The 56,988-nt window shown below is 66.9% G+C and carries 52 protein-coding genes (2 of these 52 running past the window's edge); 21 read left to right on the top strand and 31 right to left on the bottom strand.

Annotated features, from left to right (window positions below; all coding sequences use genetic code 11):
- Positions 1–193 carry the 5' portion of an alpha/beta hydrolase gene (locus tag ACQZF9_RS01355; RefSeq protein ID WP_428311486.1) on the bottom strand. 716 nt of this gene lie to the left of the window's left edge, so the window shows 193 of its 909 coding nt (coding positions 1–193); it begins with the start codon at positions 191–193; the stop codon falls past the left edge of the window.
- Positions 194–301: 108 nt separating this feature from the next.
- Between ACQZF9_RS01355 and ACQZF9_RS01350 the strand changes: the two genes are divergently transcribed.
- Complete coding sequence (locus ACQZF9_RS01350; RefSeq protein ID WP_428311485.1) at positions 302–841, top strand: TetR/AcrR family transcriptional regulator; 540 nt, start codon at positions 302–304, stop codon at positions 839–841.
- Positions 842–943: 102 nt separating this feature from the next.
- On the opposite strand, the gene ACQZF9_RS01345 is transcribed toward ACQZF9_RS01350, so the two are convergent.
- From ACQZF9_RS01345 to ACQZF9_RS01335, 3 genes are all read right to left on the bottom strand, one after another.
- Entirely contained in the window at positions 944–1,708 is a 765-nt protein-coding gene (locus ACQZF9_RS01345; protein ID WP_428311484.1) for an SDR family NAD(P)-dependent oxidoreductase, read from the bottom strand.
- 206 nt (positions 1,709–1,914) lie between these two features.
- Positions 1,915–2,718: an outer membrane lipoprotein-sorting protein gene (locus ACQZF9_RS01340; protein WP_428311483.1), complete on the bottom strand. Its 804-nt coding sequence runs from the start codon at positions 2,716–2,718 to the stop codon at positions 1,915–1,917.
- A 38-nt stretch (positions 2,719–2,756) separates the two neighbouring features.
- Positions 2,757–3,521 carry an SDR family oxidoreductase gene (locus ACQZF9_RS01335; RefSeq protein ID WP_428311482.1) on the bottom strand — a complete coding sequence of 255 codons (765 nt, stop codon included), beginning with the start codon at positions 3,519–3,521 and terminating at the stop codon, positions 2,757–2,759.
- Positions 3,522–3,705: 184 nt separating this feature from the next.
- Between ACQZF9_RS01335 and ACQZF9_RS01330 the strand changes: the two genes are divergently transcribed.
- The 4 genes from ACQZF9_RS01330 to dmpG all read left to right on the top strand — a co-directional run bounded on the left by ACQZF9_RS01330 (position 3,706) and on the right by dmpG (position 7,404).
- Entirely contained in the window at positions 3,706–4,536 is an 831-nt protein-coding gene (locus tag ACQZF9_RS01330; protein ID WP_428311481.1) for an alpha/beta fold hydrolase, read from the top strand.
- 3 nt (positions 4,537–4,539) lie between these two features.
- Positions 4,540–5,337, top strand: a complete 798-nt coding sequence (locus ACQZF9_RS01325; protein ID WP_428311480.1) for a fumarylacetoacetate hydrolase family protein — start codon at positions 4,540–4,542, stop codon at positions 5,335–5,337.
- Positions 5,338–5,448: 111 nt separating this feature from the next.
- Complete coding sequence (locus ACQZF9_RS01320; protein WP_428311479.1) at positions 5,449–6,354, top strand: acetaldehyde dehydrogenase (acetylating); 906 nt, start codon at positions 5,449–5,451, stop codon at positions 6,352–6,354.
- 12 nt (positions 6,355–6,366) lie between these two features.
- Positions 6,367–7,404, top strand: coding sequence for a 4-hydroxy-2-oxovalerate aldolase (gene dmpG, locus ACQZF9_RS01315; protein WP_428311478.1), 1,038 nt, complete (start codon positions 6,367–6,369; stop codon positions 7,402–7,404).
- Between the two features lie 85 nt (positions 7,405–7,489).
- Here dmpG and ACQZF9_RS01310 read toward each other — a convergent pair whose 3' ends face one another.
- The 6 genes from ACQZF9_RS01310 to ACQZF9_RS01285 form a co-directional block, all read right to left on the bottom strand.
- Complete coding sequence (locus ACQZF9_RS01310) at positions 7,490–8,575, bottom strand: hypothetical protein (protein ID WP_428311477.1); 1,086 nt, start codon at positions 8,573–8,575, stop codon at positions 7,490–7,492.
- Positions 8,576–8,757: 182 nt separating this feature from the next.
- Positions 8,758–10,020 (bottom strand): RNA polymerase sigma factor, encoded by a 1,263-nt coding sequence (locus ACQZF9_RS01305; RefSeq protein WP_428311476.1) that lies wholly within the window; start codon positions 10,018–10,020, stop codon positions 8,758–8,760.
- A 136-nt stretch (positions 10,021–10,156) separates the two neighbouring features.
- Entirely contained in the window at positions 10,157–10,564 is a 408-nt protein-coding gene (locus tag ACQZF9_RS01300) for a YciI family protein (protein ID WP_428311475.1), read from the bottom strand.
- A gap of 3 nt (positions 10,565–10,567) precedes the next feature.
- On the bottom strand, positions 10,568–11,098 hold the full coding sequence (locus tag ACQZF9_RS01295; RefSeq protein ID WP_428311474.1) for an SRPBCC family protein: 531 nt from the start codon (positions 11,096–11,098) through the stop codon (positions 10,568–10,570).
- Positions 11,099–11,110: 12 nt separating this feature from the next.
- A complete protein-coding gene (locus tag ACQZF9_RS01290; RefSeq protein WP_428311473.1) occupies positions 11,111–11,554 on the bottom strand; it encodes a YciI family protein in 444 nt (147 codons plus the stop codon).
- 196 nt (positions 11,555–11,750) lie between these two features.
- Positions 11,751–12,107, bottom strand: coding sequence for a YciI family protein (locus ACQZF9_RS01285; RefSeq protein WP_428311472.1), 357 nt, complete (start codon positions 12,105–12,107; stop codon positions 11,751–11,753).
- A 95-nt stretch (positions 12,108–12,202) separates the two neighbouring features.
- Here ACQZF9_RS01285 and ACQZF9_RS01280 point away from each other — a divergent pair, with 95 nt between their 5' ends.
- Positions 12,203–14,110 (top strand): B12-binding domain-containing radical SAM protein, encoded by a 1,908-nt coding sequence (locus ACQZF9_RS01280; protein WP_428311471.1) that lies wholly within the window; start codon positions 12,203–12,205, stop codon positions 14,108–14,110.
- 304 nt (positions 14,111–14,414) lie between these two features.
- On the opposite strand, the gene ACQZF9_RS01275 is transcribed toward ACQZF9_RS01280, so the two are convergent.
- Complete coding sequence (locus tag ACQZF9_RS01275; protein WP_428311470.1) at positions 14,415–15,227, bottom strand: putative RNA methyltransferase; 813 nt, start codon at positions 15,225–15,227, stop codon at positions 14,415–14,417.
- A 129-nt stretch (positions 15,228–15,356) separates the two neighbouring features.
- Between ACQZF9_RS01275 and ACQZF9_RS01270 the strand changes: the two genes are divergently transcribed.
- From ACQZF9_RS01270 to ACQZF9_RS01245, 6 genes are all read left to right on the top strand, one after another.
- Positions 15,357–16,088, top strand: a complete 732-nt coding sequence (locus ACQZF9_RS01270) for a 2OG-Fe dioxygenase family protein (RefSeq protein ID WP_428311469.1) — start codon at positions 15,357–15,359, stop codon at positions 16,086–16,088.
- 225 nt (positions 16,089–16,313) lie between these two features.
- On the top strand, positions 16,314–17,534 hold the full coding sequence (locus ACQZF9_RS01265) for an NADH:flavin oxidoreductase (RefSeq protein WP_428311468.1): 1,221 nt from the start codon (positions 16,314–16,316) through the stop codon (positions 17,532–17,534).
- A 141-nt stretch (positions 17,535–17,675) separates the two neighbouring features.
- The gene (locus ACQZF9_RS01260) at positions 17,676–18,782 is read left to right on the top strand and encodes a DUF1214 domain-containing protein (protein WP_428311467.1); all 1,107 of its coding nucleotides are present in this window, start codon (positions 17,676–17,678) and stop codon (positions 18,780–18,782) included.
- Positions 18,773–19,936, top strand: a complete 1,164-nt coding sequence (locus ACQZF9_RS01255) for a sulfotransferase family protein (protein WP_428311466.1) — start codon at positions 18,773–18,775, stop codon at positions 19,934–19,936. Before ACQZF9_RS01260 ends, ACQZF9_RS01255 begins: the two co-directional genes overlap by 10 nt.
- A gap of 104 nt (positions 19,937–20,040) precedes the next feature.
- Positions 20,041–20,832, top strand: coding sequence for an SDR family oxidoreductase (locus ACQZF9_RS01250; RefSeq protein ID WP_428311465.1), 792 nt, complete (start codon positions 20,041–20,043; stop codon positions 20,830–20,832).
- 17 nt (positions 20,833–20,849) lie between these two features.
- Positions 20,850–21,554, top strand: a complete 705-nt coding sequence (locus ACQZF9_RS01245; protein WP_428311464.1) for an EthD domain-containing protein — start codon at positions 20,850–20,852, stop codon at positions 21,552–21,554.
- Between the two features lie 141 nt (positions 21,555–21,695).
- On the opposite strand, the gene ACQZF9_RS01240 is transcribed toward ACQZF9_RS01245, so the two are convergent.
- The 5 genes from ACQZF9_RS01240 to ACQZF9_RS01220 all read right to left on the bottom strand — a co-directional run bounded on the left by ACQZF9_RS01240 (position 21,696) and on the right by ACQZF9_RS01220 (position 28,751).
- Positions 21,696–22,670 carry a flavin reductase gene (locus ACQZF9_RS01240; protein WP_428311463.1) on the bottom strand — a complete coding sequence of 325 codons (975 nt, stop codon included), beginning with the start codon at positions 22,668–22,670 and terminating at the stop codon, positions 21,696–21,698.
- A 74-nt stretch (positions 22,671–22,744) separates the two neighbouring features.
- Positions 22,745–24,613, bottom strand: coding sequence for a DUF1302 domain-containing protein (locus ACQZF9_RS01235; protein WP_428311462.1), 1,869 nt, complete (start codon positions 24,611–24,613; stop codon positions 22,745–22,747).
- A gap of 303 nt (positions 24,614–24,916) precedes the next feature.
- Complete coding sequence (locus ACQZF9_RS01230) at positions 24,917–26,794, bottom strand: propionyl-CoA synthetase (protein WP_428311461.1); 1,878 nt, start codon at positions 26,792–26,794, stop codon at positions 24,917–24,919.
- A 22-nt stretch (positions 26,795–26,816) separates the two neighbouring features.
- Complete coding sequence (locus ACQZF9_RS01225; RefSeq protein ID WP_428311460.1) at positions 26,817–27,689, bottom strand: alpha/beta hydrolase; 873 nt, start codon at positions 27,687–27,689, stop codon at positions 26,817–26,819.
- A gap of 156 nt (positions 27,690–27,845) precedes the next feature.
- Positions 27,846–28,751 (bottom strand): iron-containing redox enzyme family protein, encoded by a 906-nt coding sequence (locus tag ACQZF9_RS01220; protein ID WP_428311459.1) that lies wholly within the window; start codon positions 28,749–28,751, stop codon positions 27,846–27,848.
- 111 nt (positions 28,752–28,862) lie between these two features.
- Between ACQZF9_RS01220 and ACQZF9_RS01215 the strand changes: the two genes are divergently transcribed.
- Complete coding sequence (locus tag ACQZF9_RS01215; RefSeq protein WP_428311458.1) at positions 28,863–29,807, top strand: methyltransferase; 945 nt, start codon at positions 28,863–28,865, stop codon at positions 29,805–29,807.
- Positions 29,808–29,898: 91 nt separating this feature from the next.
- Here the strand turns inward: ACQZF9_RS01215 and ACQZF9_RS01210 are convergent, their stop codons facing one another.
- On the bottom strand, positions 29,899–30,897 hold the full coding sequence (locus ACQZF9_RS01210) for a hypothetical protein (RefSeq protein WP_428311457.1): 999 nt from the start codon (positions 30,895–30,897) through the stop codon (positions 29,899–29,901).
- Positions 30,898–30,978: 81 nt separating this feature from the next.
- Here ACQZF9_RS01210 and ACQZF9_RS01205 point away from each other — a divergent pair, with 81 nt between their 5' ends.
- On the top strand, positions 30,979–31,968 hold the full coding sequence (locus ACQZF9_RS01205) for a lysylphosphatidylglycerol synthase domain-containing protein (protein ID WP_428311456.1): 990 nt from the start codon (positions 30,979–30,981) through the stop codon (positions 31,966–31,968).
- A gap of 192 nt (positions 31,969–32,160) precedes the next feature.
- Positions 32,161–32,331: a hypothetical protein gene (locus ACQZF9_RS01200; RefSeq protein ID WP_428311455.1), complete on the top strand. Its 171-nt coding sequence runs from the start codon at positions 32,161–32,163 to the stop codon at positions 32,329–32,331.
- 183 nt (positions 32,332–32,514) lie between these two features.
- Here the strand turns inward: ACQZF9_RS01200 and ACQZF9_RS01195 are convergent, their stop codons facing one another.
- From ACQZF9_RS01195 to ACQZF9_RS01155, 9 genes are all read right to left on the bottom strand, one after another.
- A complete protein-coding gene (locus tag ACQZF9_RS01195; protein ID WP_428311454.1) occupies positions 32,515–34,038 on the bottom strand; it encodes a tannase/feruloyl esterase family alpha/beta hydrolase in 1,524 nt (507 codons plus the stop codon).
- Between the two features lie 182 nt (positions 34,039–34,220).
- Positions 34,221–35,828, bottom strand: a complete 1,608-nt coding sequence (locus ACQZF9_RS01190) for an acyl-CoA carboxylase subunit beta (protein ID WP_428311453.1) — start codon at positions 35,826–35,828, stop codon at positions 34,221–34,223.
- Between the two features lie 4 nt (positions 35,829–35,832).
- Positions 35,833–36,333 carry an acetyl-CoA carboxylase biotin carboxyl carrier protein subunit gene (locus ACQZF9_RS01185; RefSeq protein ID WP_428311452.1) on the bottom strand — a complete coding sequence of 167 codons (501 nt, stop codon included), beginning with the start codon at positions 36,331–36,333 and terminating at the stop codon, positions 35,833–35,835.
- Between the two features lie 94 nt (positions 36,334–36,427).
- Entirely contained in the window at positions 36,428–37,930 is a 1,503-nt protein-coding gene (locus ACQZF9_RS01180; protein ID WP_428311451.1) for an acetyl-CoA carboxylase biotin carboxylase subunit, read from the bottom strand.
- Positions 37,927–38,622: a TetR/AcrR family transcriptional regulator gene (locus ACQZF9_RS01175; RefSeq protein ID WP_428311450.1), complete on the bottom strand. Its 696-nt coding sequence runs from the start codon at positions 38,620–38,622 to the stop codon at positions 37,927–37,929. The genes ACQZF9_RS01180 and ACQZF9_RS01175 overlap by 4 nt, the downstream gene beginning before the upstream one ends.
- Positions 38,607–39,395 carry an enoyl-CoA hydratase-related protein gene (locus ACQZF9_RS01170; RefSeq protein WP_428311449.1) on the bottom strand — a complete coding sequence of 263 codons (789 nt, stop codon included), beginning with the start codon at positions 39,393–39,395 and terminating at the stop codon, positions 38,607–38,609. Before ACQZF9_RS01170 ends, ACQZF9_RS01175 begins: the two co-directional genes overlap by 16 nt.
- A gap of 112 nt (positions 39,396–39,507) precedes the next feature.
- Positions 39,508–39,708, bottom strand: coding sequence for a hypothetical protein (locus ACQZF9_RS01165; protein ID WP_428311448.1), 201 nt, complete (start codon positions 39,706–39,708; stop codon positions 39,508–39,510).
- A 16-nt stretch (positions 39,709–39,724) separates the two neighbouring features.
- Complete coding sequence (gene hutC / locus ACQZF9_RS01160; RefSeq protein ID WP_428311447.1) at positions 39,725–40,522, bottom strand: histidine utilization repressor; 798 nt, start codon at positions 40,520–40,522, stop codon at positions 39,725–39,727.
- On the bottom strand, positions 40,519–41,874 hold the full coding sequence (locus tag ACQZF9_RS01155; protein ID WP_428311446.1) for a formimidoylglutamate deiminase: 1,356 nt from the start codon (positions 41,872–41,874) through the stop codon (positions 40,519–40,521). Before ACQZF9_RS01155 ends, hutC begins: the two co-directional genes overlap by 4 nt.
- Positions 41,875–41,980: 106 nt before the next feature.
- On the opposite strand from ACQZF9_RS01155, the gene hutI reads away from it, so the two are divergent.
- From hutI to ACQZF9_RS01130, 5 genes are read left to right on the top strand one after another with little or no spacing between them, the layout of a single operon-like run.
- Complete coding sequence (gene hutI / locus ACQZF9_RS01150) at positions 41,981–43,216, top strand: imidazolonepropionase (protein WP_428311445.1); 1,236 nt, start codon at positions 41,981–41,983, stop codon at positions 43,214–43,216.
- Positions 43,213–43,473 carry a hypothetical protein gene (locus tag ACQZF9_RS01145; RefSeq protein WP_428311444.1) on the top strand — a complete coding sequence of 87 codons (261 nt, stop codon included), beginning with the start codon at positions 43,213–43,215 and terminating at the stop codon, positions 43,471–43,473. The genes hutI and ACQZF9_RS01145 overlap by 4 nt, the downstream gene beginning before the upstream one ends.
- Positions 43,470–44,297, top strand: a complete 828-nt coding sequence (hutG, locus tag ACQZF9_RS01140) for an N-formylglutamate deformylase (RefSeq protein WP_428313492.1) — start codon at positions 43,470–43,472, stop codon at positions 44,295–44,297. Before ACQZF9_RS01145 ends, hutG begins: the two co-directional genes overlap by 4 nt.
- A 15-nt stretch (positions 44,298–44,312) precedes the next feature.
- Positions 44,313–45,980 carry a urocanate hydratase gene (hutU, locus tag ACQZF9_RS01135; protein ID WP_428311443.1) on the top strand — a complete coding sequence of 556 codons (1,668 nt, stop codon included), beginning with the start codon at positions 44,313–44,315 and terminating at the stop codon, positions 45,978–45,980.
- The gene (locus ACQZF9_RS01130; protein WP_428311442.1) at positions 45,980–46,588 is read left to right on the top strand and encodes a HutD/Ves family protein; all 609 of its coding nucleotides are present in this window, start codon (positions 45,980–45,982) and stop codon (positions 46,586–46,588) included. The genes hutU and ACQZF9_RS01130 overlap by 1 nt, the downstream gene beginning before the upstream one ends.
- Positions 46,589–46,660: 72 nt before the next feature.
- Here the strand turns inward: ACQZF9_RS01130 and ACQZF9_RS01125 are convergent, their stop codons facing one another.
- The 5 genes from ACQZF9_RS01125 to ACQZF9_RS01105 are packed head-to-tail and all read right to left on the bottom strand — an operon-like array spanning position 46,661 to position 54,362.
- Positions 46,661–47,644, bottom strand: coding sequence for an alpha/beta hydrolase (locus tag ACQZF9_RS01125; RefSeq protein WP_428311441.1), 984 nt, complete (start codon positions 47,642–47,644; stop codon positions 46,661–46,663).
- Between the two features lie 21 nt (positions 47,645–47,665).
- Positions 47,666–49,225 (bottom strand): acyl-CoA synthetase, encoded by a 1,560-nt coding sequence (locus ACQZF9_RS01120; RefSeq protein WP_428311440.1) that lies wholly within the window; start codon positions 49,223–49,225, stop codon positions 47,666–47,668.
- Positions 49,226–49,245: 20 nt separating this feature from the next.
- The gene (locus tag ACQZF9_RS01115) at positions 49,246–51,588 is read right to left on the bottom strand and encodes a TonB-dependent receptor (RefSeq protein WP_428311439.1); all 2,343 of its coding nucleotides are present in this window, start codon (positions 51,586–51,588) and stop codon (positions 49,246–49,248) included.
- 60 nt (positions 51,589–51,648) lie between these two features.
- Entirely contained in the window at positions 51,649–53,433 is a 1,785-nt protein-coding gene (locus ACQZF9_RS01110) for a trehalase family glycosidase (protein ID WP_428311438.1), read from the bottom strand.
- Complete coding sequence (locus tag ACQZF9_RS01105) at positions 53,430–54,362, bottom strand: alpha/beta hydrolase (RefSeq protein ID WP_428311437.1); 933 nt, start codon at positions 54,360–54,362, stop codon at positions 53,430–53,432. The genes ACQZF9_RS01110 and ACQZF9_RS01105 overlap by 4 nt, the downstream gene beginning before the upstream one ends.
- 154 nt (positions 54,363–54,516) lie before the next feature.
- Between ACQZF9_RS01105 and ACQZF9_RS01100 the strand changes: the two genes are divergently transcribed.
- A protein-coding gene (locus tag ACQZF9_RS01100; RefSeq protein WP_428311436.1) for a LuxR C-terminal-related transcriptional regulator crosses the window boundary here: on the top strand, positions 54,517–56,988 show its 5' portion. It continues 273 nt past the right edge of the window; 2,472 of the gene's 2,745 nt are visible here — the first part of the coding sequence; the start codon lies at positions 54,517–54,519; its stop codon lies beyond the right edge, outside the window.

Raw genomic sequence — 56,988 nt, 5'->3', positions numbered from 1 at the left:
AGCGATCGTAGAACGGCGGCGTCAGCGCGTTCTGCACACCGCCCCAACCATGCACCATGAGGATCGCCGGCAGCGGCTTTCCGTCGCGCGATTCCGGCAAGCGCAAGGTCGCGGCACATGTCACGCCGCCGCAAACGAATGTCGTCTTGACCGCCTCGAACCGCGATGGCGTCTGAACCTGGGGGCTTTGCATGGCGATGCTCGAAAAAAGAGACCGGGGGCAAACGCCATCTTGAATGGCATTCAAGAAACTACAATAACAGTTCTTGATTGCCGATCAAGATTCCCCGGAGCGTGCTGCGTGGCCAAGAACAAGCGGACGATCGATCGCGAGATCAAGCGGGACGAAATCGACGCCGCCGCGTCCCGGCTGTTCATCCAGCACGGCTACGAGGCGACCTCGATGTCGATGATCGCGGCCGCCATCGACGTCGCTCCCAACACCTTGTACTGGTACTACAAGAGCAAGGACGAAATGCTGGTGGGTGCCCTCAACCGGCTGGTCGCGCAAGGAATGGCCGAACTACACGGCAGGGCCCATGCGCCGTTCGCCGACCAGTTGTCCTGGGCTATCCAGCAGTTTGCGCAGGCCAGCGATCTGGTATCGACGGTGCACGCGCGGGCCGCGCGATCCGAAGTTGTCCGCGAGTGGCATGAGGCCTTCCACCGGGCGCTGGAAAACATGCTGGTCGGAAAGCTGCAAGCGCGCGGTCTCACGTCCGCGCAGGCCCGGCTGATGGCGACCGTCGGCACCTTCGTAGTCGAGGGCCTGCTGTCGCACCCTCATACGCCGGCGCAGCGCAGCGACGTGATCGCCTGGATGACCGGCATGAAAGTCTGAGCACCTGGTCGCTTGCGACATCGCTCGTGACAGCGCCTGTACACAACGAGCTGAAATTCGTAAGCGCAGCCGCCCGCGGTAGCAACCGCGATCACCGCAAGTTCAAATCCCAAAGCCCCCCGACACATTGATCTGCTGCCCGGTCACATAGCCGTTGGTCGCCAGAAACACCGCGGCGCTGCCGATTTCCTGCGGCTTGCCCCAGCGCTTCAGGCACAGCAGCTTCTGCGTTTCGTCGGTCCATTTCTGGTCGAAAACGCCGCGCTTCAGCAGCTCCAGGAACATGCCGGCCTCGATCACGCCGACCAGCACCGAGTTGGCGCGGATGTTGTGGCGGCCCTCTTCCTTGGCGATACCCTTGCATAGCGCCTCGTTGACCGCTTTCGGCGCAACGGAAAGACCGTCTTTCGCCGGCCACCAGACATGCCCGGCGCTGCCCAGATGCACGTAGCTGCCGCCGCCGGCTTCGCGCAGATGCGGCAGCGTCGCCTGTACCGCGGTGAAGAAGCCATGCACTTCGATGTCGATCGACTTGCGCCACAGCTCCTGCGTGGTGTCGCCGATGTGAACCTGCTCGACCACCGGCCCGGCGCCCCAGACCACGGTGTGGATGCGGCCGTGCGCCGCAATCGCCGCCTCGACCGCGGCCTGCACCTGCGCCGGTTCGCGCACATCGGCCGCGTGCGCCGTGGCCTTGCGGCCGCCAGCGGCAATCTCCGCGACCACGCGCTCGGCGACGTCCTTCTTGCTGCGATAGACGATGGCGACGTCGCTGCCGGCGGCGCCGAAGGACTTCGCCACTTCCTGGCCGATGCCGCCGCTGCCGCCGAACACCAGCGTCGCGCCTTTGGGAAAGCTCTGCGACATCGCGTTTCTCCGCCTGATCGTAATCGTGCGGGATTATGGAAACGCGAGGGCCGGCGCGGCCTCATCCGCGCAGACGATGGCGCCGATATGGATGCGTCCCTCGATACGCCGCTGCGCGGCTACTCGGGAGGAACGACGGCATGGAACAAACCCCGTTCCTCCCGAGTAGCTTCGCTTGCGAAGCGTATCGAGGGACGCAAACCCGCTCAGTTGGCGGTGTAGAAGGTCTCGGGATCGAACAGCTTGGCCGCGGTGCTGCGCGTGCTGCCTTTTTCCGAGCGCAGCTCGGTCAGCGCGTCGTTCTCCAGATCGCGCATCTGCAGTTGCTGCACGTAGTAGACGGCGCCGTCGCGGCGGATCGAACTGGCCGGCGCGATCATCCGCTTCAGCACCTTGGTGCCGGCCATGAAATCGGCTTTCAGCGGCACACAGCTCTGCTGGTCGATCCAGGCGCGCGCGCCGCTGTAGCGCGACTGGCTGCTGTCGAAACCGCGGAACGACAGCACCTCGACCCGGCGCCCCTCGATATCCTCGGGCGTCTCCAGCGTCGCATGCAGATCGCCGAAGGCGCTCTGCAGCTGCTTGAATTCGACATAGCTGAACTGCGTGCCCATCAGCGCGCCGTCGGCGACGCTGCCGCTGAGCTTGCGCACGCGCCCCACCGACGGCAGGTAGACGTACATGCCGCCGCGCGGCGCGTCCGCGGTCTGGTTGATCAGGTAGGCGCCGCCGGCCAGCGCCTCGGGCTCGGTGATACGCAGGTTCACGCGCAGCAGGCCGGCGTGGTCGCGCATCGTGTAAAGCCAGCCGGCGAGGCTGCGCACCGGGATGCCGCGCTCGCGCACGTCCATGGTGATTTTCTGCGTGCGCAGCGCGCTGGACGAGTTGGCGCGCATGCAGCTCAGTACCTGCTCGGCGTCCTTGGCGTCGGCGGCTCGCGCCACGGGGGCACCGCACAGCAGCGCGCAGCACAGCAGGGCGGCGCAGCGGCCTAGATGGTTACGGCTCATTGCAATCTCCCGGTCGCAAGCGGCGAGCCGGTGAAGGCTCAGCCTTGGTTGACGCTGGCTGCAGCGAGGAACGCGGGACGTTCGCCGCCGCCGTGCAAGGTCAGGTTTGTACCGGAAAGATAACCTGCCTGCTTCGATGCCACCCACAGGCAGGCGTCGCCCACGTCGCCAGGCTCGGCCAGGCGCTGCATCGGAATCGTGCTGGCCACGGCCTTGATCCCGGCTTCGTCGCCGTAATGCAGCTCGCTCTGCTCGGTCCGCACCATTCCCGGGCTGACCGCGACCACGCGCACTTTCGGCGCCCATTCCACCGCCAGCGACGACACCAGATTGAGCACGCCGGCCTTGGCCGCACCGTAGGCGGCGCTGCCCGGCGAAGGCCGCAGCGCGCTGACGCTGCCGACGAACACGATCACGCCGCCGCTGTCCTGCTGCTGCATCTGCGCGTTGGCTTTCTGCGCCAGGTGCAGCGGCGCCAGCAGGTTGAGCTGGATCATCGACTCGTGGAACCGCGGCGAGGCCTTGTCGGCCATCACGAACGGCGAGCCGCCGGCGTTGTTGACCAGCACGTCGAGGCGGCCGTGGCGCCGCAGGATCTCGTCGAACAGCCCGTCGCGCGCGGCGCTGTCGCGGACATCGGCCGCGATGAACTCGGCGCCGCGGCCCTCGACCGACGGCAAGCTCTCCGGCGCTTCGCGGCCACAGCAGACGACGACGTCGCCGGCCGCCAGAAAGCTGGCGCTGATGCCGCGGCCGACACCCTTGGCACCGCCGGTCACCAGCACGATTCTGCGCTGCGTCAAGAGACTCTCCTTGCGGATCTTTGCGATCGCTTGTGCCGACGATGCTAGGCGATCCGCCGGGCAGCACCGTCACCCGTAAGGACGAATTTGCCCATCGTCATTCCCGCGAGGGCGGACATGACGGCAGGCGGCCGTCGTCCAAAGGGACGAAGCCGGCCCGGGCTCTGCGAACGACGATGCCGCCATGACCGCAAAACCCGTCCCCGAAGGCCGCTACGTCACACTCCAAAGCGGCTACAAGATGCACCTGATCGACCAGGGCCGCGGCCCGGTCGTGGTGTTCCTGCACGGCTCCGGCTCGGGCGCCTGCGGCCACAGCAACTTCAAGCACAACTATCCTGAACTGGTCGCGGCCGGCTTTCGCGTGATCCTGATCGATCTGCTCGGCTACGGTTACTCCGACAAGCCGGCCGACATCGACTATCCGCTGGAGCTGTTCGTCGCCACCGTGAAGGAAACGCTCGATATCGTCGGCGTCGAACGCTACACCCTGATCGGCAACTCGCTCGGCGGCGCGATCGCGCTGGGCCTGGCGCTGGCGCATCCCCAGGCCGTCGAAAAGCTGGTGCTGATGGCACCGGGCGGCGTCGAGGACCAGCCCGAGTATTTCAAGATGCCGGGCATGGCGCTGATGAAGGAAGTGTTCATGTCGGCCGAGCCGGTGACCGCGGCGCGGCTCAAGGACTTCTTCATCCGCGGCATGGTCGTCGATCCGTCCGTGGTCGACGAGCAGACCGTCAACGAGCGCTTCCAGCTGATGCAGCTGCAGAACCCGCAGGTGGTGCGCACGATGAAAGTGCCGAACCTGACGCAGCGCCTGCACGAAATCCAGTGCCCGGCACTGGGCTTCTGGGGCGCGGACGAGAAGATGATGCCGGAAAGCGGCATCCTCAAGCTGGTCCACGGCGTTAAGAATCTGCGCATGATCGTGGTGCCGCGCTGCGGCCACTGGGTCATGGTCGAGCATCGCGAGCTGTTCAATCGCATGACGCTCGATTTTCTGCAGCACGGCTGAGCGATGAGCCTGAGCCCCGACAAAATCAGCGCGCTCGGCGACGAGCTGTTTGCCGCGCTGCGTGAGCGCCGCACGCTGGCGCCACTGACCACGCGCGAGCCCGGCATCAGCATCGACGACGCCTATCGCGTTTCGCTGCGTTTTCTGGAGCTGCGGCAGCAGCAGGGCGAGCGCGTCGTCGGCAAGAAAATCGGCGTCACCAGCAAGCCGGTGCAGGACATGCTCGGCGTGCATCAGCCGGACTTCGGCTTTCTGACCGACCGCATGCACGTCGCCAACGGCGACTGCGTCAGCCTTGCGCGTCACCGCCTGATCCAGCCGCGTGCCGAGGGCGAAATCGCCTTCGTGCTGAAGCGCGACCTGCGCGGTGACCACATCACCGCCGAGCAGGTGCTGGACGCCACCGACTACGTGGCGGCCTGCTTCGAGATCGTCGATTCGCGCATCCACGACTGGAAAATAAAAATTCAGGACACGGTCGCGGACAACGCCAGCTGCGGGGTGTTCGTGATCGGCGATGCGCGCGTCGATCCGCGCTCGCTGGATCTGGCCGCGGCGAAGATGGATATCCGCAAGAACGGCGAGCACGTCGCCTCCGGCCTGGGCTCGGCGGTGCAAGGCCACCCGGCGGCCGCGGTCGCCTGGCTGGCGAACACGCTCGGCCAGTTCGGCATTCCGTTCAAGGCCGGCGAAATCATCCTGTCCGGCTCGCTGGCACCGCTGCTGCCGGCGGTGGCCGGCGATCGCTTCGAGATGACGATTGCCGGGATTGGGACGGCGGCGGTTTCATTCGAGCAATGACAAAACTTTCACTCCGCAATCTGTAGGAGCGGGCTTGCCCGCGAATGAAACCTGCAACCGCACAATCGCGGGCAAGCCCGCTCCCACAGTGCATGAATAAACGGTAACCGCATGACCAAGATCAAATGCGCCATCATCGGGCCGGGCAATATCGGCACCGACCTGCTGTACAAGCTGCGCCGCAGCGAGCTGCTGGAGCCGGTGTGGATGGTCGGCGTCGACCCGACGTCCGAAGGCCTGGCGCGCGCACGCGAGTTCGGCCTGAAGACGACGGATAAAGGCGTCGACGGCATGCTCGAACAGGTCAAGGCCGACGGCGTGCAGATCGCGTTCGACGCGACCAGCGCCTACGTGCACAAGGCCAACTCCGACAAGCTCAACGCGCTCGGCGTGATGATGATCGACCTGACGCCGGCCGCGATCGGCCCCTACTGCGTGCCGCCGATCAACCTCAAGCAGCACGCCGGCCAGCGCGAAATGAACGTCAACATGGTCACCTGCGGCGGCCAGGCGACGATCCCGATGGTCTACGCGGTGTCGCGCGTGCAGCGCGTGAAATACGCGGAAATCGTCGCGACAGTGGCGAGCAAATCGGTCGGCCCGGGCACGCGCAAGAACATCGACGAGTTCACCCGCACCACCTCCGGCGCGGTGGCCAGCATCGGCGGCGCCGACGAGGGCAAGGCGATCATCGTCATCAACCCGGCCGAGCCGCCGATGATCATGCGCGACACCATCCATTGCCTGACGATCGATCCGCCGAAGCAAAAGGAGATCGAAGCCTCGGTGCAGGAAATGATCAGGGAAGTACAGAAATACGTGCCCGGCTACCGGCTGAAAAACGGCCCGGTGTTCGACGGCAATCGCGTGACCACGTTCATGGAGGTCGAGGGTCTAGGCGACTTCCTGCCGAAGTACGCCGGCAATCTCGACATCATGACCGCGTCCGCGACGCGCACCGCGGAGATGTTCGCCGAAGAAATCATCGCCGGCCGACTCACGCTGGCGGCCGCATAGGAGCAGCAGGCAATGAACCTGAAAGGCATCCAGATCAAGGTGCACGACATGTCGCTGCGCGACGGCATGCACCCCAAGCGCCACCAGATCACGATTGAGCAGATGCAGGCGATCTCGCAGGGCCTGGACGCGGCCGGCGTTCCGCTGATCGAGGTCACGCATGGCGACGGCCTCGGCGGCGCCTCGGTCAACTACGGCTTCCCCGCCGCGACCGACGAGGAATACCTGCGCGCGGTGATTCCGCACATGAAGCAGGCCAAGGTCTCGGCGCTGCTGTTGCCCGGCATCGGCACCGTGGATCACCTGCGCATGGCCGCGGACTGCGGCGTGACCACGATCCGCGTCGCCACGCATTGCACCGAGGCCGACGTGTCCGAACAGCACATCAACCTCGGCCGCAAGATGGGCCTGGACACGGTGGGCTTTCTGATGATGGCGCACATGATCGAGCCTTCAATGCTGCTCGAGCAGGCGCTGCTGATGGAAAGCTACGGCGCCAACTGCCTGTACGTGACCGACAGCGCCGGCTACATGCTGCCCGACGACGTCAGCGCGCGTATCGCGCTGCTGCGCGACAGGCTCAGGCCGGAAACCGAAATCGGTTTTCACGGCCACCACAACCTGGCGATGGGCATCGCCAACTCGCTGGCGGCGGTCGAAGCCGGCGCACGGCGCATCGACTGCGCCTGCGGCGGCATGGGCGCCGGCGCCGGCAATACGCCGATGGAAGTGTTCGTCGCGGTGTGCTCGCGCATGGGCGTCGAAACCGGCGTCGATGTGCTGAAGATCAGCGACGTCGCCGAGGATCTGGTCACGCCGATTCTCGACTTCCCGGTGCGCATCGACCGCAATTCGCTGACGCTGGGTTATGCCGGCGTGTACTCGTCGTTCCTGCTGTTCGCCAAGCGCGCCGAAGCCAAGTACGGCATTTCGGCGCGCGAAATCCTGATCGAGCTGGGCCGGCAGAAAATGGTCGGAGGCCAGGAAGACATGATCGAGGACACGGCGCTGACGATGGCGAGGGAGCGCGGCATCAAGGTCGCTGCGTGATCCGCACCTGTAGGAGCGGACCCTGTCCGCGACTGAGACCTTGAAGAGCACAGTCGCGGACAGGGTCCGCTCCTACAGGTGATGCCTACCTCTTCTCACTCGCCGCGACCAGCTGCTCCAGCTTGCTCACGTAATCCTTGTAGTAGGCCGACAGCTCGACGTCCGGCGTGAACGGATATTCGTTGAAGCTGTACAGGTCGCGCAGGCCGCGCGCACAGACCAGATTGCCGGGCTCGAAGTCCAGGCATTTGCGGTACTGGCGCCTGGCCAGCTGGTACTCCTCGCCCTGCATTTCGTACCAGTACTGGTAACGCGTGAAATCGGTGACGTCGAAATACTTCTTACCCTTGTAGCGCGGCAGCGGATGGAAGTTCATTTCAGCGGCGCGCTCGTAGGCCGGCAGCACGCCGTTGATGATCGCGATCTCGTAAGCATCGCGGATACGCGTGCGCGGGTGCTTGTCGAGAACCTTGTCGACACCGGGCGTCACCGTGTCGCCGAGTTCGAAGATGCGGCCCAGCCAGTATGCGGTGCCGCCGCAGTAGTTCTTCGCGCCGCGCTGCGCGATCGCAAAACCCTTGGCCGGATTTTTCTGCTCGGGCGTGACGAAATCGCCGAAGGTGTAGGCGCGCGTCAGCACGGTGGCGACTTCGCAGGCCTTCCATTTCTGCGCCGCCGGTGACCCCGTCCAGTTGGCGTCGTCGCTGTAGTCGACCGTCCCGTACGTCTCCAGCAGCTTGCCGGCGTCGATCGCCGCGCCGATTTCGCTGCGGATCGCGGCGCGCTCTTCGGCTGGAATGTCGGCGCCCTTGTACTGGTAGATCGCGACCGTTTCCTGGCCGTTGACCAGTTCCAGCGAGGTGCCGTACTGCATCTTCGAGTACAGCTGCGCGCGCTCGGCCAGGAACGCGGCGTTGCTGCGCTGGATCGCGGCACGCTGCGCGTCGTCATTGGCCTGGCGCTGTTCCATCAGGCCCTGCATCTGCTGGCCGATGACGCCGATCGAGCCAAAGGTTTCGGTCGGCTTGTCGCTACGGCATTTGCCGTAGTCGTAGCGGCGCGGATCACCGTCGGCGCCCTTCTTGTCGGTCTGCAGGCAGGGATCGGCGAAAGCCGGCGCGGACAGCAGCGCGGCGGCAAGGCACAGCAACAGGCGATGATGGTTTTTCACGGCGATCCCCGAACGCGGCGCGATGCGCACCGGCTGCGGCGATTGTCGAGCGCCGCGGCCCGCAGGTCTGCCCCCGGAACAGGGGGGCGGCGGTGATTGCCCGACCTGTAGGAGCGGATCCTATCCGCGACTCGCGGCTTCGAGAGCACAGTCGCGGATAGGATCCGCTCCTACGGGTCCGGTCAGCGGATTTTTGCCGCGCGCTCCAGCAGCAACTCACGCTCACGTGCGTTGCGGGTCAGCGCCGCGGCGCGCTCGAATTCGGCGATCGCCTGGTCGCGCCGATCGAGCTTGGCCAGCAGATCGCCACGCACCGCCGGCAGCAGGTGGTAGTTCGCGAATAGCGGCTCGTCGCGCAGAGCGTCCGCAATCTCAAGGCCCGCCGCGGGACCGAAGGCCATGCCGACCGCGACCGCGCGGTTCAGCTCGATCACCGGCGACGGCGTGCGCTGCGCCAGCGCGCCGTAGAGCGCGGCGATGCGCGGCCAGTCGGTGTCCTGCGCGACTTTGGCGCGCGCGTGGCAGGCGGCGATCGCGGCCTGCAGCGCATACGGCCCGAGCGCGCCGCCGAGGGATTCGGCGCGCTGCAAGGCGGCGAGGCCGCGGCGGATCAGCAGCTGATCCCAGCGCGCGCGGTCCTGCTCCAGCAGCAGGACAGGCTCGCCGCCGGGACGCGTGCGCGCGCGCATTCGCGAGGCCTGGATCTCCATCAGCGCGACCAGGCCATGCACCTCCGGCTCCCGCGGCGCGAGGCCAGCGAGAACGCGGCCGAGCCGCAGCGCGTCTTCACACAGCGCCGGGCGCATCCATTCGTCGCCGGCGGTGGCGGAATAGCCCTCATTGAAGATCAGGTAGATCACTTCCAGAACCGAAGCCAGGCGTGCGGCGAGCTCGCTGCCGGCCGGCACTTCGAACGGAACGTCCGCCTGGGCCAGCGTGCGCTTGGCGCGGACGATGCGCTGCGCGATCGTCGACTCCGACACCAGGAATGCGCGCGCGATTTCGTCGGTGCTCAGTCCACCGAGCATGCGCAGCGTCAGCGCGACGCGCGCCTCGGTCGACAGCACCGGATGGCAGGCGGTGAACAGCAGCCGCAGCAGGTCGTCGCCGATCACGTCGTCGAGGCCGGCATCGGGCGCGGGAATGGCCATGCTCATTTGCTCCTCGATTTCCAGCACGATTTCGTGCTGCTTGCGCTCGGTGAGCTGGTGATGGCGCAGCCGGTCGATCGCGCGATGCTTCGCGGTGGACATCAGCCAGGCACCCGGCTTGTCCGGCACGCCATCCTCGGGCCAGGTCTCCAGCGCGGCGACCAGCGCGTCCTGCGCCAGGTCTTCGGCCAGGCCGACGTCGCCGCGCAGCATGCGCGCGAGCGTCGCAATCAGGCGCGGGGACTCGATGCGGAAGATGGCATCGACGGCGGCGTGGCTAGCTTCAAGGCTCAAACCAAGCCCCGTTCGTCCCGAGTAGCCCGCGCTTTTTGCGGGCGTATCGAGGGACCCGACGGCGATCCGGTCCCTCGATACGCGGGCAAGCCCGCTACTCGGGACGAACGGAGGCTGGTTGAGCCCTGCAGCGTCATCAACGCCCCTGCATCTCGCGCAACCCCGCCGCAGCCGCCTGCACATCCGGCGGAAAATCCTCCATCTCCTGGACCTGCCGCACCTCGATCACCTCGTTGTCGCCGGCCGGGCAGCGCGAGGCCCAGGCGATGGCTTCGGCACGCGATTTGACGTCGATCAGCCAGTAGCCGCCGAGCACTTCCTTGGCCTCGGCGAACGGCCCGTCGGTGACCGTCGGCTTGCCGGCCTTGAAGCTGACGCGCGCGCCGGCGGCCGGCGGATGCAGGCCGTCCAGCGCGAGCAGCACACCGGCGCGCTGCAGGCTTTCGTTGTACTTCATCATCGCCGCGACCGCGTCGGCCGGCGGCATCGTGCCGGCGGGAGCGGATTCGTAGCCTTTCGGAATCATCAGCATCATGAAGCGCATGGTTCAGGCTCCTTCGTTCTGGGTTTTCAGATTGGCGAGACCGTCGGCGAAGTCCTTGCCGATCATTTCGTCCATATCGAAGAAGATGCCCATCAGCTTGCTGATGTAAGGCGCCGGGCCGTCCATCGCCCAGGTCAGCGTGGTGCTGTCACCAACCGGCACCAGGGTGAAGGTCGCGGTGTTGTGGCCTTCGAAAGGCCTGAGGAAATCCAGCTTGAACACGACTTTCGACGACGGCACCGACTCGATGATTTCCATGCGGCCGGCGCCGACCTTGCTGTTGCCGTCCCAGGCGTAGGCCGCGCCCTTGCCGCTGGCCGGGCCTTCGTAACTGCGCTTCATTGCCGCGTCGTACTTCTCGTACGGCGACCACTTCTGCCAGGCGCCGAGCGTGTCGATCTGCGCGAACAATTTTTCCGGCGGCGCCTTGATCGTGGCGCTGCGCTGCACCTGGAAGCGGTCGGGCCGCGTGCTCGCGTAAATCAGCAGCGCGGCGATCGCGACGACCAGGATGATGCCGATGGTCTTGAACATGCTCGTCTCTCCTCAGGCCTTGTTGGCCGCGGCCTGGTCGAGGCGCGCACGCTGGTTTTCTTCCTGCTCGCGCAGCTCCGGCGTGAATTCGGCACCGAAGTCCTCGGCAGTGAACACCTGACGGATTTCGACTTCGGTCTGCTGCCCTGCCGGCCAGGGGCAGCGCTTGATCCAGGCGATCGCTTCCTGCCGGGACTGGCACTGCCACATCCAGAAGCCGGAAATCAGCTGCCGATGCGCGTTGTCGAACGGGCCTTCGGCGACGCTGATGTGGCCGGCGCTGTCCCAGTTGACCCGGGCGCCCTTGCGGCTCGGATGCAGGCCGTCGCCGGCCAGCATGATGCCGGCCTGGATCAGCTCCTCGTTGTAGCGGCCCATGTCGGCGATCAGTTGCGCGCTCGGCATCTCGCCGGCTTCGGTGGCCGGGCTGGCCTTGAGCAGGATCATGAATTTCATCGGTGTCGCTCCTTGCGTTTTGTGCTGGTTATAGAGACGACGGATGAAGCAGGCGCGGATCGACACGGCTGCGGAGTTATTTTTAGGGCTTTTTTAAATCCTTGCTGTAGATCGATTTTTGATTGGACAGTCGCGGATAGGGTCCGCTCCTACAAAAGCCGATCGAACTGTAGGAGCGGACCCTGTCCGCGACCCCTCAATCCTCGTAACAGGCGCCGCTCTGCCGCACCTCGATCGTCGCCCAGGCCGCGGCCGGACATTCACAGGCGATCGCGATCGCCTGTTCGCGGCTGTCGCAGTCGATCAGGAAGAAGCCGCCGACGATCTCCTTGGACTCGGCGAACGGCCCGTCCAGCAGCGAGCGCTTGCCGCCGCGGATCTCGACGCGCACGCCGCTGGCGTCAGACGTCAGCGAGTCGCTGGCGATCAGCAGGCCACGCGCCTTCAGGTCGGCGGTGAACGCCAGCATCCGCTCCATCGCGGCCTGTCCATCGGCTGTCGACCGCGCGCGCCGCGCCTCGCTCTTCTCCTGCACCAGCAATAGATACGACATGCGGTACTCCTGGTCCGGACTCCATGGTAGCCCCGCCACTGGCCGGGGGACGACTGCCCGGCCCCGGGTTTCACCCGGGCTACAATCACGCTCCCATGCTCACCACCCCGCCCCGCGTGCTGTCCGTCATCCCGCCGATGACGCAGCTCAACACGCCGTATCCGTCGACCGCCTACCTGACCGGTTTCCTGCGCTCGCGCGGGGTCGACGCGGTGCAGGAGGACCTGGCGCTGGCGCTGGTGCTGAAGCTGTTCTGCCCGGCCGGGCTGTGCGCGATCCGCGACCGCATCGACGCGCTGCCACCATCAAGGCTCACCGCGCGCGTTGCCTCGTTCCGCGGCCAGTTCGAGCGTTATCTCACCACCATCGCGCCGACGATCGCGTTTTTGCAGGGCACCGATCCGACCATCGGCCACCGCATCGTCGGCCGGCGCTTTCTGCCGGAAGGCCCGCGCTTCGCCTCGCTGGACGTGTATGTGGACGAGGACGGCGGCGATCCGCTGGCCTGGGCTTTCGGTGCGCTCGGCATGCAGGATCGCGCACGCCATCTGGCGACGCTGTATCTGAACGACATCGCCGACGTGCTGCGCGACGCGGTCGACCCGCGCTTCGAGTTCGTGCGCTATGCCGAGTCGCTGGCGCAGAGCCAGCCGACGTTCGAGCCGCTGGCCGCCGCATTGGCCGCACCGCTCAACCTGGTCGACGACACGCTGTTCGCTTTGACGGCTGACGCCATCGCCAGACACCAGCCGGACATCGTGCTGGTCTCGGTGCCCTTCCCCGGCGCGGTCTACGCCGCGTTCCGTATCGCGCAGACGATCAAGCAGGCGCATCCGCAAATCATCACCGTGCTCGGTGGCGGCTACGCCAACACCGAGCTGCGCGAGCTCAACGAGCCGCGCGTGTTCGACTACTTCGACTACGTGACGCTCGACGCCGGCGAGCGGCCGCTGATGAACCTGCTGGCGCATCTGCGCGGCGAACTGCCGCAGGCGGCGCTGGTGCGCAGCTTCGTTCGCGACGCATCGGGCAAGGTCCGCTACGTCAATGCGCAGGAGCCCGATGTCGCCTTCGGCGAGGTCGGCACGCCGACCTGGGACGGGCTGCCGCTGAACCGCTACCTGTCGCTGCTGGACATGCTCAATCCGATGCACCGGCTGTGGTCGGACGGGCGCTGGAACAAGCTGACCATCGCGCACGGCTGCTACTGGAAGCAATGCAGTTTCTGCGACGTCAGCCTCGACTACATCTCGCGCTACGACGCCGCTTCGGCGACCACGCTGGTCGATCGCATCGAGACCATCGTCAAGGAAACCGGGCAGACCGGCTTCCATTTTGTCGACGAGGCGGCGCCACCGAAGGTGCTGAAGGCACTCGCGCTGGAGCTGATCCGGCGCGGCGTGTCGATTTCGTGGTGGGGCAATATCCGCTTCGAGAAATCCTTCAACCCGCAGCTGTGCCAGCTGCTCGCCGACAGCGGCTGCATCGCGATTTCCGGCGGGCTGGAAGTGGCAAGCGACCGCTTGCTGAAGCTGATGAAGAAAGGCGTGTCGGTGGATCAGGTCGCGCGGGTTACGCGCGGCTTCACCGACGCCGGCGTGCTGGTGCATGCGTACCTGATGTACGGCTTCCCCAGCCAGACCGTGCAGGACACCGTCGATGCGCTCGAATACGTGCGCCAGCTATTCGAGGAAGGCTGCCTGCAAAGCGGCTTCTTCCACCGCTTCACCTGCACCGTGCATTCGCCGGTCGGCCAGAATCCCGCGGAATACGGTGTCAGCCTGCAGCCGCTGCCGCCGACCACGTTCGCGAAAAACGACATCAGCTTCTTTGATCCCACCGGCGTCGATCACGATGCGATGGGCAGCGCACTGAACAAGGCGCTGTACAACTACATGCACGGCATCGGCCTGGAACAGGACGTGCGCAGCTGGTTTTCGACCAAGGTGCCGAAGACGCGGGTGCAGCGGGATACGATTGCGCGGGCGATTTCGCAGGGCTGATCGCGGAACCTGTAGGAGCGGGCTTGCCCGCGACTGTGCTCTGGCAGGCCAGAGTCGCGGGCAAGCCCGCTCCTACAGTCGTTTGCGAAACAGCAGCAGCGAGAACGCGGCTTCAGTCGAAAAGCTCTCGCTCTGTTCCAGAGCCAAACGCCGCTCCGGCCGCGCCTTCCACACATAAGGCGTCATCGCCAGCAGCTGTTTCAGCGTCTAGGGCTGATCGCTCGCCCTGTAGGAGCGGACCCTGTCCGCGACTCACACTGAAACGGCACAGTCGCGGACAGGGTCCGCTCCTACAGGTTCCGGATCAACGCTTCTTGAACAGCAGCAGCGAGAACGCGGCTTCTGTCTCGAAGTGGTCGGACTGTTCGAGAGCCAGGCGCTTCTCCGGTCGCGCCTTCCACACGTAGGGCGTCATCGCCAGCAGCTGCTTCAGCGTCGTCTGCGTCAGCTGCAAAGGCGCCCGTACTTCCTCGCGCCCTAGCACCTCGAACTGCGCCTCGAAGCCGGCCAGGAACTTGTCCGGCTCGTGTGCGCGTACCTCGTCGAACAGGCCGGCACGCAGCGACCACAGATGGGTCGGCGCCGGCGTCACCACCAGCACGTGGCCGCCGTGGCGCAGCGCGCGGTGCATTTCGGCCACATGCAGCTGCGTGAACAGACAGCTGATCGCGTCGAGCGCGCCGTCGGCGACCGGCAGCGAGGCGCCGCTGCCGACCAGCCAGGTGATCGCCTTGAATCGCTTCGCGGCCAGCTGGATCGCCGGCTTGGCGATGTCCAGGCCGACCACCTCGGCCGCCACCTGCGGGAACGCGCTGGTGTACCAGCCTTCGCCGCAGCCGAGATCGAGCAGTCGATCCGGTTGCAGCGGCGCCAGCAGCCGCAGCACCGCCTGGCGCAGCGGCGCGTAGTGGCCAGCGCCGAGGAAATCGCGGCGCGCGGCCAGCGACTCGGCGCTGTCGCCGGGGTCGAGGCTGTTCTTGTGCTGCACCGGCAACAGGTTGACGTAGCCCTCGCGGGCGACGTCGAAGCTGTGGCCGCTGGCGCAGCGCCAGGTCTTCGGCGGCCGCTCCAGCGGCAGGCGGCACAGCGGGCAGACCAGGGCGAGAGGGGCTGTCATCGGCGCGCAGCCTAGCGCTTCGCCCGCGGCGGCTCCACCCGGTTGACCGCCACGGTGCCGGGGCGGATGATCCGCCGCCTTAGAAATGCGAGCAATTCGCAGCTCCTTGAACCGCTGGGCCCGACCGCCATGTCCGCTGTACCCGATGACGATTCCACCGCCGCGTTGACGGCCCGCCTGCGGCGCGACGGCCACGTGTTCCTGACCGCGGCCGCGATGCAGCCGCTGCTGGCCGCGCAGCGCGAGCTGGCCGACTGGCCGGCCTTCGTCGCCAGCTGGAACGGCATGCCGATCGACACCTACATGGCCGATGGCGGCCGCTATCGCCGGCGCCTGTACGCGGTGTACACGGCCGACGACAAGGGTCAGCGGCGCGGCGACCACCAGCCGCATTACCAGGGCCTGGAATACAACCATCTGAACGGCGACGTCGCGCGCTGGTTCGAGCCGATCGGCGCCGACATCGGCAGCGGCCCGACGATGCAGGCCGTGCTCGGCTTCTGCCATGCGCTGTTCGGCGCGCTGGCGCCGGCGACGAAGCGCTGGCATGTCGAGGTGCACCAGTTCCGTATCGAGGCGGTCAGCGGCGAGAGCGGCAAGCCGACGCCGGAAGGCGTGCACCGCGACGGTGTCGACTACGTGCTGGTGCTGCTGGTACGCCGCCACAACATCGCCAGCGGGACGACGACGATCCACTCGCCCGAGGGCCGCGACCTCGGCAGCTTCACCTTGCAGCAACCGTTCGACGCGACCCTGATCGACGATCACCGCGTCTATCACGGCGTCACGCCGGTGCAGCCCATCGACGACGGCGAGCCGGCGTTCCGCGATGTGCTGGTGGTGACGTTTCGGGGGCTTTAAAACCGGGTATTCGCGGAAAAACTCCGTTCGTACCGAGTAGCCTCGCTGGCGAGGCGTATCGAGGGACCCGATCGCGGTCCGGTCCCTCGATACGCGGGTAAACCCGCTACTCGGGACGAACGGAGTTTTGTTGCCGCCTTACCCTCGTGCAGGCCCCGCAATCGGACGAAGCCGGATGCTCGCTAGCCGCGCAATCTGCGCCGGTCTCTCCACCGGCGACTCCCCATGCCGACTTCCGCCTTCGACCCCATCCGCCTCGGTCCGCTGACGCTGCGCAACCGCTTCATCAAGTCGGCGACCAACGAAGGCATGGCGCGCGGCGGCGTGCCGTCGCGGGCGCTGGTCGAGCATCACCGCGGCATGGCCGCGGGCGGCGTCGGCATGACCACGGTGGCCTATTGCGCGATCAGTGCCGACGGCCGCACCTTCGTCGACCAGGTGCAGCTCAAGCCCGAGTTCCTGCCGCATCTGCGCGCGCTGACCGACGCGGTGCATCGCGAAGGCGCGGCCGCCTGCGCGCAGATCACGCACGGCGGTGCGTTCACTTTCGTGCCCGAGCTGTCGACGCGGCGTCCACTGAGCGCCTCCGGTGGTTTCAACGCGGTCGGTGCGATCAGTGGCCGCTATCTGCGCAGCGCGATGACGCCGGACGACATGCAGCGCGTCACGCAGCAGTTCGTCGACGGCGCGTGTCTGGCGCGCGAGGCCGGTTTCGACGCCGTCGAAATCCACATGGGCCACGGCTATCTGCTGAGTCAGTTCCTGTCCCCGGCCTACAACAAGCGACGCGACGCCTACGGCGGCGACGCGACGGCGCGGGCGCGCTTTCCGGCGCAGGTGCTGAGGCGCGTGCTCGACGCGGTCGGCGCCGACCTCGCGGTGACCTGCAAGATCGGCGTGACCGAAGGCTTCAGGCGCGGCGGCACCGCGGACGACGCATCGGCGATCGCACAAGTGCTGGAGCGCGAAGGCGCGCATCTGCTGGTGCTGTCCGGCGGCATGAACGTCGAGGCGCCCTGGGCGATCTTCGGCAGCAGCATGCCGCGCGAAGCGGCCGAAATTGCCGAAAACGCGATCGTGCGCTTCGCGTCGAAAGTACTGCGGCTGGTCGAGCCGAAGATCGAGTTCAAGCCGCTGTACCTGCGCGAGCATTCCCTGAAAGTGCGCGCCGCGGTGCGCATGCCGCTGGCCTACCTCGGCGGCGCCAAGTCGCTGGCCGGCATCGAACAGGTGATGGCCGACGGCTTCGACGCGGTGGTGATGGGCCGCGCGCTGATTCACGATCCGGCGCTGGTGTCGAAGTTCGCCAGCGGCGCGGTCAGCGAATCCGGCTGCACCGCCTGCAATCGCTGCGTGGTGAGCATGTACACGCCGGCGGGTACGCATTGCGTGCTCAATGCAGCGCCGGATGTCGCGCTCAACGCCACACCGGCGGTTGCGCGCTGATGGTTCGCCGTCGCGGGCAAGCCCGCTCCCACAGGTCTTTGTAGCAGCGGGCTCGCCCGCGACGGCGAGCTACGTCGAACAGACGAAGCCCCTGATTCGCGCCAGCTCTACCGTCCACGGGCCGCAATCTCGGAGAAGCCTGTGTCGACGACGGACGATGTGATCTCGGGCCAGGCCTGGGACGACTTCTGCGATGCGCTGAAGCGCGCCGGGCAGCAGGTGCTGCGCGCCGAGACGCCGGCGACGCCGCTGGATCGCGCCGAGGGCTGGCGCTACCTGACGCGGCTGCTGCGGCTGGGCCTGGAGATGCACCTGGAATTCGCCGATCCGGACTTCCCGGGCTTTTTCGCGCCCTCGCACGAAACCGGCAAGATCGGCGCCGACAATCCGGACAATCTTTACCTGATGGGCCGCATCAACGGCCGCCACGAATACCGCATTCACGGCACCCGCGGCAGCGTCTTCTATCTGTCCATCGGCTCGCAGAAAGGCGGCTACGAAAGCGACGGCAAGATGGAGCAGACCGGCTTCATCGACGCCGCGGACCTGCAGATCGACGATAGCGGCCGCTTCGAAGTCGTGCTCAGCGAGACACGCCCGGTTGACGCGAAAAACTGGCTGCGCATCGAGCCGGCCAGCAACGCGGTGATCGTTCGCCAGACGTTCATGGATCGCAAGGCGGAGCGGCCGGCGCAGCTGAGCATCGAGCGCCTGCACAGCGGTGCGCGGCCGCAGCCGCTGACACCGGAACGCATCGTCGCCGGCTTGAACAACGCGGCGCGTTTCACCGAAGGCACCGCGCAGGTGTTCGCCAACTGGGCGCAGAGTTATCTGCCGCACATCAATCAACTGCCGCTGGCCGACCAGGCGCTATGCCAGCGCAGCGGCGGCGATCCCAACATCCTCTACTACCACTCGGCCTGGAAGCTGGCGCCGGACGAGGCGCTGGTGGTGCATGTCGCGCGCATCCCCGACTGCCGCTTCTGGAATCTGCAGATCAACAACTGGTGGATGGAATCGCTGGACTATCGCCACCAGCGCATCCACTTGAACAAGCATTCGGCGCAGCTCGACGCCGATGGCGGCGTGACGATGGTGCTGTCGCATCGCGATCCCGGCCACGCCAACTGGCTGGAAACCGCCGGCCACGACATCGGCACGATGTGCCTGCGCTGGGTCGGTACGAAAGATCCGGTGCAGCCGACCACGCGGGTGGTCAAGCTGGCCGCGAACGGAGAATGGCGTTGAGCGCCTTCGATGCGTCCGTGTTGCTCGAGGAAGCCAGCGCCGCGGCCGGTGGGCTGCGCGATTTCGGCGATGCCAGCTTTCGCCCCGCGCTGGACAAGCTCTGCGAATCGCTGGAGCAGGAGGCGAAGCTGTCGGCGACCGGCGTGTATCTGATGCGAATGAAGCTGGTTGGCCAGCTGGTCAACCGGCTCAAGCTGGAGGACTGGTTCCAGCGCCACCCGGAAATCAACGACGAGGCGATCGCCGCGCCGGTGGTCATCGTCGGCCTGCCGCGCACCGGCACCACCAAGCTGCATCGGCTGCTGGCGCGCGATCCGCGTTTCTACTGGATGGCCTGGTGGGAATCGATCTACCCGGTGCCGTTCGCGGGCGAGACGCTGGCCGAGCCGAACGCGCGTATCGCGCAGGCGCGATCGGACGTGCAGGCCATGACCGAGGCGATGCCGAAGCTGACGGCGATGCATCCGATGGACGCCGACGCGGCAGACGAGGAGGTGATGCTGATGGAGCATTCCTTCCTCTCTGCGTTCAATGCCTACGCCGATGTGCCGGGCTACATGGCGTGGATGGACGCGCAGGATCAGCGGCCGGCGTATACGTTCCTGAAACGCATGCTGCAGTTCCTGCAGTGGCAGAAGCGGCAGCGCGGCATCAGCGCCGAGCGCTGGGTGCTGAAAGCGCCGCATCACCTGCTGCGCATGGATGTGCTGCTGCAGGAATTCCCCGGCGTGCACGTGATCCAGACGCATCGCGATCCGGTGTCGAGCATCCCGTCGATCGGCAGCTTCATTCATACGCTGTGGTGCATTTACAGCGAGCAGGCCGACGCGCATGCGGCCGGCCGCTCATGGAGCGAGCTGATGCGCCGCGCGCTGCAGCACACGATGCAGGTGCGCGATCGCGGTGATGGCGCTCAGTTCTTCGACGTGCGCTTCGTCGACACCGTGAAGCGACCGATGGATGTGGTCGCGCGGGTCTACGATTTTCTCGGCTGGGATCTGCCGGCTGAGATTGCGGCGGCGATGCGTGAATGGCTCGCGCAAGACGAGAAGGCGCATCAGGGCGGGCACGAGTACACGGCGCCGCAGTTTGGATTGTCGGATACGCAGATCAGGATGGATTTTGCGGCGTACATACAGCGCCATTTGACCTGAGATTTCGCAGTCGCGGACAGGGTCCGCTCCTACAGAAACGTATCTCTTGTAGGAGCGGACCCTGTCCGCGACTGAAAACCAAAACGAAGAGGAGAAACCACAACATGCTGCTCAAAGACAAAATCGTCATCATCTCCGGCATCGGCCCCGGCCTTGGCGTCAAGCTGGCGATCGAGGCGGCGCGCGAAGGCGCGCGCGGCGTGGTCTGCGCGGCGCGCACCGCCGACAAGCTCGACGACGCGGAAGCGCGCGTCGAGGCGCTAGGCACCAGCTGCAAGGTGCTGAAAGTGGTCACCGACATCGCCGACCGCGGCCAGTGCGAAAAGCTCGTCGCCGAGACGATCAAAACCTTCGGCCGCATCGACGCGCTGGTCAACAGCGCCTTCGTCCACGGCGATTTCGATTTCGCCGCGAGCGCGGATCTGGATCGCTGGCAGCAGGTGCTAGGCGTCAACCTGATCGGCACGCTGAAGCTGAGCCAGGCGGTGCTGCCGAGCATGCAGAGCAACGGCGGCGGCGCGATCGTCATGGTCAACACGATGGCGGCGCGCAAGGTGCCCTCGGTGCCCGAGGCCGGTTACGCGGCGAGCAAGGGAGCGCTGTCGACGGCGGTGAAATTCCTCGCCACCGAAGTCGGCAAGCACAACATCCGCGTCAACAGCATCCACATGGGCTGGATGTGGGGCGCACCGGTGGAAGGCTATATGCGCGGCCAGAGCGAGCAGCACGGCATACCGCTGGAAGACCTGAAAGCGCAGGTGTCCAAGGACATTCCGCTGGGCCGCATCGTCACCGACGACGAATGCGCGCGCGCCGCGCTGTTCCTGGTGTCGGATTATGCGAGTGCGGTCACCGGCGCCGCGCTGGACTGCAATGGCGGCGCCTACATGCCCTAAGGAACCTAAGCGCGGCCATGGAAAAAGTCATCTATCTGTTGTGGCGCGAGCCGGGTCTGGACGAGCATGCCTGGGCCGCGCATCTGCGCCAGAGTCTGCCGGCCCTGCGCGGCCTGGCCGGCGTGCGCTCGCTGCAGTTCAACGTGCAGGACGAAGCGGTGGCGCCTGCCGCCGGTATCCGCCGCGCATCCTCGGCCTCGCCACCGGATGCGCTGGTGCAGGTCTGGCTGGATTCGGCGATCGACGCGTTTCGTGCGCCGGTCGACGATGCCTTGCGGCAACAGGCCGACCGCATCGCCGCGTATCTGGTGACCGAGTCGCAGCCGCTGGTGAACACGCGCTTCGCGTCGGCCTCCGGTCAGCGCACCACCGGTTTCGCGCAGCTCGCGCTGTTGAAGCGCCCTGCGCGGCTGACGCCGGCGCAGTGGCTGGACCTGTGGCACAACCGGCATACGCCGGTGGCGATCGAAACGCAGGCGACGTTCGAGTACGTGCAGAATGTCGTCGTGCGCGCGCTGACGGTCGATGCTCCGGACTACGATGCCTTCGTCGAGGAGTGCTTTCCGGCCGCGGCGATGAGCGATCCGCAGGTGTTCTTCGACGCGGTCGGCGACGCCGACAAGTTCCAGCGCAATCTGGCGCGGATGATGGACAGCGTGGCGCGCTTCATCGACATGGACGCGCTGGACGTGCTCGCGACGAGTCAGTATCGGATCTCGTAGCGTCTTCCCTCTCCCTCCGGGAGAGGGTGGCGCGTAGCGCCGGGTGAGGGACTCTCCGTTACAACCCAGTTTGTGATCGGCAAGGCCCTCACCCCTGGCCCCTCTCCCGAAGGGAGAGGGGAGACGTTTTGCAGGGACCGCTCAGTCACCCGCCGCCTGCTGCCAGATCGCCGAAGCCCCCGCATCCGTCGCCGACAGCAGGCGATTCAGCAGCGACTTCAACACCTCGCCCTCGCCCGGACCCAGCCGCTCCAGCAACTGCTGCTCGACCGCCTTGGCCGCCGAGATGATGCGCAGCGCGCAGGCGCGGCCTTCCAGCGTCAGCTCGAAGGCGCCGCCCTCGCCCAACTCCTGCGCCAGGCCGCGCTTGAGCAGCGCCTGCAAGGCCGGCGCGCTGTGGTCGTCGAGCACGCCGGCCATGCCGGTGCTGAGTTCGGTCGCGGTCAGGTCATGCTTCAAGGTCAGCGTCGACAGCAGGTAGAACTCCTCGTCGCTGAGGCCCTCGGCGTCCAGGTGCGAGCGGATCTTGCTGAAGAACTGGTGATGGCTGCGGCCGAGCAGATAGCCGAGAAAATCCTCGTTGAAACTGCCGGCCAGGTAGGCGTTGCGCGGCTTGGCGCTGCCGTCGCGGCGCGTCGCGTCGGCATAGCGGCCGCTGTGGAACACCAGCGGCGCCGACTCGGCACGCTCGAAGTTCAGCACCTGGCCGACGAAGATCACGTGATCGCCGCCCTCGTACTGGAACGCGGTCCTGCATTCGAAGCGCGCGGTACAACCGCGCAGCAGCGGAATGCCGTCGACGCCGGTCTCGCAGTCCAGACCGGCGAACTTGTCGACGCCGCGCTTGGCGAAGCGCGTCGACAGGCTCTCCTGGTCGGCGGCGAGCACGTGCACCGCCCAGTGCTGGGCGTTGCGGAACGCCGGCAGGCTGTTGCTGCTCTCGGCCAGGCTCCACAGCACCAGCGGCGGATTCAGCGATACCGAGTTGAAGCTGTTGGCGGTCAGGCCGACGTTGTGGCCGTCGGCATCGCGCGTGGTGATGATGGTGACGCCGGTGGCAAAGCTGCCCAGCGCGCGGCGGAATTCCGCCGCATCGAAAGTGTCGGTCTGGCTCATCTCCATAGCATGCATGGAACGGGCGATCTGCGCAGCCGAGGTCGTGGGCTTATCCGTCACTCAATCAGGCCTGGTCAGAAGTTGTACTTGGCCGACATCGACACGTTGTCGCGGTCCTGGAACGGCCGCAGCTTGTAGTCGGCCGAGCCGATGTAGGCGTTGTAGGCGACGCCGAGCTGCAGCGCCTGCAGCCGGGTGAAGGTGATGCCGACGCTGGCGCGGTAGTCACCGGGCCCGTTGAGCTGGCCGAAGCCGGCCAGCAGCGAGCTCTGGCCGTCGATCATCGCGCCGAGCACGATCGGGATCGTCGCGTCCCAGGCCGGGAACACGTTCTTCTTGTCGATCAGGATGAGACCCTGCACCGCCGAGGCGTCGCGGGTGTAGGTCAGATCCATGCGGCAGCTGTCGGCGGTCGCGGCGCAGGCCTCGTTGTGCGAGAACACGTTGTTGTAGCCGATCTCGCCGACCAGGGTCAGCGTGTCCCAGAAGAAAGCCGGCCCTATCGTGTACAGGCCGCTGAACTGGATCTGGCCGACGTCGCCGCGCACCGGCGTCGGGATCGGGCCCTGGATGCCGCCGTCGGCGTCGACCAGCACCGGCGTGCCCTGGCGATAGGTCACGTCCATGCCGATGTTCGCGCCGAACAGCGAGGTGGTCATGCTCAAGGCGGTCATGTCGACGCCGTCGAAGTAGCGGATGTTGTAGGTCACCGGCACCAGCAGGCCGAGCTGGCCAGTGCTGATGATCGGCGTGCCGTTGGGCCCGACCAGCAGCGGCGCGCTGCCGTAGTTCTGCACCGGCGACGGATTGGTGTCGTGATAGCGCAGGCGGAAGGCGCCGATATTGGTGGTCGGCGTCACCTGGTACTTGACGCCGACGCTGTACTGGCCGAAGTCGCTGGGCTTGATGTCGTGCTCGCGCGTCACGTTGATGTACTGCGGCTGGCCCGGCTGCGGGATCTGGCCGACCGGGATCGGGATGTTCGGCAGCACGCCGTCGAGCGCGGTCAGCAGGCCCGACAGCGCGGCCCCGGCCGGCAGCTGCACGCCGAGGAAGCCGGTCGCGGTCTGCAGCAGCTGCAGAGTGTCCGTCGACAGCAGGTTGGTGTTCTGGTAGTTGGCGAAATACAGCGGGTTACGCAGGCCGTAAATGAATTCCGCGCCGGGGCCGACGACGTCGGCCGGCGAGAAATATTCGCCGACCGGATTGAGTTCGGTGGGCTTGAACTCGAGCTTGTACTGGCCGACGAAGCTGAGCTTGTCGTTGAGCGACAGCTGCGCCGAAATCTGGTTGACCGGCAGCAGGATGCTCTTGACGTCGGCGCCCGGCACCGCCGCCTTGGTCGCATCCGCCGGCGCCTGCGCGAACGAAATGCCGCTGAAAAACAGGCTTTCGCCGTAGGCGGCGATATGCCGGCCGAGGCGCACGTTCAGCGCCGTTTCCTCGCCCATATACCAGGAGCCGTAGACGTAGGCGTCGAGCAGGCGCGCGCGGCGGCCGTCGCGATAGCGGGCGTCGTCGGTGAACTGGTTGGTCGGCCCTTCGAGCTTGTTGATCGTGTCCGGCGAGTTGTTGTCGTTGCGCTTGCGATAGGCGCGGTCGTAGAAGGCGTCGCCGCGCAGCACCAGGCCGTAGTCGTCCTTGCTGAAATTGAGTTCGCCGAGGAACGTCAGGCGATTGTTGATCAGCGAGCCCTTGTTGAAGTTCTGATCGCCGTCGTCGTAGTTGAACTGCGAGACTTTCAGGAAGTCGGCGACCGGAATCTCCGGCGGCGGCGGCGGATTGATGATGCCGTCGCTGGGCTTCTCGACACGGATCGCGGTCGAATAAGTGGCCGACAGCTGGCTGTCGCCGTCGATGCCCCAGAAGTGGAATTCCGCCAGCGCCTGCGGCGCCCACAGCACCGCGGCCGCGATCGCCATCGTCGTTCTGGATGTTTTCAAAGCGGCACTCCCCTTAGCAAAACCGGCCATCGCACTCTCCGTATCGCCCGCTGATGCGGTGCTCTATTTTTGTAGGCGTAAGCTAGGGTTATCGCAGGCGTGCAGCCTCACCCGAATTGACTAGCAGGGTGTGGGTGCAATGACCTCACCGCCCTGCGTTCGTCCCGAGTAGTCGCTTCAGCGACGTATCGAGGGACTCGATCGCGGTCCGGTCCCTCGATACGCCTCGCATGCGAGGCTACTCGGGACGAACGGAGTTGGTTTGTAATGCGTAGCCCGGGTTGAACCCGGATCGCACCCGGGCTACGGCTTCAGCAGCGCCGCGATCTCGTCGAGGATCTTCGGGTCGTCGATGGTCGCCGGCACGGCGACGCTGCGGCCGTCGGCGATCGCGCGCATCGTCGCGCGCAATACCTTGCCGCTGCGTGTCTTCGGCAGCCGCGGCACGATCAGCGCCTGCTTGAACGCGGCGACCGCGCCGATGCTGGCGCGCACGTTGTCGATCAGCTCGCGCGTGATATCGGCATGCGCGCGGGTGACGCCGGACTTGAGCACGACCAGGCCGACCGGCAACTGCCCTTTCAGCGCATCGGCGACGCCGATCACCGCGCATTCGGCGACGTCCGGATGGGCCGACAGGATCTCCTCCATCGCGCCGGTCGACAGACGATGGCCGGCGACATTGATCAGATCGTCGATGCGCGACATCACCCAGAAATAGCCGTCGTCGTCGACGATCGCGGCGTCGCCGGCGAGGTAATAGCCGGGATAGCGCGACAGGTAATTCTCGCGATAACCGGCCTCGTCGTTCCACAGGCTGGCGAGCGTGCCCGGCGGCAGCGGCAGCTTGATCACCAGGTTGCCGATGTCGCCGGCCGGCAGGCGCGCGCCGGATTCGTCGAGCACCTGCAGATCGAAGCCCGGCACCGGCAGGCTCGCCGAACCCGGCTTCACCGTCTGCGGCTCGATGCCGATGCAGTTGGCGATCGCCGGCCAGCCGAGCTCGGTCTGCCACCAGTGATCGACCACCGGCACCTTGAGCATCGCCTGCGCCCACAGCACGGTGTCGGGGTCGCAGCGTTCGCCGGCCAGATACAGCGCTTTCAGGCAGCTCAGATCGTAGTGCGCCAGCAGCTCGCCACGCGGATCTTCCTTCTTGATCGCACGGAACGCGGTCGGCGCGGTGAAGAAGGCCTTGACGCGATATTCGGAAATCACGCGCCAGAACGCACCCGCGTCCGGTGTGCCGACCGGCTTGCCCTCGTAGAACACCGTCGTGCAGCCGGCCAGCAGCGGGCCGTAGACGATGTAGGAATGGCCGACGACCCAGCCGCAATCCGAGGCCGCCCAGAACACGTCGCCGATGCCGGCGTCGTAGACCGCGCGCATCGAATACAGCAACGCGACCGCGTGGCCGCCGTGATCGCGCACCACGCCCTTGGGCTTGCCGGTGGTGCCCGAGGTGTAGAGCACATACAGCGGATCGGTGGCCTTGATGCGCGCGCAGCCGGCCGGTGTCGCAGCCGCCTCGGCTTGACGCCAGTCGTGATCGCGGCCGGCTTGCAGCGTCGCGACACATTGCGATCTTTGCAGCACGATGCAGGCATCGACCTTGTGCGCCGCCTGCTGCAGCGCCTGGTCGAGCAGCGGCTTGTATTCGACGATGCGGCCGGGCTCGATGCCGCAACTCGCGCTCAGGATCAGCCGCGGCTGCGCGGCGTCGATGCGCTTGGCCAGCTCCGGCGCGGCGAAGCCGCCGAACACCACGCAATGCACCGCGCCGATGCGCGCGCAGGCGAGCATCGCGATCGCGCACTCCGGCACCATCGGCAGATAGATCACCACGCGATCGCCTTGGCGCACGCCGTGCGCCAGCAGCATGCCGGCGGTTTTCTCGACCCGCGTCAGCAGCTCGCGGTAAGTGAAGCTCTGCCGGGTCGACGTCACCGGGCTGTCGTAGATCAGCGCGGTCTGCGCGCCGCGCCCGGCTTCGACATGACGATCCAGCGCGTTGTAGCAGGTGTTGAACGCGGCGCCCGGGAACCAGCGATACAGCGGCGCATCGCGGGCGTCGAGCACGCGCTCCCAGGGCTGGTCCCAATGCAGCCGCTGCGCCTGTTCGGCCCAGAAGGCTTCGGGGTCGGCGAGCGAGCGTGTGTGTTCCTGCTGCAGCTTGGACATGGACCGCCCCTGGTTATTCAGATCATGGCGCCTTCGGCGCGAACAGTTGGCGAAACGCCGCCATCGCGGCCGGGTGGAAAATCGTGCCGTGGGTTTCGTTCGGCATCGGCTCGTAGCGCCAGCTCAGGCCGGCCGGCGCGCTGGCTTTCAGCGCCGCGACCAGCGCGTCCATGCCCGGCCGCTCGCTGCTGTCGCTGCCCTGGCTCAGGTACAGCGTGGCGCGCAGATCGGGATGCGCCTTCATGGCCGCGGCAGTGGCTTTCGGCAGCGCCTGGTCGTTCCACCACAGGCTGGGGCTGATCGCGATGTAGGTGTCGAACAGCTTGGGCTCGACCAGCAGGGTCTCGACGATGAACAGCCCGGCCAGCGACTCGCCGACGATCGCGCTCTCCTGTGTCGTGTTGTAGCGCGCCTGGATCGCGAGCTTGAGTTCGTCGCGGAAAAACTGGCGAAACAGCGCCGAGCCGCCGACGCGCGGCGCGATGCGCCGGTCTTCGGCGACGTCGGTGGGCGGCGTCAGATCGCGGCGGCGCTCGGTATTTTCGACACCGACCAGCAGGAACGGCCGCATCGTGTTGTTGCTGGTGCCGACCTGCACCAGGCCGGCGATGTGGATGAAGTCCTCGTTGATGCCGCCGTCGGCCATGTACAGCGCCGGGCAGGCGACGCTGGCGCAGGCCGGCGGCGTATAGACGTTGATGCGCCACGTCTCTTTCAGGATCTTCGATTCGATCGTGAACGTCTGGCCGAGCACCTGCGCAGTTGCCGCGCCGGTGCTGACCTTGGGCACGTCCTTGAGCGGATCGTTGTTGGAGAACGGCAACGAAAACGCGCCGGCAAGCGGGATTTCGCAGAGCAGCAGCAGGCTGAGCAACAGGCGCGAACGGGCTGACATGGGTGGCGATTCCTGGGGACGTACCCGAGTGTAGCCCGGGTGAAACCCGGGACAACACGGCCTCGGGTTTTACCCGGGCTACGATGCGCCAGAGTCTAGAGCGGCTGTCCCGGTGTCACCCTACCCGTTGAGGTAGCTGCGAATGCGGCGGCTGTTTCAGTCCACGCCCAGTTCGCGACGATAACGCTCGAAGCAGGCCGCGCCGCAGCGCAGCCGCAGCAGCGCGCCCTCGGCGATCGGCCGCATCAGCGCCGGATCGGCACTGACCAGCGGCCGTATCGCCTCGCGATTCCAGGCCTCGGAATGGCGCACGTCGAGCCCGGCGTGCAGCTGGAAATAACGCCGGCCTTCGGCGGAAACGCCGAGCCGGCGCAGGCCTTCGTTGACCAGCGCGACGCGGCCCGGTGCGGTCAGTTCGACCACGCCGAGCGCGCCGACCGACAGGTAGGCATAGCGCCGCGTCGCCGCGATCGCCGCCATCAGGTTGGCCAGCGCCAGCGACTCCCAGACCGTGGTTTCCGGCCGCGCCTGCAGATCGAGCTGCTGCGCGACCTGATCCAGCATCGGCCCATGCATGCCGTCTTCGCGACCGCGGCCCATTTCGTCCCAGTAATTGCGCGCCAGCTCGAGCTTGGCCTGAGTCGGCAGCCGCACCTGGGTCAACGCGACCAGATCGTCGAAGCCGGCTTCACCGCCGATTTCCTGGGTCAGGAACCAGCGCATCTGCGGCATCGTCGCCTGCTCGGCGAGCCAGGGGAACAGCGCATCGTGCTGGCCCGGGCCGGTTTCGCGCAGGCCTTCGAACCACTGCATGAAACCGTCGACGTCGGTTGGCAGCTCCGTCAGCAGCGGCGCGATCGACAGACGCGAAGACTCGATGTAATCGCCTTCGAGTTCGCTGATCTGCAGATCGGCGCGCAGCTCCTGGCGCCAGTCGCTGCCCGGCAAGGCCGGCCGCAGCCGCCTTGCATTGAACGCTGCCAGCCGCAGATGCAGCTCGCGGGGACTCAGCGCTCGGGGCGCGACCTGGTGGGCGGTCCAGCTGGCGAATTGTTCGCGCATGTTCAACTCTCGTGGTGTTCGGCTGTTCTGTCGATCGGACCGCATGCTGGGCGCTGGCGTCTGATCATCCCCTGAACACCGTCGCGGGCCTTTACCTTGCACAATGCGCGCATGCAACACAACGACGCCCTGCTGAAACTGCTGCAGCTGCTGAAACGGCGCGAGTATCGCTTTGTCACGACGACGCCGCTGACGCATGCGCGTGTGCTCGCCCGGGATCATCTGCGCCAGGGTCACGATGCCAGCCGCGCGCTGAACGAGGTGTTCGGCTGGAATCGCGAGTTCGTTGCCGACGCACTCGATGAAGAACTGCGGGCGACGATGCACGACGCCGGTCTGATGCTGCAGCAGCAGCGGGCTGGCGCGTATCGCAGCGCGCTGCGCGTGTCATCGCTCGGCGATGCGCTGCTGCTGCACTCGGCCTATCCGACGCTGGCCGCGGACTCGGTGTTCTTCGGCCCGGACACGTATCGCTTCGCGCAGTTCGTCGCCGCGCATCTGCCGGCAGCCAGGCCCGGGCTGCGCTGCGCCGATATCGGCTGCGGCAGCGGTGCCGGCGCGATCGCCGCCGCGAGCCTGCTGCCCGGATCGGACTGGCTGCTGACCGACATCAATCCTCGCGCTTTGGCGCTGGCGGCGATCAATGCAGCTCATGCCGGCTTTGCCATGCAGACGCTGCTCAGCGACGTGCTGGCCGGTGCCGACAGCGACTTCGATCTGCTGATCTGCAACCCGCCGTATCTCGCCGACGATCAGCAGCGCGCCTACCGCGACGGCGGCGCCGACCTCGGCCGCGCGCTGAGCCTGCGCATCGCGCGCGAGGCCTGCGAGCGGCTCGCACCCGACGGTCGGCTGCTGCTGTATACCGGCGTCGCCATCGTCGACGGCGTCGATCCGTTTCTGCTGGAGCTGCGTGCGCTGCTGGATGCGCATGACTGCCGCTGGAGTTATCGCGAACTCGATCCCGATGTGTTCGGCGAGGAACTGGAACGGCCGGTGTATGCGCAGACGGATCGGATCGCGGCGATCGGGCTGGTCGTCGAACGCGATGCTTAGCGCCCTGCGTTCCTCCCGACCAGCCCGCGCTGTTGCGGGCATGCTGCGCCGCTATCCGGGAAGAACGGGCTTGAGTTGCACCATCGTCGAATCAGTTCGACGGCGGATACAGCCGTATCAGCCGTTGCTGGTTGAAATGCAGACGCGCCAGCGCGCGCAGGCCCAGCGGCCTGAAACCGCGCCGGCGATTGGCGGCGGCGATGCGGAACAGCAGCGCCTGCTTGGCCATGATCTTGCGCATCGCCGCGAGCGGCCGCGTCGCCGGGTCCCAGGCTTCGATCGCCTCGGAACCGGCGCCGTTGACTTCGATGATGGTGAAGCCTTCGCCGCGCATCAGCGCCGCCTCGCTGGCATAGCGCAGATCGAAGCGGCCGAAATGAAACTCGTCCATGTCGCGCGCGATTGCATCGATCGCGGCGCCCAGCTGCGGCGTGATCAGCGCCTGGCCGTCGCGATACAGGCCACCGACGCGGGTCGAGCCTATCGTCGCCAGCCGCACGACTTCACCGGCTGCGGCGACACGCGACAGATCGACACGCGAGCGGTGCAGCGGATCGTGCAGGCGCTGCAGCCGCGTGTCGCCGGCGATCAGCTCGGCCAGCGTGTGCACACCGTCGCCGGTGACTTGCGGGAAATACCGCAACGCGACGCCGAGCACGCGGCCCTGCACCGCGCCGGGCTCGCGCACGTAGAACACGCCGGCTTCACCGGCGTCGGCGACGTAGGCCTGCAGCAGCACGCGCTCACCTTTCGGAAACGCGCCGAGGTAATCGCGCAGCTGCTGGCGGTCGTCGATACGGCGCACGCCGAAGCCGCACCAGCCGATGTCGGGCTTGGCGATGATCGGGAAGGCGATGCCGGCCTGCTGCATGCACGCGCTCGCGTCTGCATCGATGCTCGCCGCCTGCACGACGAACGAGCCGTTGCGCGCGGTCGCGGCGCGGGCGCGTTCGCCCATGCTCGCGAAGTATTCGGTCTTGCCTTCGCCGACCAGGCCGCCCGAGGCGATGCGCGGGTTCGCGCAGGACGGCAGCACCACCGCGCGATGGCGCAGGCTCATCAGCAGCCAATGTGTCACCGGCAGGATCACGATCGCCCACTTCGGCAGCTTTTCGAGAAAGGCGCGTGAATCGGTGTTGATGCTCTGCTTGGCGATGAGCCGCTCCCGGCGATGGTGAAGGCCGCCTCCTACTGTGCGGCGCTGCTGGGCCTGGCCGCAATCGTCTGGCTGGCGCAGCGGCACGGCCTGGACGACATCCTGAGGCTGTTGCGGCAGGCCGGCTGGCCGCTGTTGCTGCTGGTGCCGTTTCATGCGCTGCCGCTGCTGCTCGACGCGGCCGGCTGGCGCGCGCTGGTCGCGCCACACGATCGCGAGGGCCGTGCGCGGCTGCCGTTCCTGTTCTGGGCCTCGGCGATACGCGAGGCGTTCGCGCGGCTGCTGCCGCTGGCCAGCGTCGGCGGCGAGCTGATCGGCATACGCCTGGCGATGCGCCGCGGTCTCGACGGCGCGGCGGTCACCGCCGGCATCGTGCTGCAGCTGCTGCTGGCGATCGGCAACCAGCTGCTGTTCGCACTGCTCGGCTTCGGCCTGCTGCTGTTGCAGCCGGGCGCGTCACCACTGGCGCACCGCATCGGCGTCGGCCTGCTGCTGGGCGCGCCGCTGCCGCTGGTACTGCTGCTGGGCCTGCGCCATGGCCGCCTGTTCGAACGCGGGCAGCGGCTGTTGAACCGCATCGTCGGCGACGGCCTGCAGCGCCGGCTGGCGCTCGACGGCGCGGCGCTCGATCGCCATGTCCGCGGCTACCTGCGGCAACCGCGCGTGCTGCTGGCCGCGGCCGCCTGGGAATTTTCCGGGCTCGTGCTCGGCGCCTTCGAAAACTGGATCGCGCTGCGGCTGCTCGGTCATCCAGTGGACCTGCTGACCGCGCTGTCGCTGGAGGCCGCGGTGCAGGCAGCGCGGCATCTGCTGTTCGTGATGCCGGCCGGGCTCGGCGTGCAGGAGGCGGCGCTGCTGATGGTCGCACCGCTGCTCGGGCTGTCGCCGGATCAGGCGATAGCCTTGTCGCTGTGCAAGCGCCTGCGCGATCTGCTGTTCGGCGTGCCGGCGCTGCTGAGCTGGCCGTTGCTGGAGCGCAGCGGCCCCGGGGCGGGCAAAGCCTAGCGACTCGCCGCGCGGGCCGCGCATGCAGCGCAGCGACTTCAAGTATCGCTTCGTCATCGACAATGCCAGCCTGAAGGCCTGGCAAAGACGAGGCCCTCCGCGCAGGCGGGCAGGGCTGGGTGAGCGGACTGGGTTTGAGCGAAAAACGCCCACGGCACAATCCTCTAAACTAGTGCCAACTACGGAGCGAACATGGCCAAGCCCAATTACGGATTCGACAAGCGGCAGCGGGAACTCAAAAAGAGCAAGCAGCAGGAAGAAAAGCGCCTGAAGAAGCTCGCGCGCGGCAGCAGCGGCGAGAGCGGCGACGGCAGCGACGAGCAGCAGCCCCCCAGCAGCGACACCCCGGAGCAGACCTCATGAGCAAGAGCCAGGACCGCAAGAAAGAAGTGAAGAAAAAGCCGCTGAAGACCCCGGCCGAAAAGAAGGCCGAGAAGATCGAGAAAAAGAAGAACAAGTAAGCCGGTTTTCGGCTTGCGGGTTCGCAAGGCGGCCAGTGGCCGCCTTTTTTGTGCCCGGGCGGCCGGCGGCGCCGCTGCATGGCAGCTACTGGCAGCTGAAGTTCTTCGCCAGGTTGATGCTGCCGATGCCCTTGTATACCGCCTGCTTCGGATACGGGCACAGCGGCCGCGTGCGCGTGATCGCGCCGCTGCCGTCGACCTGCAGCGCCAGCAGCGAGCCGGGTGCCGTGCCCTGCTCGACCCAGCTGCGCAGCGGCGTCAGGGTGTCGAAAGCCGACGGGCCGTAGGCGCCGCAGTGGCCGACGGCCGGCACCATGTACAGCCGGGTGAAGCTGTTGAGCGCGCTCTTGCCGTAGCGCTTTTTCAGCGCGTTGTAGTAGTCCACCGTGGCCAGCGGCGTGATCAGTCCGTCGGACCAGCCATGCCAGACCAGCAGCTTGCCGCCGCGCGCCTTGAACGCGTCCAGGTCCGGCGAGCTGCCGTTGAGCGTGTCGGCGAGCTTGCTGTCGGCATACGGCACGTCGACGTCGGCGTTGAAGCTGCGGAAATCCCAGCTCGTGGTCTCGTAGACCATGTTCTGGAAGTACTCCTGCGACAGCAGGTAGCTGTAGCCGTTGTACGGCGCGGTGCCGACGAACGAGCACGACCACTCGTATTCGCTGCCCGGAATCACGCCGGGATAGAGCTTGTCGCCGGCGGAATTCTTCAGCGGCTTGTACAGCGTCTGGATCGCCTTGAGCTGCTGCTTGCTCAGGCAGGTGCTGGCGCTGCTGTTGGCGCAGGACAGTTCCGCCGGATCGTAACTGCATGCGCTGGGATCGGTGATCTGGTTGTCGACCAGTCCGTCGAGGCCGTCGCAGCTGGCGATCACCGCGCTGGCCAGTGCGCCGACCTGCTCGGCGCTCGGATAGCTCTTCAGGCTCGCGTCTTTCAGCACCGCCAGCGATTGCCAGACGGCGCCGGCCATCAGACGCGTCCAGTTTTGCGCGGGCGCGCCGGAAATGATGCCGTCGTAGTCTTCCGGATAGCGACTCGCCTCCATCAGCGCCTGGCGGCCGCCGGCGGAGTAGCCAGTGAAATACGCGCGCGTCTGCGGTGTGCCGTAGTAGGCGAGGATCAGCTGCTTGGCGATCAGCGTCATCTGATGGGTGATGCGATAGCCGAAGTCCTCGACCAGATCGGGCCGGCCGTTGGCCCAGCTGACGTCCTCGCCGGTGCTTTGATGGCCCAGGTCCGACGACACCGTCGCATAGCCGCCGTTGAGCGACTGCGACATCGCGTCATACATCACCACGCCGGTGCTGCCGCCATTGCCCCAGCCGCCGAGCAGCGTGTTCCAGGTGTCGGCCGGCAGCCAGACTTCGGTCAGCGCCGACGGCGCGATCGTCAGCGCGACGCGGCAGAACGCCGGTACCGTGTAGGTCTTGGACGGCAGCGAAATCTGCGGCGGTGTCGTGAACGTGCCGGCCGGGATCGCCTCGGCGGCGGTGATCGTGGCGCCGTCGAGTGGCAGATTGGCCAGCGCGGCGCAGTCGCCGGCGGCGTGTACCGGCCTGCAGACGGCGATCAGGCACAGCGCAAAAGCAGCGAAACGGGCAATCCCTTGCATGGCACAACCTCCATGACCGATGCCAAACCGGCAGCAAGGCACGTGCCGCGTCGGCGACGCCAGCGGCTCTGGTCGCCGCCACTGTAGGAGCGGACCCTGTCCGCGACTGTGCCCTCGGAGCGTGAGTCGCGGACAGGGTCCGCTCCTACAGGGCCGAGAATTGGGCCGAGAATGAAGCCTCGCTACATCCGGAACACACCATAGCGCGGATCGCCGATCGGCGCGTTCATCGCCGCCGACAGCGCGATGCCGAGCGCGTTGCGCGTGTCCGGCGGCGCCAGGATGCCGTCGTCCCAGATTTCCGAGGTGCTCCAGTACGCGCTCTGCTTGCGCTTGAACTCGCCGAGTACCGGATCGCGGATCGCCGCCACGTCCTCGGCGCTGAGCTTTTTGCCCTGTTTGGCGAGCTGGCGGATCTTGACGTCGGCGAGCACGTTGGCGGCCTGTTCTGCGCCCATCACCGAAATCTGCGACTGCGGCCACGAGAACAGGAAACGCGAATCGAAGGCGCGGCCGCTCATGCCGTAGTTGCCGGCGCCGAAGGAGCCGTTGCACATCACCGTGAATTTCGGCACCTCGGAGCAGCTCACCGCCATCAGCATCTTGGCGCCGTCCTTGGTGATGCCGCGGCGCTCGTATTCGCGGCCGACCATGAAGCCGGTGATGTTCTGCAGGAAGATCAGCGGCGTCTTGTTCTGGTTGCACAGCTCGATGAAGTGCGCGCCCTTGAGCGCGCTGTCGTTGAACAGCACGCCGTTGTTGCCGAGGATGCCGACCTTGTAACCCCACAGGTGTGCGTAACCGCAGATCAGGGTCTTGCCGTAGTTCGGCTGGTATTCGTGGAAACGCGAGCCGTCGACCAGGCGCGCGATCACTTCACGGATGTCGAAAGCCTGCTTGATGTCGCGCGGCAGCACGCCGTACAGCTCGTCCGGATCGTAGTAAGGCGCCTCGGGCGGCTGCCATTCGATTTTGGTCTTGCCCTGGCGATGGAACTGCGCGACGACGTCACGCGCGATGGCAATCGCCTCCTCCTCGCTGCTGGCCGGATAGTCCGCCGTGCCGGAGACGCTGGTATGCATGTCGGCGCCGCCGAGTTCGTCGACGGTGACGTCCTCGCCGGTCGCGGCTTTCACCAGCGGCGGGCCGGCGAGAAAGATCGCGCCGGTGCCGCGCACGATCACGTTGTAGTCGGACAGACCCGGCACGTAGGCGCCGCCGGCGGTGCAATGGCCGAGCACGACGGCAACCTGCTGCACGCCTATCTTCGACAGCATGCATTGATTGCGGAAGATGCGGCCGGCGTAATACTTGTCGGCGAACAGATCCGCCTGCGCGGGCAGAAAGCCGCCGGCGGAATCGCAGAGATGCACCACCGGCAGGCGGTTTTCGATGGCGATATCGAGCGCGCGCACGGTCTTCTTCACCGTCAGCGGATACCAGGCGCCGCCCTTGACCGAGGCGTCGCCAGCATTGATGACGACTTCGCGGCCGGAGACGATGCCGATGCCGGTGACACAGGCCGCGCCCGGCACTTCGCCGTCGTAGGACTCGTTCGCGGCCAGCGACGACAGCTCCAGAAACGGTGTGCCCGGATCGAGCAGCTGCTGGATGCGTTCGCGCACCAGCAGCTTGTTCTGGTCACGCAGCCGGTCGATGTCGCGTTGCGGCCTGTCGTGGCGTGCAGCGCGCTGCTTGTCCTTGAAGTCTGCAGCGAGCTTGCGATTGTGCGCGGCGTTGGCGAGGAACTCGGCCGAGGCGGTATTGAGCTTGGATTCGATGCGTTTCATGGCGTCAGGCGTCGGCCTTCTTCAGCGTGACCAGCAAGGCATCGCGATCGAAAGTCTGGCCTTTCTCGAACGCGATCGCGTCGATCACGCCGTCACGCGGTGCGGTGATCAGGGTCTCCATCTTCATGCTCTCCATCACCAGCAAGGTCTGGCCTTTGACGACCGCGTCGCCGGCGCCGACCTGCACCGCGACGATGCTGCCCGGCATCGGCGCACGCAGCTGATCGTCGGCCGAACCGCCGGCGCTGGCGGCGAGCCGGTCGAGCGGATGGCGATACTGCAGCTGGTAGGCCTCGCCGTCGTAGTGCACGTAGACGTCGTCGCCGCGCGTGGCGACGACGACTTCGACATGGCGATCGGCTATCGTCAGCCAGCTGCGGCCATCGGCGGTGTCGGCGAGATTGACCGCGATCGTGCTGTCGCCGACATGCAGCCGATAGCGGCCCGGTGCGCGCGACAGCTCGACGTTGTGCTCGGCTTCGCCGAGCTTGAAAGCGTGGTGCATCGTCTCTCCTAGTTCAGCCTGTAGGAGCGGGCTTGCCCGCGACCTTCTGCTTGAAGTGCACAGTCGCGGGCAAGCCCGCTCCTACAGTTGCAATTCAATTGCTCCAGCTGCCGATCGCCGCATGCAGATCCGGGATCGCGTCGGCGGCATCGCGCATCGGCCGGGTGCTGATCGCCGCGGCGGCGAGCAAGGCCTGCAAGGCCGGTACTGCCAGTTCCGGCTCGGCCGCGATCTGCGGATTGGCATCGAGAAAACCGGTGTGCACGTCACCGGCGACGAAGGCCGGATGCGCGATCAGCCGGCGCAGGAACGCGGTGTTGGTCTTGCAGCCGAGCAGCACGGTGTCGCGCAGTGCCTTGTCCGCACGCGCGATCGCGTCGCCGCGATCCCGGCCGCGGATGATCAGCTTGGCGATCATCGGATCGAAGGCGCTGGTGACTTCACCGCCCTGGACCACGCCGCTGTCCCAGCGCACGCCCTCGCCCTGCGGCGGATGCAGGCGCAACACCGGGCCGGTGGTCGGCGTGTAGCCGCGCGCCGGATCTTCGGCATAGATGCGGAACTCGATGGCGTGGCCGCGCGATTGGATGTCGCTCTGCGAAAGCCGCAGCTTCTCGCCGGCGGCGACGCGCAGCTGCTCGTGTACCAGATCCAGGCCGGTGATTTCTTCGGTCACCGGATGTTCGACCTGCAGACGCGTGTTCATTTCAAGGAAGTAAAACTCGCCCTGCTGGCCAAAAATGAACTCGACCGTGCCGGCATTGCGATAACCCGCCGAACGCGCGATGCCGGCCGCGGTCTCGCAGATCTTCTGGCGGAGCGCTTCGTCCAACGCTGGCGACGGTGTCTCCTCGACGATTTTCTGAAAGCGCCGCTGCACCGAGCATTCGCGTTCGAACACGTGCACGACGTTGCCATAGGCATCGCCTAGCACCTGCACCTCGATGTGCCGCGGATTTTCGATGTAGCGCTCGACGTACAGTCGGCCGTCACCGAAATAGCGCTGGCCCTCGCTGCGCGCCCGCTCGATCTCCGCTTCGAGCAGCGACAGATCGCGGACGATGCGCATGCCCTTGCCGCCGCCACCGGCGGAGGGCTTGATCAGCAGCGGCGTACCGACTTTTCTTGCACGCTCGACGAAGCTCGCCGGATCGTCGTCCTCGATCGCGCTGGGCGCCACCGGGAAGCCGCCTTTTTCGACGAAGTTGCGCGCGCGCACCTTGTCGCCCATCAGCTCGATCTGCTCGGGTTTGGGCCCGATGAACACCAGGCCCGCAGCCTCCACCGCGCGAGCGAAGCCGGTGTTCTCGGACAAAAAGCCGTAGCCCGGATGGATCGCGCCGGCGCCGCTGCTCGTGGCCGCCGCAAGAATCTGCTGCTGATCCAGGTAGGCGGCGACCGGCGTCGCACCGGTGATTTCGATCGCCTGGTCGGCCATCGACACCGCCAGCGTGTTGCGGTCCGCCGCGTGATAGACGACGACCCCGCGCAGGCCGAGCTTGTGTACCGTGCGCAGCACGCGCACTGCGATTTCGCCGCGGTTTGCGACCAGCACCGTGTCGAACGGCCAGGCCGTGTTGATATTGTGGTCGCTCATGCGCGCCCCGTTTTGTCCATGCCACCGCGTACCAGCGCCAGCGAGGCGCGTTCACGCGGACCCAGGCCTTCGCACAGCAGGGCCACGATCTGTGCGGCGATGGCGTCGATATCCAGATCGCCGCGGCCGCAGACGTAGTTCAGGCTGTGGTGCTCGATGCCGCCGTAGACCATCGCGCGCAACAGCGGCGGCGCGATGTCGCTGCGGATTTCGCCGCTGGCGACGCCCTGCTCGATCACCGCGATCAGCACCTGCGTATAGCGGCGGTTGAGTTCATGCAGCTGGCTGCCGCGATAGTTCGGGTCGGACGCGACCTCGCGAAACATCAGCCGGCACAGCTGCGGGTAGTCGCGGATCGAGCGCAGATGCTTCCAGACCAGTAACTGCAGCCGGGCCCGCGCGCCGCTCAGCGATTCCAGCTCGCGCGTGTAATCGCCGAACAGCTCGTCGTACCAGTTCTCCAGCGTACGCAGCAGCAGCTCGCGCTTGGTCGAGAAATACTTGTAGATCGTGCCTTCGACAACACCGATGCGCGCCGCGATCTCGGCGACCGCGGCGGCTTCATAGCCTTTCTCGCAGAACACCGCGCGCGCCGCATGCAGGATTTCGTCGACTCTCTGCTCGCGCGCCAGTCGCGGCGCGGCGACGCGCGGCAACGGCCTGATCGCGGCCGGCATCAGCGGCCGCTCCATTGCGCGGCACGTTTCTGCTGGAACGCGGCCATGCCCTCTTTCGCGTCCTCGGTGCTGGCCATCACCGGCACCATCACCTGCGCGTAGTCCAGCGATTCGCGCAGACCCATGTCGCGCATCGCGTGGAAGGCCTGCTTGCCGATCCTCAGCGCGGTCGGGCTCTTGTCGACGATGCGCGCCAGCAGCCAGTCCAGCTTGCTGTCGAGTTCGGCGCGCGGCACCAGATAGTTGACCACGCCCCAGTCGAGCAGCTGCTGCGCACCGAAAGCCTCGCCGGTGATGCACATCTCCTGCAGCTGCCGCGCCGGCAGCAGGCGCATCATGTACGGCAGGATCATCATCGGCGTCATGCCGATTTTCGGCTCGCTGGTGCCGAAGCGGATGTCGTCGGCGGCAATCGCCATGTCGCAGGCGCAGAGCAGGCCGAAGCCGCCGGCCATCACATGGCCATTGACGCGCGCGATCACCGGCAGCGTGCAGTCCTCCAGCCGCTTGAACAGCTCCACGATGTAGTGCTGCGGCCGCGAGAAATCCACCGCGAACACCGCACCCTTGCCCTGATTGCTGGCGAGATCGGCGCCGGCACAAAAGGCCTTGTCGCCGGCGCCGGTCAGCACCACCGCACGCACGCTGCCGCTGGCCATGGCCTCGACCAGCGCGGCGTCGATCGTGCGCACGACCTCTTCGTTGAGCGCGTTGCGGCGCTCCTCGCGGTTCAAGGTGATCCACAGCACCGCATCGCGGCGCTCGATCAGCACGGGCTTGTCAGACATGCGGCTCCTCGTCGGCGCCGCCGCCCGGCGACGCACTGCATCAGGTCGCCGGCAGTCTGTTGTGCCGCTGGTGAGTCCGCCTCACCCGTTCGGGCGAAACCGACTTGTGCCGCTACTGCATCGACTGCTCGTGGCCGACGAGACCGATGACGGCGTGTGTCCGCATCGGCATGGTGATGATCAGCAGCAACAGCAGCACCAGCGGGACGTCGATCAGCGGTGTGGCGGAGACGATCTCGTCTCCTCTGCGTCTTGCTTGCCGATCGCCGCCATAGGCCGGATTGCGACCCGCCGCTGGGTGATGGAAAAACACCGGCGGCGTGCCGCGATCAGGCCGCCGCGGAAGACAGCGTCGTGAACGTCGCCACCAGCTCGTGAAGATTGCCCGGATAGGTCAGCCGCACGAACGTGACCGGAATGGTCTTGTTGCGCGTGGTGCGCTCGACGATCAGGCAGGGGCTGCCGGTTTTGACTTTCAGCCGCGCCGCCACTTCGGGCTCGGCGCCGGCGGCGCGGATGCGGTGCTCGGCCATGTTCCATGGCACCTGGCGCAGCAGCCAGGCGCCCGGCGAAATCTCCGCGAAGGTTTCGGTCGCAGCGCCGGCCACGGCCTGCAGGTTGATCAGCCGGTATTCGATGCAGAACGGCTGGTCCTTGGCGAAATGCCGGCACACCAGCTCCAGCAGCGGCACGGCCTCGTCGGCGCCGAGCAGCGCGCGATCGTCGCGCGTGGCGCGGCGGCGGCGGCGCTCCAGCACTTCGAAGCGATACGGCAGGCCCAGCGCGTCGACTTCGGTCTTGATGTCCGGGATCGACAGCACCGCGGACTGGGAGTGCGGCTTGCCGACGAAGCTGCCGACCTTGCGGCGGCGCACGATGATGCCGGCGCGCGCCAGCTGCGTCAGCGCCTTGTTGACCGTCATCCGCGAGCAGCGGTACTGCTCCATCAGCTCGTGTTCGACCGGAATCTTGCGCCCGGGCTCCCATTGGCCCGACAGGATGTAGCCCTGGATGTCCCCGAGGATGCGCTGATGCAGCGACGTCGCCGCCGGTTCCGGCTTGCCTTCACTGCGCGCTGCCGCCGGCCTGCCTTTCCCGATCGGCAGAGCCCCTTTGTTTTCCTTCAATCGCACAACTCCTTCATCGCTTTCCCATAAGCGGCTCGAATCTCATCGCGGCGCCGATGCCTTCCGTTCTCGACCTGCTTGCGTCCGCCCACCCAGACGCAGTCGACAATGCCGGCAACACTGGCAAACAGCCAGGAGTCGATCAGCGCATCGCCACTGCGGCCGATCATCGCCGGCTCGTGCACCGCCAGGCTGACCAGATCGGCGGCCTTGCCGGCCTGGATCGCGCTGCCCGGCACGCCGAGCGCCGCGGCACCACCGGCCACGGCACGCTGGTACAGCGCGCTGCCGGTCGAATGCGAGCCCAGGCCGACGACGTTACGCACCTTGCGCGACAGCCGTTGAGTGTATTCGAGCAGGGACAGTTCGCCGGACACACCAATGCACACGTTCGAGTCGGTGCCGATGCCGAAGCAACCACCGGCCACCAGAAATTCCGCAGCGGGGAAAATGCCATCGCCCAGATTGGCCTCGGTCACCGGGCACAGGCCGACCGTGGCGCCTGCACGCGCGATGCCGCTGATTTCGTCGGCCTCCACGTGCGTGGCGTGCACCAGGCACCAGCGCGCATCGACCGGCGCATGTTCGAGCAGCCACTGAACCGGGCGCTGACCGGACCAGGCCAGGCAGTCGAGCACCTCGCCCTGCTGCTCGGCGATATGGATGTGGACCGGCGCCCCGGGCAACAGGCCGACGATCTGCTCGAGCTGTTGCGGCGTCACCGCGCGCAGGCTGTGCGGCGCGACGCCGACGATGCCCGCCGGCAGCGCCGCGACCAGCTCGCGGCAGCGCTCGATCAGCTGCTGATAGGCGTCGACGTCGTGGATGAAGCGCGCCTGCGCCGCGCTCGGCGGCTGGCCGCCGAACGCGGCCTGCGCATAGAACACCGGCAGCAGGCTCAGCGCGATGCCGGTGTCGGCGGCCGCGGCGACGATACGGCCGGCCATCTCGGCGCGATCGGCAAAGCGCCGGCCGTCGACATCGTGATGCAGATAATGGAATTCACCGACGCGGCCGTAGCCGGATTCGAGCATTTCGACATAGGCCTGCGCGGCCACCGCCTGCAGCTGCCCGGGGTTCATGCGCGATGCGAAGCGGTACATCGTGTCGCGCCAGCTCCAGAAATTGTCGGCGTCGGCACCGCGTTTTTCCGCCAGCCCCGCCATGCCGCGCTGAAACGCGTGACTGTGCAGATTCGGCATCGCCGGCAGGATCAGCGCATGGCGTTCGTCGCCGCCTTGCGCGGGCACGCCGGTCTCGATTGCCGCGATGCGCTCGCCGTGCAAATGCAGACGCGCCGACGCCTGCCATCCGTCGGCAGTCAACAGCTGTTCGGCGTACAGGACGGTCATGGTTTCCAAGCTCCAGTTTCGACGGCGACGTGCTTGCGTTCCAGAATTATATGACTATACATTATGGCTTCAACAGCCCGAATGGCGACTGGCGATTTTCCCTCAGATGATCCGCATAGAAGCCCCCAGCAAACCGGCGTCGCAGCGCCTGTGGCACAACGCCAGGCTCGCCAGCATGGCAGGCGGTGTTGCCGGCATCGGCATCGTCCGCGACGGCGCGGTGCTGGTCAGCGGCGAGCGGATCGTGTTTGCCGGCGCGCACAGCGAACTGCCGCCGATCGACAAGGACTGCGAGATTGTCGATTGCGAAGGCCGCTGGATCACGCCGGGCCTGGTCGATTGCCACACGCACCTGGTGCATGCCGGCAATCGCGCCGCCGAATTCGAGATGCGCCTGCGTGGCGCCACCTATCAGGACATCGCGGTCGCCGGCGGCGGCATCCTGTCGACCTTGCGTGCGACGCGCGCCGCGACGCTGCAGCAACTGATCGACGCCGCGCTGCCGCGGCTGGATGCGCTGATCGGCGAAGGCCTGGGCGCGATCGAGATCAAGTCCGGCTACGGCCTGGATCTGGAGACCGAGCGGCGCATGCTGCAGGCGGCGCGCGAACTCGGCCGGCTGCGCCGCATTCACGTGCACACCACGTTTCTCGGCGCGCACGCGCTGCCGCCGGAAATGGCGGGCAAGGCCGACGCTTACATCGACCTCGTCATCGGCGACATGCTGCCGGCGCTGGCCGCCGAAGGCCTGGTCGATTCGGTCGACGGTTTCTGCGAGAGCATCGCGTTCTCGCCGGCGCAGATCACGCGCGTGTTCGAAGCCGCCACTGCGCTCGGCCTGCGCGTGCGGCTGCATGCCGATCAATTGTCCAACCTGCACGGCGCTCGCCTGGCGGCGACGCACCGCGCGCTGTCGGCCGACCATCTGGAATTCACCGACGAAGCCGGCGCGCAGGCACTCGCCGAGGCCGGCACCGTCGCGGTGCTGCTGCCGGGCGCCTACTACTTTCTGCGCGAGCAAACGCCGCCGCCGGTGGAACTGCTGCGCCGCCACGGCGCCGCGATCGCGCTGGCCACCGACTGCAATCCCGGCACGTCGCCACTGACCTCGCTGCTGCTGGCAATGAACATGGCGGCGACGCAATTCCGCCTGACCGTCGAGGAATGCCTGATCGGCGCGACACGCAACGCGGCGCAGGCACTGGGCATGGAGCGCGACATCGGCACCTTGGAGTCCGGCAAGTTCGCCGACTTCGCCATCTGGAACATCGACGATCCGGCTGAGCTCGTCTACCGGATCGGATTCAACCCGCTGCACTCGCGAATCTGGAGGGGTCGATGATCGCCATCACTCTGACACCCGGTGCGACGACGCTCGTGGCGCGGCGCGCAGTCTATTGCGGCGCGGTGCCGAAGCCGGCCGCCTCGTGTCGCGAAGCGCTTGGAAAAAGCGCCGCGGTGTCGCGCAGCGTCGCGCGCGGCGAGCCGGTACATGACATCGGCACCGGCGGGCTCGCCAGGCAGCGCATCGACGCCGCCGAAGGCCTGGCACCGGCTGGCCTGCAGCCGCTGCCGCCGTTGCTGAGACAGGCGGCCTGAACGCGATGAGCCACTGGCTGTCGATCACGCGCGGCAATGCGCCGCTGCTGCTGAGCATGCCGCACTCGGGCACCGAACTGCTCGACTACGAGCCGCGTTTCGTCTCGCCGTGGCTGGCGCGTCGCGACGCGGACTGGTTCATCCCCGAGCTGTACGCGTTTGCGGCGCAGCTTGGCGCGACCATCGTGCGCACCACGGTGTCGCGCAGCGTCATCGACGTCAATCGCGATCCTTCGGGAAAATCGCTGTATCCAGGCATGGCGACCACCGAACTGTGCCCGAGCACGACTTTCGACGGCGAGCCGCTGTACCGCGATACACGACCGCTGGACGCAGACGAAATCGAGCAGCGCCGTCTGCATTATTTCGATCCGTATCACGCGGCGCTGCGCGACGAGCTGGCACGTTTGCGCCGGCTGCATCCGCGCGTGGTGATCTACGACTGCCATTCGATCCGCTCGCGTATTCCGCGGCTGTTCGACGGCCAGCTGCCGCAGTTCAATCTCGGCAGCAACGACGGCGCGTCCTGCGATGTGGCGCTGAGCGCCGCCGCGGTGGCCGCCTGCGCCGACTCCGGCCTGGGCCACGTGCTCAACGGCCGCTTCAAGGGCGGCTACATCACACGCTGCTTCGGCCGCCCGGATCAAGGCTTGCATGCGCTGCAGATGGAGCTGGCCTGTCGCGGCTATCTGCGCGAACCTGATGCGGTATCGGCGGACAACTGGCCGCCGCAATTCGACCCCGACTACGCAGCGCCGCTGCGCAGCGTTCTTGAAACCGTGCTTGCACGCTGCATCACTTTTGCTCAGAGCCCGCAGGGCTGAAACCGGTATTTCCCGATGAACCGAATCGACAAGACCCGCGTCATCCGCGCGCCGCATGGCAGCACGCTCAGCGCCAGGAGCTGGCTGACCGAAGCGCCGCTGCGCATGCTGATGAACAACCTCGACCCCGACGTCGCCGAACGCCCCGAGGAGCTGGTGGTCTACGGCGGCATCGGCCGCGCCGCGCGTGACTGGGATAGCTACGATCGCATCGTCGCGGCGCTGCGCCGCCTCGAAGACGATCAGACGCTGGTCGTGCAGTCCGGCAAGCCGGTCGGCGTATTCCGCACACACCGCGATGCACCGCGCGTGCTGATCGCCAATTCCAACCTGGTGCCGCACTGGGCGCACTGGGAGCACTTCAACGAACTCGATCGCAAGGGCCTGATGATGTACGGCCAGATGACCGCGGGCTCGTGGATCTACATCGGCTCGCAGGGCATCGTCCAGGGCACCTACGAAACCTTCGTCGAACTCGGCCGGCGCCATTACGGCGGCAGCCTGAAGGGCCGCTGGATCCTGACCGCCGGCCTCGGCGGCATGGGCGGCGCGCAGCCGTTGGCGGCGACAATGGCCGGTGCCAGCTGCCTGGCGATCGAATGCCGCCAGAGCAGCATCGATTTCCGCCTGCGCACCGGCTATGTCGACGTCTGCGCGAAGGATATCGACGAAGCGCTGGCGATCCTCGACGACGCGAAGAAAACCGGCAAGGCGATTTCGGTGGCGCTGCTCGGCAACGCCGCCGACGTGCTGCCGCAGTTGCTGCAGCGCGGGGTCAAGCCCGACGCGGTCACCGACCAGACTTCGGCACACGATCCGGTCAACGGCTACCTGCCGCAGGGCTGGACCGTAGCGGAATGGGATGCGCGCCGCGTCAGCGATCCGGCCGCGGTTTCCGAAGCGGCCAAGGCGGCGATGGCGGTGCACGTGAAGGCGATGCTGGCATTCCACGCACTGGGCATCCCGACGTTCGACTACGGCAACAACATCCGCCAGGTTGCGCTGGATCGCGGCGTCGCCGACGCGTTCGCGTTTCCGGGCTTCGTGCCGGCCTACATACGGCCGCTGTTCTGCCGCGGCGTCGGCCCGTTCCGCTGGGTCGCGCTGTCTGGTGATCCGGAAGACATCTACAAGACCGACCAGAAAGTGAAGGAGCTGATCCCGGACGACCCGCACCTGCACAACTGGCTGGACATGGCGCGCGAGCGCATCAAGTTCCAGGGCCTGCCGGCGCGCATCTGCTGGGTCGGCCTGGGGGATCGCGATCGCCTAGGCCGCGCGTTCAATGCAATGGTCGCTTCGGGTGAACTGAAGGCGCCGATCGTGATCGGCCGCGATCACCTGGACTCGGGCTCGGTGGCCTCGCCGAACCGCGAAACCGAATCCATGCAGGATGGCTCGGATGCAGTGTCCGACTGGCCGCTGCTGAACGCGCTGCTGAACTGCGCCAGCGGCGCCACCTGGGTCAGCCTGCATCATGGCGGCGGCGTCGGCATGGGCTTCTCGCAGCACTCGGGCATGGTCATCGTCTGCGACGGCACACCGGAAGCCGACGCGCGCCTGGCGCGCGTGCTGTGGAACGACCCGGCCACCGGTGTCATGCGTCACGCCGACGCCGGCTACGACATCGCGATCGACTGCGCGAAGCAGCGCGGCCTGGATCTGCCGAGCATCGAGCGCTGATGACGGCGACGCGCGACGGCGTGGAAGTCCTGCGCGCCGCCGCGCACCGGCGCATGCGGTGGAAGAACGGCGGCGGAGAGACGCTGGAGATCGCCGTCTCGCCGGCGGATGCGACGCTGGACACGATGGATTGGCGCATCAGCATGGCGGTGGTCGCGCAGCACGGGCCGTTTTCACTGTTCGCCGGCATCGACAGAACGCTGTGCATACTCGACGGCGCAGGCATGGAGCTGGATTTCGGCAGCGGCGATGTGCGCACGGTGACGATCGACAGCGCGCCGCTGTCGTTCGCTGCCGACGTCGCGCTGCAGGCACGCCTGCTGAATGGGCCGATCACCGATCTGAACGTGATGACGCGGCGGGATACTTATCGTCACCGCGTTCATCGCCTGCCGCTCGGCGCGCAGCCGTCGGAATTCACGCTGAAGTCGCCGCTGCTGCTGTTGTTGTGCGGAAATGGCGGCGTGCGCTGCGACATCGACGGCGCACAATGGCAGCTCGATGCGCGTGACGCGCTGCTGCTGCGCGAGCCTGGGCCGACGCCGCTCAGGCTCAGCGCGGCCTCCGCTGACGCGATGATTTATCAGGTCTTTCTCGAAGCGAAATGACCGTGGCCCTTGCTCTCCCGCAACGGGAGAGAGGGTCAACCTCATGCCTGCGGCAAGGCCTCGACGAGCTGATCACTGTCCAAGGTCGTGGCAAGAGCGTCCGCCGGCCAGCGCCGCCAGCGTGGCGCTGATCTCCGCATGCGCCTCGGCCTCGGCCTTGCAGATGCGCGGCATGAAGAAAAAGCCGTGCGGCATGCCGGAGTAGTTCAGATAGCGCGCCGGCACTCCGGCGGCGTTCAGGCATTGCGCGTAGCGCTCGCCGTCGTCGCGCGCCGGGTCCAGGTCTGCGGTGATGATCAGCGCGGGCGGCAGTTGCGCGTGATTCTCGGCAAACAGCGGCGACAGCAGCGGATCGGTCAGCGCGGCGGCGCCACGATAAAGCCCGATCAGTTGCTGGATATCTTTTTTCCGGAAGCCCGGCGGGCCGTCGTTCATAGACGGTGACGACAGCGTCGCGTCGACGCAGGGATAGATCAGGGTCTGGTGGCGGATCGCCGGACCGCCGCGGCGCGCGGCGAGCACGCACAGCGCCGCCGCCAGGTTGGCGCCTGCGCTTTCGCCGACGACGGCGATGCCGCCGGCCGGCATCGGCCCCAGCGAGGCATCACTGGCGAGCCACTGCAGCGCGTCGTAGCAGTCTTCGAGGCCGCCGGGGAACGGGGTTTCGGGTGCCAGCCGGTAATCCACCGACACGATCCGGCATTGCACACTGCGACTGAGCTTGGCGCACAGATGATCGAGCGTGTCGACGCCGCCGAGGATCCAGCCGCCACCGTGCAGGAACAGCACGCGCGGTGCATCCCGGTTCAATTGCGGTGGCTGGTATTTCTTGATCAGCAGCGGACCGGAGCGCGACTCGATCCGGTCGTAGACCATCGCCACGTCACGCGGCAGCGGGTAGGTTGTCCATCCAGCGGCCTTGTTGGCCTTGCGCGCCTCGACCGGTGTGCCGGTGATTTTCGCCGCGCTGGGCCCGAAGCCCAGGCGCACGATCCAGGCGCTGACGAAAAACAGCAGCCTCAGCCGCCGGCCCTTGAGCCCTTGAGTTGCGTTCATGCCCGCTCCCGGGTGGCTGGCTCAGGCGACGCGACGCGTCGCGTCGCGCCAGTACGGCGCGCGCAGTTCGATCTTCAGCACCTTGCCGGCGCCGGACAGCGGCAGCGAGTCGCGGAACTCGACGCTGCGCGGGCATTTGTAGCCGGCGATCAGCGACTGGCAGTGCTGCCTGATGTCGTCGGCGCTCGGCGCCGTCACGCCGGGACGGATGACGACGACCGCGTGCACACTTTCGCCCCAGCGCTCGTTGGGGATGCCGATCACCGCGCAGGCCAGCACCGCGCTGTGTCGGCTGATCGCGTTTTCGACTTCGGCCGAATACACGTTCTCGCCGCCGGAAACGATCATGTCCTTGAGCCGGTCGACGACGAACAGAAAGCCGTCGTCGTCGATGTAGGCGCCGTCGCCGCTACGGATCCAGCCGCTGCCCATCGCGGCCAGCGTCTGCTCGGGCTTGTTCCAGTAGCCGAGCATCGCGCCGGCACCGCGCGTGGCGATCTCGCCGACCTGGTTGCGCGGCAGTTCAAGGCCGTCGCTGTCGACGATGATCGCCTCGATGCCGACCAGCGGCCGGCCGGCGGAGCGCAGCTTGTTGTTCGGCCCGACATGACGCTCGTGCTTGAGCACCGACACGAACGGCGACATCTCGGTCTGGCCATAGAGCTGCACGAACTCGACGCCCGGCAGACGCGCGATCGCGCGTTCCAGCACCGCCTCGTTGATCGCCGAGGCACCGTACAGCAGGCGCTTCAGCGAGCCCAGCCGGTAACGCGACAGCTGCGGATCGTCGATGAGCATCTGGATCATCGTCGGCACCAGCAGGGTATTGGTCACGCCCTCGTCCTGGATCGCGGCCAGCACCAGCTCGGTGGCGAAGCGCGGCACCACCACGTGGGTGCAGGCGCGCATGAAGCCCATGATGCCGAGGATGCCGTCGGCTAGATGGAACATCGGCGCCACGTGCAATACCACGTCGCCTTCGTCGACCAGGCCTTCGGCCAGGCCGCTCATCGCCGCACCATAGAGATTGGCGTGCGACAGCATCACGCCCTTGGGCAGGCCGGTGGTCCCGCCGGTGTAGAAGATGCCGGCCAGATCGTCGCCGCCACGCTGCGCGTCGTCGCAGGGCTGGTTCTCCGCGATCAGCTGCTCGTAGCCGTACATGCCCGGTGGCGCCGCGCTGTCGCCGATGTAGACGATGGTCTTCAGGCAGCTGGACAGCTGCACCAGCTCCGGCACCAGCGCCGCGAACCTCTCGTCGACGAACAGCACCGAAGTGCCGCAGTCGTCCAGCGAATAGGCGATCTCGTGCGCGCTCCAACGCACGTTGACCGGGTTGACGACGCCGCCGCTCCACCACACCGCGAAGAACACTTCCAGATAGCGGTCGGAATTCAGCGACAGGATGCCGATGCGATCGCCGGCGCCGACGCCGCGCTGGCGCAGGCCATTGGCAGCGCAGCTGACGCGCGATCCGAAATCCTCGTAGGACGTCCGGCGGCCATTGAACACGGTGGCGCCGCGCTGCGGATGCTGGCGCCTGGCAGCGTGCAGCGACTGGGTCAGAAAAGGTTTCGACATGGCACGTTCCCAAAAATCTATCAGTTACCGAAATGGCCGCTCAGGCGCAGGATCACGGTGCGCGGCTGCAGGTAGTACACCTCGGACGCTGCGGTCTCCGCGGTCGGCGTGGTGGAAGCAAACCGGTTGACGATGCCGCGCTCGTCGCCGATGTTGTTGACCGACAGCGCGATCTCCGGCAGCCAGCTGATCGCCGGATTGGCGACGCTGAGCTGCGCGTCCCATTGCTGGTAGCCGAAGATCGGCCGCCGCGACACGATGTCGGAGATCGAGCCGCCCAGATACGTGTGCGTGAGTTGCGAGCCGAGCAGCCAGTTGTCGACCGGGCGCAGATACGACACCGTCGACGCGGTCTGCCAGCGCGGCGCCAGCGGCCACGGCGTTCCGGCCGCCGCGGTGTCGCCGCTGGCCGAGGTATAGGACTTGGTGGTCTCGGTCCTGGCATAGCTGCCGGCGAAACTGAGCTTGAGTCCCGGCACGAACGACACCAGCCAGTCGACCGCCAGATCGGCGCCGGTGCTTTGCACGCCGCCGACATTGTCGATGTACACGCCCAGGCCGGAGCCGTCGTTCTGCACCGTCTGCGGCTTCTTCCAGTCTTCGTGGAACGCGGTCAGATCCACATGCAGCGTGTTGTTGAACCACTGCGTGCGCAGGCCGCCCTCGTAGTTCCAGATCGTGTCGGACTTGAACACGCTGGGCCCCGGGTTGCTCGACAGCGGCGTCACCAGGCCCGGCTGGACGCCGCCGACGCGAAAGCCCTTGGACGTGGCCACGTAGGCGAGCACGTCGTGCGTCACATGCCAGGTCAGCGAGGCCTTGGGGTTGAAGCCGCTTTCGTGAATCGTCTCGTCGACGATGTGCGCGGTGGTCTGATACAGCGCCAGCACCGCGATGCCGCTCTGCGTGTTGGTGCCACCGGACTGGGTCTTGTACAGACGGCCGCCGACGGTCAGTTCGAAGTCGTCGAACAGCTCGCGCGTGACTTCGCCGAACAGCGCGATTTCGCGCACGCGCACGTCCAGATCGCCGGAATCCAGGTCGGCCTGGCCGGTGGTCGCGAACTGCGAGGCCAGCCCCGGCGCGATCGCCTCGATCAGCGGCAGCAGCTGCTCGACCGATGCCCCGTCGCCGCCCAGCGGCACCTGCAGGCGCTCCTTCAGGCGCTGGTCGAAGAAGAAGCCGCCACCGACCCAGCGCCATGGCGAGCCGTTGCCCTTGGGCGAGGAAAAACGCAGCTCCTGGCTGACGGTATTGGAATGCGCGAAGTATTCCTGCGCCACGATCGGGAACGGCCCGGTGGGCACGAATCGCGGCGAGGCGTCGAAGAAATTGTGCCCGCCCTTGACCACGTAACCGGTATCGGAGGTGACGTCGGCCCAGTCAAAACTGCGCTTCACCGACAGGTCGACGAAGTTGTAGTGGGTGTTGTTGTACGACAGCCGCGGCCGGTTGTCGTTGCTCAACTCGCCGTCGTGATTGTTGGCCACCGCGGGATCGTGCGCCTGGGTTTTCTGCCAGGCGTAAGTCAGGCCCAGATCCCAGGCTTCGTCCGGCTTCCAGGCGAGCATGCCGCGCGCGCCGGCCTGATCCAGGTTGTTGGCGTCGTCCTTGCCGAGGCGCTGGTTGTCGATCCAGCCCGGCTGATTGCGCACGAAGCCGACCACGCGCAGCGCCAGTTCGTCGTCGCTGCCCAGCGGCACATTCACCGCGCCGCCGTAACTCGGCTCGATGCCGCCATGGGCCACCGCGGTGTACTGGCCGAAGTAGCGCGCGTCCCATTGCCCGAACACCGGTTTTTTCGCCACATAACGCACCGCGCCGTTCAAGGCGGACGCACCGAACAGGGTGCCCTGCGGGCCTTTCAGCACTTCGACGCTTTCCAGGTCGAAAGGATTCGGATCCAGCGCGACGAAGGGCACATAGGTGTCGGTGAACGAGACATCGCCGAACAGGATGCCGGTGGTCGGGCTGGTCGCGACGTCGGAGGAGATGCCGCGTATCGTCACGCGCGCCGGGCTGTCGCCGGTGTAGGTGATGTTGGCGCCGGGCACGGTCTTCAGGATGTCTTCGGCCGATTGCGCGCCGCGCCGCTCCAGGTCTTCGCCGGACTGCGAGGTGATGCTCGCCGGAATATCGCGCAGCCGCCGTTCGGTCTTGGTCGCGGTGACGATCACTTCCTCCAACTGCACGGTGTCGCTTGCGCGCCCGCGTTCCGGCGCCGACTCGGCCGGCTCGGCCGTGTCGACCGCAATCGTCGCCAGCGTCTCCTGCTGCGCAGCTGCAGTGCTAGAGCAGCCGAGGACGGTGCTGATGGCCGCGGCTCTCCAGGCATTGTTCTTCGTTGTGTTGTTGGTTTTCATGTCTTCTCCAGGTCTCAAGCCTGATATCGCCTCACTACCGATCGACAGCCGCGCTGTGCGCTAGGCCGCCGTACGCACATCCAGCGGCAACAGCGCATGGCCGAGGACGCTGACCGCCGTCCACGCCAGGCTCGCGTTGGTCCACAGAAAACCTTCCTGCACCGGGTACTGGTCGCAGCCCTCGCCGGGCAGATCGGTGCCGTCCAGATCGACTCGCTCGAACAGCTGACCGAAGCGCGCGTGCATCGCGCCCAGCTTGGCCAGCCACTTGCCGGCGATGCGCTGCGCATCGAGTTGATGGCCGTAATGCAACAGGCCTTCGATCGCGATCATCTGCACCGGCGCCCAGCCATTGCCACCGTCCCATTGATGCGGCGATTCCCACAGATTCGACGCGGCAATGCCGCCGCGCCGCTCCAGCTGCGGCAGCGCCGCCTGCACCACGCGCCCGGCGCGCGCCGGTGTGCAGGCCTGCGCGAACAGCGGCGCGAACGTGGCGAAGCTGAGGTGGGCCGAACGCGCCTGCGTGTCCAGATGGAAATTGCGATACGTGCCGCTGGCTTCGTCCCAGAGATGGCTTTCCAGCGCGTCGCGACGCCGCTGACCGAGTTCGTCGAAGCGCTGCTGCGTCTGCGTATCGCCGGCGTAGTCGGCCAGCCAGGCCAGATCGCCGGCGAAGCGGCACAGCACCGCGTTGAGCAGCACGGTGGCGATGCGCGAGGTTTCGATGCGGCCCGAATCGCCGCAGTCCACCGCGGTGAAATCCAGGCCGGATTCGGCGCTGGCGCGCAGGTCGCGATGGCGCAGGCCGAGTTCGTCTTCGGCATCGAGCGAGTACCGCTCCGGACGGCGCGTATCGAGCGCGTCCCAGTGATGATGCAGGCCGCTGGCGGCGTCGAAACGCGTCGCCGGATCACTCCAGAAGTCGACGAACTCGCGCTCCAGCAACGGCAGCGCGCGCGTCCGTACCCACCGCTGCAGGCGTTGCAAGCGCTCGACATCACCGGCATCGCGCCATTCGCGTTCACTGGCGGCGACGACCTTGCGCACCAGCGTCGCCGACAGCGGCACCTGCGAGCGGCTCAGGTAATAGTCGCGATTGCCGTTGGGCACGAAGCCGAACCGGCGTATCGATTCGAGCAGGTTGTCGGCCTGCATGCGGCAGACCTCCAGGCGTCCGGTGGCGAGCAGGCCATCGATGCCGAAGCAGCTGTCCCAGTAATAGGCCTCGCGGAAACGCCCGGACGGCACCAGGAACGGGAACGGCATCACCAGCAGCGAGCTGCCGATGGCGCGCGCGCTGGTCTTGAGCAGGCGCGACCACTGCGATTCGGCGTAGTCGAATGCGCCGCGCACCGCGGCATCCGGATGATCCAGGCCGAAGCGCGGCGCCAGCAGATCGCCGCCGGCATGATCGAAGGTCGGCTCGGCTTCGAATGCCCAGGCGATGTAGTCCCGCAGCGTTTCCGCGCGCGCCTGGTTCACTTCGTGGTCCGGCAAGGCCAGCAGCCGATCGAACGGCGCCTGCCATCGCGCATATTCCCCTGCGCTGCGTTCACGCCGGCGCAGATCGGACAGATGCTTGAAGTCCGCATGCAAGGACAGCTGCCGCGCTTCTTCCAGCAAAGGGCTGGCAATGCCCGGCGACGCGCTCGGCCGCGCCGGTACGATCTCCGGTAGCGCGTCGGCCAGATGGCAGTCGCTGGCCGACGGCAAGTCGGCATAGCGCACCTGCTGCAGGCGTTGCTGTGCCAGTGCGACGCGTGCGGCGATCTCGGCACGGGCCGCGACGTCGAGCACGCGCGCGTCGGACCAGCGCCATTCCAGCTGATCGAAGTCGCTCACGCCGGCGTCACGAAACGGCGCAGTTCTTCGACGATGTCGGCCAGCGCGCCCGGCGCGCCGGGGCAGAGTTTCGGCTGCGACAGAAAGCCGTGCGGCATGTCCGGATAATTGACGTAGCGCACCGGCACACCGGCATCGCGCAGGCCTTGCGCGTAGCGCGGCCCGTCGTCGCGCAGCAGATCGTAGTCGGCGGTGACGATGAAAGCCGGCGGCAGGCCGCGCAGATCCGGCGCGTGTATCGGCGACACCAGCGGATCACGCCGGTCGTGATTGCCCAGATAGTGCTGTACCGCGGCAGCCATGTCGTCGATGCGCGCGCCGGGCATGGCCATGCGCATCGACGGCGATTCCAGCGCCAGGTCCAGCGCCGGATAGATCAGCGTCTGCTGCGCGATGGCCGGGCCGCCGCGCTCGCGCGCCAGCAGGCACAGCGCCGCGCTCAAATTGCCACCGGCGCTATCGCCGATCACCACCACCGGTGCTGCGGCGCGCGCCGCGACCCATTGCAAGGCGCTGTAGCAGTCGTGCAGCGCCGCCGGAAAGCGATGATCCGGTGCCAGACGGTAGTCGACCGCCACCACCGCGACGCCGAGACGATCACAGAGATTCGCGCACAGGTAATCCAGAGAGTCGGGACCGCCGACGACCCAGCCGCCGCCGTGAATGAACAGGATCGAAGGCCGCTGCGTGGGCTGGGTGCGGAACCACTTCAGCGCGATGTCGCCGTCGGCACCGGCGATGCGCTCGATCTGCGTGTGCACCGATGCCGGCGGCGGAAACGTCATCCATGCCGGAGGCTTCAGCGCCTTGCGCCGCGCCTGCGGCCAACGCGCCACCGATTCGTGACTGGGCATCAGGCGCAGGCGTATCAGCCACGGCATCAGGCGCAGCGCCCAGCGCAGTTTCCAGCTGAAATTCGGTGGCTTCATCGTCTACGCGCTCGGTGGGGCTTGCTTGCGATATCGAGTATTCCGGCGACGGCGTCGCGGCGAGCCTTCCCAAAAGGTAGGGCGCGGTGGCGCGGCGACCTCGCTATGCTGTGCCGCCGCCAACCGCAGGGTCTGCGCCGCTCACGCGCGCAACATGAGTCCCGCCACGCCACCGCCCGCCGATTTACTGCCGCTGATCCGCACCAAGCTCGCGCCGCCGCGCGTCGCCAGTGCGCCGGTGGAAAGGCGCGCGCTGTTGCAGGAGCTGGAGAGCGGACGCGATCGCAAGCTGAGCCTGGTGATGGGCCCGGCCGGCAGCGGCAAGACCAGCCTGCTGGTGCAATGGCGCAAGGCGCTGTTGCAGCGCGGCGCGGCGGTGGCCTGGTACAACCTCGGCGCCGACGACGACGACGTGCATGTCGCCACCTACATCGTCGAAGCGCTGCGCCAGGCCGGCTCGCGGATCAATGCCGACGGCGATGGCGACGGCCTGAAATTGTTCGTGCGGTCCGGCGGCCGCGCCTGGCAGCATCTGCTGGCGACCTTGATCAACGACCTCGGCGACAGCACGGTCGAGACGTACCTGATGATCGACGATTTTCATCATCTGGGCTCGTTCCCGATGCTGCAGCTGATCGATCGCTGGCTGGCGCTGGCGCCGGCCGGCATGCACCTGGTGCTGGGCTCGCGTGCACGGCCGCCGCTGGATCTGCCTCGTCTCAGCGCCGAAGAGCAGTTCACCGAAATCCGCTTCGATCGCCTGCGTTTCGACTTCGACGAAACCCGGCGCTTCGTCGCCGCGCGCGGCCTGAATCTGAGTGCGGCGCGCATCGGCAATCTGCAGACCATCACCGACGGCTGGGCCGCGGGCCTGCAGCTGCTGACGTTTTCGCTGCGCAACGACACCCGCTCCGAAGCGGTGCTCGACCAGCAGGACAAGCTGTCGCTGTCGCAGGAAGACGCGCTGACGCGTTATCTGGAGACCTCGGCGGTGCACCAGCTCAGCGAGGCCGAGCTGAATTTCCTGACGCGCGTATCCGCGTGCCGGCGCTTCAACCGCGAGCTGTGCCAGCTGCTGACCGGCGATCCCGACGCCGACACTTATCTGGCGAAATTCGAAGCCGAGAATCTGTTCCTGCTGCCGATCGACACCAGCGACGCCGAGCCCTGGTATCGCTTCCACCGGCTGTTCGCGACGTTTCTGAACAAGCGCCTGGCACGGCTGGGCGACGTCGACCTGCACAATCTGCACCGGCTCGCCAGCCACTGGTTCGCCGGCCGCAACATGCATGTCGAGGCCCTGCGCCACGCCGATCTCGGCCGCGATGTCGATTTTCTGGTCGAGCTGGTCGACCGCGCCGGGCGCCGCATGACCAATGGCGCGCAGTACCTGGAGTTCCTGGCCTGGTACGACAAGCTGCCGGCGGACAAGCTCGGCGGCCGCATCAATATCCTGATGTGCGCGGCGCAGGCGCAGGTGTCGTGCAACCGCCTGGAGCAACTCGACCGTACGCTCGCGATCATCGAAAGCCATGCGGCTTATGCGCGGCCCGAAATCCGCAGCGAGGTGCTGCTGTGCCGCGCCTACCGGCATCTGCGGCAGGACGACACCGCGGCGCAGTGGCGCGCGATCGCCGAAGTACAGCGCGCGCTGCCGCTGCCGCCGGCGCAGAGCTGGCAGCTGAGTAGCGTCACCGGCTTTTCGCTGATCTACAGCGGCCGCTTTGAAGAAGCGCGCGAGCTGGTGCGCTCGCGCTTCCGTCACGGCGAGCTGTCGCGGCGCGACCAGGCCGTGCCTTTCGTCGACATGATTTCCGGCGTCAGCTTTCTGGTGCAGGGCAACTTCCGCCTGGCCAGCGAACAGCTGCTGCCGGTGCTCGACTCGGCAATGCGGCTGAAGAGCCTGGACACCGATGCAGCCGGCATCATCGTCGGCTATCTGATCGAGGGCGAATACCAGCTCGGCCGGCTCGACCAGACCCGCGAGCTGCTCGAACAGCATCAGGAGCTGATCGATGCGGTGGGTCTGCCGGACAGCGTGCTGATGAGTTACCGAGTGCGCGCGCGCATCGAGCGCATCGACAAGGACGACGCCAGCGCCCTGCACACGCTCAAGCGCCTGGAAGAAGCCGGTTATCGCATGGGCCTGGAGCGCCTGGTCGCCTGGAGCCTGCACGATCAGCTGCAGCTGGCGCTGGATCTGCACGAGATGGCGCGGCAGCGCGAGCTGCTGTCGCGCCTGGCCGCGCTGGCGCAGCGCTATCCGCCGGACAGCGGCGTGCGCGACGAAATCCGCCTGGCCGCGGCACTGGCGCACGCCGACGCCTCGTTCGCGCAGGCCGACGATCGCTCGGCGCTGCTGGCGATCGACAGCGCGATCGGCGTGGCCGCGGGCAGCGGCCGGCAGCTGGCGCAGACGCGTCTCGGCCTGCTGCGCGCGATGCTGCTGCTGCGCAGCGGCCAAGCGCAGGAAGCCGCCGCAGCCGCCGCCGGCCCTCTGCGCAAGGCGATCGAGCTGGGCATGCTGCGCGTGGTCGCCGATCTGGGTGCGGCGGCGCTGCCGCTGATCGAGCGGCTGGGCAACTCGGCGGAGCTGGCCGACTGCCACGAATTTCTGCTGGCCTCG

The sequence above is a fragment of the Hydrocarboniphaga sp. genome (assembly GCF_965279055.1).
GTDB lineage: Bacteria > Pseudomonadota > Gammaproteobacteria > Nevskiales > Nevskiaceae > Hydrocarboniphaga.
The sequence above is the reverse complement of the archived record's forward strand: the minus strand, read 5'-3'. Positions and strand labels throughout refer to the sequence as shown.

Excerpts from the sequence above, each read along its gene's own strand:
- ACQZF9_RS01300 (WP_428311475.1), bottom strand. The coding sequence starts at position 10,564 with ATGCGCTTCATGATGCTGATGATTCCGAAAGGCTACGAATCCGCTCCC.
- ACQZF9_RS01125 (WP_428311441.1), bottom strand. The coding sequence starts at position 47,644 with ATGAACGCAACTCAAGGGCTCAAGGGCCGGCGGCTGAGGCTGCTGTTT.
- ACQZF9_RS01285 (WP_428311472.1), bottom strand. The coding sequence starts at position 12,107 with ATGTCGTATCTATTGCTGGTGCAGGAGAAGAGCGAGGCGCGGCGCGCG.
- ACQZF9_RS01170 (WP_428311449.1), bottom strand. The coding sequence starts at position 39,395 with ATGTCTGACAAGCCCGTGCTGATCGAGCGCCGCGATGCGGTGCTGTGG.
- ACQZF9_RS01115 (WP_428311439.1), bottom strand. The coding sequence starts at position 51,588 with ATGAAAACCAACAACACAACGAAGAACAATGCCTGGAGAGCCGCGGCC.
- ACQZF9_RS01205 (WP_428311456.1), top strand. The coding sequence starts at position 30,979 with ATGGTGAAGGCCGCCTCCTACTGTGCGGCGCTGCTGGGCCTGGCCGCA.
- ACQZF9_RS01220 (WP_428311459.1), bottom strand. The coding sequence starts at position 28,751 with ATGCGCGAACAATTCGCCAGCTGGACCGCCCACCAGGTCGCGCCCCGA.
- ACQZF9_RS01145 (WP_428311444.1), top strand. The coding sequence starts at position 43,213 with ATGATCGCCATCACTCTGACACCCGGTGCGACGACGCTCGTGGCGCGG.
- ACQZF9_RS01200 (WP_428311455.1), top strand. The coding sequence starts at position 32,161 with ATGGCCAAGCCCAATTACGGATTCGACAAGCGGCAGCGGGAACTCAAA.
- ACQZF9_RS01190 (WP_428311453.1), bottom strand. The coding sequence starts at position 35,828 with ATGAAACGCATCGAATCCAAGCTCAATACCGCCTCGGCCGAGTTCCTC.
- ACQZF9_RS01345 (WP_428311484.1), bottom strand. The coding sequence starts at position 1,708 with ATGTCGCAGAGCTTTCCCAAAGGCGCGACGCTGGTGTTCGGCGGCAGC.
- ACQZF9_RS01295 (WP_428311474.1), bottom strand. The coding sequence starts at position 11,098 with ATGTTCAAGACCATCGGCATCATCCTGGTCGTCGCGATCGCCGCGCTG.
- ACQZF9_RS01175 (WP_428311450.1), bottom strand. The coding sequence starts at position 38,622 with ATGGAGCGGCCGCTGATGCCGGCCGCGATCAGGCCGTTGCCGCGCGTC.
- ACQZF9_RS01275 (WP_428311470.1), bottom strand. The coding sequence starts at position 15,227 with ATGACAGCCCCTCTCGCCCTGGTCTGCCCGCTGTGCCGCCTGCCGCTG.
- ACQZF9_RS01290 (WP_428311473.1), bottom strand. The coding sequence starts at position 11,554 with ATGAAATTCATGATCCTGCTCAAGGCCAGCCCGGCCACCGAAGCCGGC.
- hutI (WP_428311445.1), top strand. The coding sequence starts at position 41,981 with ATGATCCGCATAGAAGCCCCCAGCAAACCGGCGTCGCAGCGCCTGTGG.
- ACQZF9_RS01180 (WP_428311451.1), bottom strand. The coding sequence starts at position 37,930 with ATGAGCGACCACAATATCAACACGGCCTGGCCGTTCGACACGGTGCTG.
- ACQZF9_RS01245 (WP_428311464.1), top strand. The coding sequence starts at position 20,850 with ATGGAAAAAGTCATCTATCTGTTGTGGCGCGAGCCGGGTCTGGACGAG.
- ACQZF9_RS01195 (WP_428311454.1), bottom strand. The coding sequence starts at position 34,038 with ATGCAAGGGATTGCCCGTTTCGCTGCTTTTGCGCTGTGCCTGATCGCC.
- ACQZF9_RS01255 (WP_428311466.1), top strand. The coding sequence starts at position 18,773 with ATGGCGTTGAGCGCCTTCGATGCGTCCGTGTTGCTCGAGGAAGCCAGC.
- ACQZF9_RS01155 (WP_428311446.1), bottom strand. The coding sequence starts at position 41,874 with ATGACCGTCCTGTACGCCGAACAGCTGTTGACTGCCGACGGATGGCAG.
- hutU (WP_428311443.1), top strand. The coding sequence starts at position 44,313 with ATGAACCGAATCGACAAGACCCGCGTCATCCGCGCGCCGCATGGCAGC.
- ACQZF9_RS01215 (WP_428311458.1), top strand. The coding sequence starts at position 28,863 with ATGCAACACAACGACGCCCTGCTGAAACTGCTGCAGCTGCTGAAACGG.
- ACQZF9_RS01265 (WP_428311468.1), top strand. The coding sequence starts at position 16,314 with ATGCCGACTTCCGCCTTCGACCCCATCCGCCTCGGTCCGCTGACGCTG.
- ACQZF9_RS01230 (WP_428311461.1), bottom strand. The coding sequence starts at position 26,794 with ATGTCCAAGCTGCAGCAGGAACACACACGCTCGCTCGCCGACCCCGAA.
- ACQZF9_RS01185 (WP_428311452.1), bottom strand. The coding sequence starts at position 36,333 with ATGCACCACGCTTTCAAGCTCGGCGAAGCCGAGCACAACGTCGAGCTG.
- ACQZF9_RS01250 (WP_428311465.1), top strand. The coding sequence starts at position 20,041 with ATGCTGCTCAAAGACAAAATCGTCATCATCTCCGGCATCGGCCCCGGC.
- ACQZF9_RS01130 (WP_428311442.1), top strand. The coding sequence starts at position 45,980 with ATGACGGCGACGCGCGACGGCGTGGAAGTCCTGCGCGCCGCCGCGCAC.
- ACQZF9_RS01320 (WP_428311479.1), top strand. The coding sequence starts at position 5,449 with ATGACCAAGATCAAATGCGCCATCATCGGGCCGGGCAATATCGGCACC.
- ACQZF9_RS01325 (WP_428311480.1), top strand. The coding sequence starts at position 4,540 with ATGAGCCTGAGCCCCGACAAAATCAGCGCGCTCGGCGACGAGCTGTTT.
- ACQZF9_RS01330 (WP_428311481.1), top strand. The coding sequence starts at position 3,706 with ATGACCGCAAAACCCGTCCCCGAAGGCCGCTACGTCACACTCCAAAGC.
- ACQZF9_RS01340 (WP_428311483.1), bottom strand. The coding sequence starts at position 2,718 with ATGAGCCGTAACCATCTAGGCCGCTGCGCCGCCCTGCTGTGCTGCGCG.
- ACQZF9_RS01270 (WP_428311469.1), top strand. The coding sequence starts at position 15,357 with ATGTCCGCTGTACCCGATGACGATTCCACCGCCGCGTTGACGGCCCGC.
- ACQZF9_RS01225 (WP_428311460.1), bottom strand. The coding sequence starts at position 27,689 with ATGTCAGCCCGTTCGCGCCTGTTGCTCAGCCTGCTGCTGCTCTGCGAA.
- ACQZF9_RS01120 (WP_428311440.1), bottom strand. The coding sequence starts at position 49,225 with ATGTCGAAACCTTTTCTGACCCAGTCGCTGCACGCTGCCAGGCGCCAG.
- ACQZF9_RS01240 (WP_428311463.1), bottom strand. The coding sequence starts at position 22,670 with ATGAGCCAGACCGACACTTTCGATGCGGCGGAATTCCGCCGCGCGCTG.
- ACQZF9_RS01105 (WP_428311437.1), bottom strand. The coding sequence starts at position 54,362 with ATGAAGCCACCGAATTTCAGCTGGAAACTGCGCTGGGCGCTGCGCCTG.
- ACQZF9_RS01280 (WP_428311471.1), top strand. The coding sequence starts at position 12,203 with ATGCTCACCACCCCGCCCCGCGTGCTGTCCGTCATCCCGCCGATGACG.
- dmpG (WP_428311478.1), top strand. The coding sequence starts at position 6,367 with ATGAACCTGAAAGGCATCCAGATCAAGGTGCACGACATGTCGCTGCGC.